At 69.5% G+C, this 56360-nt stretch carries 52 protein-coding genes and 5 pseudogenes (1 of these 57 running past the window's edge); 21 read left to right on the top strand and 36 right to left on the bottom strand.

Annotated features, from left to right (window positions below):
• Positions 1-216 precede the first annotated feature (216 nt).
• The 9 genes from K1J60_RS05865 to K1J60_RS05825 form a co-directional block, all read right to left on the bottom strand.
• Positions 217-1137: an alpha/beta fold hydrolase gene (locus tag K1J60_RS05865; protein WP_220645228.1), complete on the bottom strand. Its 921-nt coding sequence runs from the start codon at positions 1135-1137 to the stop codon at positions 217-219.
• A gap of 38 nt (positions 1138-1175) precedes the next feature.
• Entirely contained in the window at positions 1176-1799 is a 624-nt protein-coding gene (locus tag K1J60_RS05860; RefSeq protein ID WP_220645227.1) for a GNAT family N-acetyltransferase, read from the bottom strand.
• Between the two features lie 245 nt (positions 1800-2044).
• Entirely contained in the window at positions 2045-2752 is a 708-nt protein-coding gene (locus tag K1J60_RS05855; RefSeq protein WP_220645226.1) for a GNAT family N-acetyltransferase, read from the bottom strand.
• Entirely contained in the window at positions 2734-3327 is a 594-nt protein-coding gene (locus K1J60_RS05850) for a hypothetical protein (protein ID WP_220645225.1), read from the bottom strand. The genes K1J60_RS05855 and K1J60_RS05850 overlap by 19 nt, the downstream gene beginning before the upstream one ends.
• Before the next feature lie 309 nt (positions 3328-3636).
• On the bottom strand, positions 3637-4002 hold the full coding sequence (locus K1J60_RS05845; RefSeq protein WP_220645224.1) for an SH3 domain-containing protein: 366 nt from the start codon (positions 4000-4002) through the stop codon (positions 3637-3639).
• A 324-nt stretch (positions 4003-4326) separates the two neighbouring features.
• On the bottom strand, positions 4327-4659 hold the full coding sequence (locus K1J60_RS05840) for an SH3 domain-containing protein (protein ID WP_259407570.1): 333 nt from the start codon (positions 4657-4659) through the stop codon (positions 4327-4329).
• A gap of 168 nt (positions 4660-4827) precedes the next feature.
• Entirely contained in the window at positions 4828-5304 is a 477-nt protein-coding gene (locus K1J60_RS05835; protein ID WP_220645223.1) for a hypothetical protein, read from the bottom strand.
• A 443-nt stretch (positions 5305-5747) separates the two neighbouring features.
• On the bottom strand, positions 5748-6113 hold the full coding sequence (locus K1J60_RS05830; RefSeq protein WP_051851180.1) for an SH3 domain-containing protein: 366 nt from the start codon (positions 6111-6113) through the stop codon (positions 5748-5750).
• A 174-nt stretch (positions 6114-6287) separates the two neighbouring features.
• Positions 6288-6632: an SH3 domain-containing protein gene (locus tag K1J60_RS05825; RefSeq protein WP_220645222.1), complete on the bottom strand. Its 345-nt coding sequence runs from the start codon at positions 6630-6632 to the stop codon at positions 6288-6290.
• Positions 6633-7004: 372 nt separating this feature from the next.
• On the opposite strand from K1J60_RS05825, the gene ku reads away from it, so the two are divergent.
• A complete protein-coding gene (gene ku / locus K1J60_RS05820; protein ID WP_220645221.1) occupies positions 7005-7913 on the top strand; it encodes a non-homologous end joining protein Ku in 909 nt (302 codons plus the stop codon).
• Here the strand turns inward: ku and K1J60_RS05815 are convergent.
• Positions 7910-8272 (bottom strand): DUF6233 domain-containing protein, encoded by a 363-nt coding sequence (locus K1J60_RS05815; protein ID WP_220645220.1) that lies wholly within the window; start codon positions 8270-8272, stop codon positions 7910-7912. The genes ku and K1J60_RS05815 overlap by 4 nt on opposite strands.
• A gap of 10 nt (positions 8273-8282) precedes the next feature.
• A complete protein-coding gene (locus K1J60_RS05810) occupies positions 8283-8888 on the bottom strand; it encodes a hypothetical protein (RefSeq protein WP_220645219.1) in 606 nt (201 codons plus the stop codon).
• A gap of 209 nt (positions 8889-9097) precedes the next feature.
• Here K1J60_RS05810 and K1J60_RS05805 point away from each other — a divergent pair, with 209 nt between their 5' ends.
• Positions 9098-10042 carry a hypothetical protein gene (locus K1J60_RS05805; RefSeq protein WP_220645218.1) on the top strand — a complete coding sequence of 315 codons (945 nt, stop codon included), beginning with the start codon at positions 9098-9100 and terminating at the stop codon, positions 10040-10042.
• A 206-nt stretch (positions 10043-10248) separates the two neighbouring features.
• On the opposite strand, the gene K1J60_RS05800 is transcribed toward K1J60_RS05805, so the two are convergent.
• The 5 genes from K1J60_RS05800 to K1J60_RS05780 form a co-directional block, all read right to left on the bottom strand.
• Positions 10249-10788 carry a hypothetical protein gene (locus K1J60_RS05800; protein WP_220645217.1) on the bottom strand — a complete coding sequence of 180 codons (540 nt, stop codon included), beginning with the start codon at positions 10786-10788 and terminating at the stop codon, positions 10249-10251.
• A gap of 21 nt (positions 10789-10809) precedes the next feature.
• Positions 10810-11166, bottom strand: a complete 357-nt coding sequence (locus tag K1J60_RS05795) for a hypothetical protein (protein ID WP_220645216.1) — start codon at positions 11164-11166, stop codon at positions 10810-10812.
• A 72-nt stretch (positions 11167-11238) separates the two neighbouring features.
• Positions 11239-12078, bottom strand: a complete 840-nt coding sequence (locus tag K1J60_RS05790; protein WP_220645215.1) for an IclR family transcriptional regulator domain-containing protein — start codon at positions 12076-12078, stop codon at positions 11239-11241.
• A gap of 147 nt (positions 12079-12225) precedes the next feature.
• On the bottom strand, positions 12226-13170 hold the full coding sequence (locus K1J60_RS05785) for a quinone oxidoreductase family protein (RefSeq protein WP_220645214.1): 945 nt from the start codon (positions 13168-13170) through the stop codon (positions 12226-12228).
• Between the two features lie 924 nt (positions 13171-14094).
• On the bottom strand, positions 14095-14853 hold the full coding sequence (locus K1J60_RS05780; protein ID WP_220645213.1) for a hypothetical protein: 759 nt from the start codon (positions 14851-14853) through the stop codon (positions 14095-14097).
• Positions 14854-15401: 548 nt separating this feature from the next.
• On the opposite strand from K1J60_RS05780, the gene K1J60_RS05775 reads away from it, so the two are divergent.
• The 8 genes and pseudogenes from K1J60_RS05775 (at position 15402) to K1J60_RS05740 (ending at position 23963) form a co-directional block, all read left to right on the top strand.
• On the top strand, positions 15402-15761 hold the full coding sequence (locus K1J60_RS05775) for a hypothetical protein (RefSeq protein ID WP_220645212.1): 360 nt from the start codon (positions 15402-15404) through the stop codon (positions 15759-15761).
• An 800-nt stretch (positions 15762-16561) separates the two neighbouring features.
• A complete protein-coding gene (locus tag K1J60_RS05770) occupies positions 16562-17722 on the top strand; it encodes an MFS transporter (RefSeq protein WP_259407569.1) in 1161 nt (386 codons plus the stop codon).
• Positions 17723-17843: 121 nt separating this feature from the next.
• Entirely contained in the window at positions 17844-18257 is a 414-nt protein-coding gene (locus K1J60_RS05765) for a hypothetical protein (RefSeq protein WP_220645211.1), read from the top strand.
• Positions 18245-19489: an MFS transporter gene (locus K1J60_RS05760; protein WP_220645210.1), complete on the top strand. Its 1245-nt coding sequence runs from the start codon at positions 18245-18247 to the stop codon at positions 19487-19489. The genes K1J60_RS05765 and K1J60_RS05760 overlap by 13 nt, the downstream gene beginning before the upstream one ends.
• 26 nt (positions 19490-19515) lie before the next feature.
• A pseudogene (gene egtD, locus K1J60_RS05755) lies at positions 19516-20439 on the top strand (L-histidine N(alpha)-methyltransferase); the annotation flags it as partial.
• Between the two features lie 167 nt (positions 20440-20606).
• On the top strand, positions 20607-21914 hold the full coding sequence (locus K1J60_RS05750; RefSeq protein WP_220645208.1) for an ATP-grasp domain-containing protein: 1308 nt from the start codon (positions 20607-20609) through the stop codon (positions 21912-21914).
• Positions 21915-21955: 41 nt separating this feature from the next.
• Positions 21956-23266 carry a hypothetical protein gene (locus tag K1J60_RS05745; protein WP_220645207.1) on the top strand — a complete coding sequence of 437 codons (1311 nt, stop codon included), beginning with the start codon at positions 21956-21958 and terminating at the stop codon, positions 23264-23266.
• A gap of 22 nt (positions 23267-23288) precedes the next feature.
• A complete protein-coding gene (locus tag K1J60_RS05740) occupies positions 23289-23963 on the top strand; it encodes an HAD family hydrolase (protein WP_259407568.1) in 675 nt (224 codons plus the stop codon).
• Between the two features lie 673 nt (positions 23964-24636).
• Here the strand turns inward: K1J60_RS05740 and K1J60_RS05730 are convergent.
• From K1J60_RS05730 to K1J60_RS05710, 5 genes are all read right to left on the bottom strand, one after another.
• On the bottom strand, positions 24637-24948 hold the full coding sequence (locus K1J60_RS05730) for a hypothetical protein (protein WP_220645205.1): 312 nt from the start codon (positions 24946-24948) through the stop codon (positions 24637-24639).
• Positions 24949-25074: 126 nt separating this feature from the next.
• Complete coding sequence (locus K1J60_RS05725; RefSeq protein ID WP_220645204.1) at positions 25075-25395, bottom strand: hypothetical protein; 321 nt, start codon at positions 25393-25395, stop codon at positions 25075-25077.
• Positions 25396-25928: 533 nt separating this feature from the next.
• Entirely contained in the window at positions 25929-26642 is a 714-nt protein-coding gene (locus K1J60_RS05720; RefSeq protein WP_031112595.1) for a ParA family protein, read from the bottom strand.
• 196 nt (positions 26643-26838) lie between these two features.
• Positions 26839-27408 carry a helix-turn-helix domain-containing protein gene (locus K1J60_RS05715; protein ID WP_220645203.1) on the bottom strand — a complete coding sequence of 190 codons (570 nt, stop codon included), beginning with the start codon at positions 27406-27408 and terminating at the stop codon, positions 26839-26841.
• On the bottom strand, positions 27405-28388 hold the full coding sequence (locus K1J60_RS05710; RefSeq protein WP_220651293.1) for a helix-turn-helix domain-containing protein: 984 nt from the start codon (positions 28386-28388) through the stop codon (positions 27405-27407). The genes K1J60_RS05715 and K1J60_RS05710 overlap by 4 nt, the downstream gene beginning before the upstream one ends.
• 198 nt (positions 28389-28586) lie before the next feature.
• On the opposite strand from K1J60_RS05710, the gene K1J60_RS05705 reads away from it, so the two are divergent.
• Complete coding sequence (locus tag K1J60_RS05705; RefSeq protein ID WP_220645202.1) at positions 28587-28895, top strand: hypothetical protein; 309 nt, start codon at positions 28587-28589, stop codon at positions 28893-28895.
• 987 nt (positions 28896-29882) lie between these two features.
• Positions 29883-30236, top strand: coding sequence for a hypothetical protein (locus K1J60_RS05700; protein WP_220645201.1), 354 nt, complete (start codon positions 29883-29885; stop codon positions 30234-30236).
• On the opposite strand, the pseudogene K1J60_RS45645 reads toward K1J60_RS05700, so the two are convergent.
• Positions 30176-30378, bottom strand: a pseudogene (locus tag K1J60_RS45645) (transcriptional regulator); the annotation flags it as partial. The gene K1J60_RS05700 and the pseudogene K1J60_RS45645 overlap by 61 nt on opposite strands.
• Before the next feature lie 102 nt (positions 30379-30480).
• On the opposite strand from K1J60_RS45645, the gene K1J60_RS05695 reads away from it, so the two are divergent.
• Positions 30481-31176 (top strand): SDR family NAD(P)-dependent oxidoreductase, encoded by a 696-nt coding sequence (locus K1J60_RS05695; protein WP_220645200.1) that lies wholly within the window; start codon positions 30481-30483, stop codon positions 31174-31176.
• A gap of 154 nt (positions 31177-31330) precedes the next feature.
• Here K1J60_RS05695 and K1J60_RS05690 read toward each other — a convergent pair.
• The 4 genes and pseudogenes from K1J60_RS05690 to K1J60_RS05675 all read right to left on the bottom strand — a co-directional run.
• Positions 31331-31549, bottom strand: a pseudogene (locus tag K1J60_RS05690) (DNA-binding response regulator); the annotation flags it as partial.
• A gap of 567 nt (positions 31550-32116) precedes the next feature.
• Positions 32117-32329, bottom strand: a pseudogene (locus K1J60_RS05685) (thioesterase family protein); the annotation flags it as partial.
• Positions 32330-32523: 194 nt separating this feature from the next.
• Positions 32524-33864 (bottom strand): HupE/UreJ family protein, encoded by a 1341-nt coding sequence (locus K1J60_RS05680; protein ID WP_259407567.1) that lies wholly within the window; start codon positions 33862-33864, stop codon positions 32524-32526.
• Positions 33865-33885: 21 nt separating this feature from the next.
• Entirely contained in the window at positions 33886-35073 is a 1188-nt protein-coding gene (locus K1J60_RS05675; RefSeq protein ID WP_220645199.1) for a DUF3500 domain-containing protein, read from the bottom strand.
• 198 nt (positions 35074-35271) lie between these two features.
• On the opposite strand from K1J60_RS05675, the gene K1J60_RS05670 reads away from it, so the two are divergent.
• From K1J60_RS05670 to K1J60_RS05660, 3 genes are all read left to right on the top strand, one after another.
• Positions 35272-35973 carry a response regulator transcription factor gene (locus tag K1J60_RS05670; RefSeq protein WP_220645198.1) on the top strand — a complete coding sequence of 234 codons (702 nt, stop codon included), beginning with the start codon at positions 35272-35274 and terminating at the stop codon, positions 35971-35973.
• Positions 35970-37412: a HAMP domain-containing sensor histidine kinase gene (locus K1J60_RS05665; RefSeq protein ID WP_220645197.1), complete on the top strand. Its 1443-nt coding sequence runs from the start codon at positions 35970-35972 to the stop codon at positions 37410-37412. Before K1J60_RS05670 ends, K1J60_RS05665 begins: the two co-directional genes overlap by 4 nt.
• Before the next feature lie 489 nt (positions 37413-37901).
• Entirely contained in the window at positions 37902-39947 is a 2046-nt protein-coding gene (locus K1J60_RS05660) for a phosphocholine-specific phospholipase C (RefSeq protein ID WP_220645196.1), read from the top strand.
• 189 nt (positions 39948-40136) lie between these two features.
• On the opposite strand, the gene K1J60_RS05655 is transcribed toward K1J60_RS05660, so the two are convergent.
• Together K1J60_RS05655 and K1J60_RS05650 are read right to left on the bottom strand one after the other, a co-directional pair.
• Positions 40137-41126, bottom strand: a complete 990-nt coding sequence (locus tag K1J60_RS05655) for a DMT family protein (protein WP_220645195.1) — start codon at positions 41124-41126, stop codon at positions 40137-40139.
• On the bottom strand, positions 41123-41923 hold the full coding sequence (locus K1J60_RS05650; RefSeq protein ID WP_220645194.1) for a phosphatase PAP2 family protein: 801 nt from the start codon (positions 41921-41923) through the stop codon (positions 41123-41125). The genes K1J60_RS05655 and K1J60_RS05650 overlap by 4 nt, the downstream gene beginning before the upstream one ends.
• A gap of 294 nt (positions 41924-42217) precedes the next feature.
• On the opposite strand from K1J60_RS05650, the gene K1J60_RS05645 reads away from it, so the two are divergent.
• A complete protein-coding gene (locus K1J60_RS05645) occupies positions 42218-42832 on the top strand; it encodes a TetR/AcrR family transcriptional regulator (RefSeq protein ID WP_220645193.1) in 615 nt (204 codons plus the stop codon).
• A 184-nt stretch (positions 42833-43016) separates the two neighbouring features.
• On the opposite strand, the gene K1J60_RS05640 is transcribed toward K1J60_RS05645, so the two are convergent.
• Positions 43017-44075 carry a DUF2510 domain-containing protein gene (locus K1J60_RS05640; protein ID WP_220645192.1) on the bottom strand — a complete coding sequence of 353 codons (1059 nt, stop codon included), beginning with the start codon at positions 44073-44075 and terminating at the stop codon, positions 43017-43019.
• A 129-nt stretch (positions 44076-44204) separates the two neighbouring features.
• A pseudogene (locus K1J60_RS05635) lies at positions 44205-44504 on the bottom strand (anhydro-N-acetylmuramic acid kinase); the annotation flags it as partial.
• 356 nt (positions 44505-44860) lie between these two features.
• Here K1J60_RS05635 and K1J60_RS05630 point away from each other — a divergent pair.
• Positions 44861-47533 carry an ATP-binding protein gene (locus tag K1J60_RS05630; protein ID WP_220645191.1) on the top strand — a complete coding sequence of 891 codons (2673 nt, stop codon included), beginning with the start codon at positions 44861-44863 and terminating at the stop codon, positions 47531-47533.
• A gap of 90 nt (positions 47534-47623) precedes the next feature.
• Here K1J60_RS05630 and pcaDC read toward each other — a convergent pair whose 3' ends face one another.
• The 4 genes from pcaDC to pcaH are packed head-to-tail and all read right to left on the bottom strand — an operon-like array spanning position 47624 to position 51491.
• Positions 47624-48781 carry a bifunctional 3-oxoadipate enol-lactonase/4-carboxymuconolactone decarboxylase PcaDC gene (gene pcaDC / locus K1J60_RS05625; protein WP_220645190.1) on the bottom strand — a complete coding sequence of 386 codons (1158 nt, stop codon included), beginning with the start codon at positions 48779-48781 and terminating at the stop codon, positions 47624-47626.
• On the bottom strand, positions 48778-50109 hold the full coding sequence (gene pcaB / locus K1J60_RS05620) for a 3-carboxy-cis,cis-muconate cycloisomerase (protein WP_220645189.1): 1332 nt from the start codon (positions 50107-50109) through the stop codon (positions 48778-48780). The genes pcaDC and pcaB overlap by 4 nt, the downstream gene beginning before the upstream one ends.
• The gene (pcaG, locus tag K1J60_RS05615; protein ID WP_220645188.1) at positions 50106-50711 is read right to left on the bottom strand and encodes a protocatechuate 3,4-dioxygenase subunit alpha; all 606 of its coding nucleotides are present in this window, start codon (positions 50709-50711) and stop codon (positions 50106-50108) included. The genes pcaB and pcaG overlap by 4 nt, the downstream gene beginning before the upstream one ends.
• Positions 50712-50717: 6 nt before the next feature.
• A complete protein-coding gene (gene pcaH / locus K1J60_RS05610) occupies positions 50718-51491 on the bottom strand; it encodes a protocatechuate 3,4-dioxygenase subunit beta (RefSeq protein WP_220645187.1) in 774 nt (257 codons plus the stop codon).
• A 273-nt stretch (positions 51492-51764) separates the two neighbouring features.
• Between pcaH and K1J60_RS05605 the strand changes: the two genes are divergently transcribed.
• A complete protein-coding gene (locus tag K1J60_RS05605) occupies positions 51765-52220 on the top strand; it encodes a MarR family winged helix-turn-helix transcriptional regulator (RefSeq protein ID WP_220645186.1) in 456 nt (151 codons plus the stop codon).
• Positions 52221-52240: 20 nt separating this feature from the next.
• Here K1J60_RS05605 and K1J60_RS05600 read toward each other — a convergent pair whose 3' ends face one another.
• Positions 52241-53275, bottom strand: coding sequence for a DUF3048 domain-containing protein (locus K1J60_RS05600; protein ID WP_220645185.1), 1035 nt, complete (start codon positions 53273-53275; stop codon positions 52241-52243).
• Positions 53276-53406: 131 nt separating this feature from the next.
• Between K1J60_RS05600 and K1J60_RS05595 the strand changes: the two genes are divergently transcribed.
• Positions 53407-54597: a zinc-dependent alcohol dehydrogenase gene (locus K1J60_RS05595; RefSeq protein ID WP_220645184.1), complete on the top strand. Its 1191-nt coding sequence runs from the start codon at positions 53407-53409 to the stop codon at positions 54595-54597.
• 40 nt (positions 54598-54637) lie between these two features.
• Here K1J60_RS05595 and K1J60_RS05590 read toward each other — a convergent pair whose 3' ends face one another.
• Positions 54638-55714 carry an ATP-dependent DNA ligase gene (locus tag K1J60_RS05590; RefSeq protein WP_220645183.1) on the bottom strand — a complete coding sequence of 359 codons (1077 nt, stop codon included), beginning with the start codon at positions 55712-55714 and terminating at the stop codon, positions 54638-54640.
• A gap of 89 nt (positions 55715-55803) precedes the next feature.
• Between K1J60_RS05590 and ligD the strand changes: the two genes are divergently transcribed.
• Positions 55804-56360, top strand: partial view of a non-homologous end-joining DNA ligase gene (ligD, locus tag K1J60_RS05585; RefSeq protein ID WP_220645182.1) — the 5' portion only. 454 nt of this gene lie beyond the right edge of the window; 557 of the gene's 1011 nt are visible here — the first part of the coding sequence; the start codon lies at positions 55804-55806; the stop codon falls past the right edge of the window.

Genomic DNA, 56360 nt, shown 5'->3' with positions numbered 1-56360 from the left:
TGGGCCTGCCCCCTGATTAGGTGTCGGGCGACGCAGAGCCAGGACGGACGTCCGTCTCCCGCGGAATGGATTCGCCGTGATAGTCGGAACGTTGGACGCGTCTTCTGTGCCGGCGGCGTGGCTCGGTCGGCTCGGAGACGAACCGCACTGTCATCGTCGTGTCGGGGCCGAGCCGGATGGACAGTGGGGCGGCTGACGCTTGTTGGCGTTCTCGGTTCATGCGAGTTCACCTTGAAGATGTGCCTGCTGGGCGTCCGCGGCTTCGGATTCATGAAGCGCCGTCTCAGCCATTCGCTTCAGGACCTGGGTCACAGCCCTGTGCCCAACCCTGTCGGAAGGCAGCCGGTGCCCGGCGCCCGGGACGGGCGCATGCAGACGCGCGTTCGGCAGCTGCTGGGCCAATTCGCGGGTCTGAGACAAAGGGATCCAGTCGTCCAACTCACCCGTGACGATCTCGACTTGATCGGCGAGCTCGTCGAGCGACCGGAGGCGTCCAGCCGTGGTGTAGGTGCGCAGCGACTTCCACAGCAAGGCGATCTGCTCGGTGCGCGTGCGACGGAGGGCCTGTCGGCTTGGTGGTGGGGCTTCGTCACGGTGTTCGGCACCGGGACGAAGGGCCCACGCATGACGGCTCGGAAGCCGCTGGCGTACGACGTCGGCGGCCGGCGGCAGCCAGCACACGGGATACGAGTAGCTGGCACGAGCCGCGGCTTTGGCCCAGTGGAGCGGGCGGTTGCCCGGCACCAGCTTGGCCCTCGTGCATGCCGTCGAGATCAGCGCAACGCGCGGGCGGCGGCTTCTGATGAGTTCTGGCCTGCGGGCGGCGACGGTGAGCGTGGCCATGCCGCCCATGCTGTGCCCGGCAAGGACGACCGGGCCCGGAGGCGCCGTCGCGTTGATGACGTCGGCAAGGTCGGCGCCGAGCTGATCGACGGTGGGGGCAGCTTCTCCGGCTGTGGAGTTGCCGTGGGCCCGCTGGTCGTAGCGGACTACTCGCACTCCGAGGGCAGAGAGCTCGCGGGCCTGGATACGCCATGCGTCCGCGGTCATCAGGAACCCGTGGCTGAGGATTACCGTCACGCCGGCTCGCGACGGGCCGTCGGTGTATACCGTCAGCCGGGCGCCGTCGTCGGTCACGACGGTGGACCGTTTGGTGCCGGATACCGTTGCCGCCTTCACAGCGCGATCCGGAGATCGATCTCGTCGGCCACGTCGAGGCCGGCGTTCGGCAACAAGCCGAGCAGGGCCATGTTGCGCACGTACGAGGTCTGGGGAAGGACCGGTCCGCCAAGGTGCTCGACGATGAGCAGCATGCGCCAGTTCGTCCACAGCGACGTCACGGCGAGGAACTTGAATCCTGCCTCGCGGGCGAGGTCGGCGACGAGATCGGCCAGTCGCGTGCCGAGCCCACGCGACTGGTAGGCGTCCGGAGGACGGTCGGCGATCAGCATCGCCATGTCGCACATCTCTGGGGCGTTGGAGCGTTCGACCATCGACGCCATGGCCACGACGTGATCAGACTGGTCCGGGGTGACAAGGAGCACCCGACTGCGCGGACTGTTCACCATGCGCTGCCACTCGGCGACGGAGAATCCGGGACGGCGGGCTCCGTACCGTCGGGCGAGGCTCGCCGTGCTGCAGCGGGTGTGCAGGTCGTCGACGAGCGGGTAGTCCTCGACGACCGCCGTGCGGGTGCACGCGACCGTGCCGTCATCCAGGACGAAGGGCGCGTCGTGTCCAGTATCTGTGAGGAGCGGGGGCACTGAGGAGATCTCCAATTCAGCGTGGGATGTCTTCATGCGGCTGGTCAGGAGCAGCCGACGGTGTTGCGCGAGGTCAGCCCCCGAGATGACAGGTCGCGCTCCGAACTCGGTCTGTGCTGCGGAATCCTTCGTGCCGTGGTGCCACGCCCTCGTCGGCTGCTGCCCCGGTGATGACGGAAGACGATGGCCCGCGCGTGAGGTTGACGATCTCGATGGCGGCCAGCCTGGTGGGTCTCGGCACGACGGGAAGCAGGAGCCTGGTGGATGGCTTTGTGCACGGCCTACTCCTCGACGCGGATCAGTGCGTCGACCGTGGGTCCGCCCGTGCAGTCCACTTCGGCATTCAGCCCCCGCAGGATGGACAGCATCCGTTGGTTGCCCCGTCCCGTCATGGCTGTGATGGCCCGGCAGTCGAGGGTGTATGTGCGGGCGAGGGTCACCATGTAGTCCGTGAGCACGGTGCCCAGCCCTTGTCCTTGCCAGGAGTCCTCGACGAGGATGCCGAGTTCTCGGACATGGGGGGCCGATGTGCGCAGCAGGTGAGTGACGGCGATGACGCGGGACGGATCATGAAGTGGGGTGGTGATGAAGGTCGTGCCGTTTGCCCGGTCACAGAGGTGCCACCACTCGCGGGGCGTCACGGTCTGGCGAGCTGCGTGGTAGCGGGCATAGCACGATTCCAGCGAGCACCTGGCATGCATCTCGTTGACCTGGTCGAGGTCGTCGACGTAGGCCATCCGGGTCAGCGTTCCCCGATTGTCGCGCGTGGTCATCTGTAGCGGTGGGGGATCGAGCAGCAGGGAGGAAACGGGCAGTTGCGGTATGGCGGACGTGGGCTCTCGCACATCCCGGGGCAACGGTGAGCGGTTGTTGCGCTGACCAGTGACGTGCGGGCTGGTGCCGTTGTTTGCCATCTGGTCTTCCTCCTGCCCGGGGTGCCGTTTTCTCGCGACTTGCTTCGTGGGCCCGGTCAGCTCTTCACGGGCCATTCCAGGGGCTCCTTGTAGTAGCCCTGCGTAAGCTCCACCGCGCTCGCCCGCTGGCCCTTCGGGATGAGGAAGGCGGTGCAGATCTGCTCCGACTGCCCCGCCGCGAGCTTCTTGTCGCTGTCGAAGGACGGGCAGTTTGGCCATTTCGCCTGGCCAAGGAGCACGATGAGGGCACGTGTGCGCTGGCCACTGCTGGTCTTGATGACCAGGTCGTCGTCCATGTCACCGACGCGCATGGCCTTGCCGCTCTCGTGGGTCAGCGTGGACCAGACGAACACAGGGACCTGCGGTCCGTCCTTCGCGTCTTTCTCCAGCCCAGAGTTGTCTATGTCGGCCTCAGTGCCGGTCACCACCTTGGTAGGCGTGACTCTGTAGGTGGCGCCGGCGGAGTCCTGCATGGTGCTCTCCTGCACCGGACTTGCTTGGCCGAGACGGAACGTCGTCTGCTCCTGCGCCGTGCTGGAGGCGGAACTCGGGCGCGCCGCTGCCGAATCCTTGTCGTTGCATCCGGTCAGTATCACGGCCAGGGCCAAAGCACCGAATGCCGTCGGAACGGCACGGGTCCACCTACGCATTTCTTCCTCGCTTCTCGTATTCCGGCTCTGGGCTCGCGGCGCCACCGGCACAAGGCCGGCCTGCTTTTGGTGGCGCTGATCTCGACATGGCCAGGACCGGGACGCACTACGGCGAAGAGCCGCCACATGTTTGGCCTGGTCCTCCGTGCTTCCGTGCACGTATGTCGTGGGCTCGTCTCTGGCCAGCTGACGCGTCGACGTTCCGGTTCGTGGCGTGGATACTTCGTCTCGTCTTGCTGCCTGTTTCTCGCTGCGGCTGCACAGGCGTCTTCCGCGCAGCCGCAAGCGCATCGGGCAGCGGATGGACGGTCAGTCCAGCTGCATCGGTGTGTTTATGTAGGTGCGAGCAACCCAGCCGGTCTCGCCCTTGTGCACGCCGGACTTGACCTTCACGTATCCCCAGCTCCTGCTGCTGCCGGTCGAGCCCTTGTTGCAGGCCCAGTAGACCCGCGTGTTCGTGGCGAGCTGACCGGTCGCGGTGTACTTGGTCCCCGGACCGGTGCGGAAACGCACCGTCGTGGAGACGGTGGTGTTGAGCCCCACCGACTCGGTGCAGGCGCTGCGGCCGACCTTGGAAGGGGCGGCCGAGGCGGTGGTCGCCGTCGCCGCTACACCGGCCGTAACCGATAGGGCCAGTACGGCCGAGGCGGCCATACGCGCAGTGCGGAGCATCATGAGTGTCCTCTCGTCAGATGAGTTACTTGGGATTTGCCGGATCGGGAGGCGTGCGGAATGCAGTTCGATCCGGGCGCAGCAATGAGATGCCGCACCGATCGGGTGGTGTGGCATGGTGCCTGGTTGAATGTCAGGCAGACTTGATGTGCTGGCTGGTGCACTCGAACTCCTGCAGATAAAATCGGAGTTCCGTGAGCCGTCTTGGCGGCCTTCAGATCGGTGGTTCGGGCCCGTGAAAGCCACCCGGTTATTGGATTCCGGATGACGTGTCGAGTTGAGGGGGCTGGTTTACGGGTGCGGTGTGGGGTCCGACCGTCGCCGGGCCTACCTCTCCCTCAGGTAGTGCCCGTTCACCCATCCCCACTTGCCCGCGTTGGCCCCGCTGAGGACCTTGCCGTAGAACCACACGTGGTTCTTGGCGCTGCACAGCGGATCGAAGCGGTTTCCCTTCGTGAGGAGGCCCTTGGAGTAGTGGGAAGTGCCGGGACCGTTGCGCAGATTGACGGTAGTGGTGGCCTTGGAAACGGGAGAGTATGCGGGGCGGTAGTCGCAGGCAGAGGAACCGACCGCAGACGCCGGTGACGCTGCTATGACAGCTCCACCGAATGCCAGCGCGAGAGAGACGGTCACGGCAGTTGCACGCGATTGAATACTCATGAGCATTCCTTCGTGGGTGATTCCAGGGTGGTTTAGGGAGAATGCCGACTTGGTGATCTGGTTGGTGCGGTTGAAGAGAGTGCGACGATGCCCGGGGCAGGAACTTTCAGCAGGCCAGCCGCTGGGCTCGGCCGGTCGATCGCGCTGTGGCTGGCCGAGGCGGCGTGATCAGTCGCAGTGGACGTCCTTCTTCGAGACCTCGTAGTGGGCGCGGAGATGACCAGGCGCCCCGGTGTTGAGATCACCAACGAGGTTTATGCAGGCGTGCGGGGACCGCACGTAGACCGGGCCAGCCCATCGCGTGTAGACCTGCCCGCGCGCGTATCCGTCGGACTCGCCGTCCTTGTAGGTGGGGCTGTGCAGGCCCACCCCGAGTCCCCACGCGTTGCCCCTCAGTTGGGCCACGGGCTTCGTTATCGCGCAGTTCTTCTTGGTTGCGGTGCTGTAGTAGACGTATACGTATCCGCCTGTGCGCGGGCCGCTCCGCCCCGAGACCTTGGTCAGGGCGTGCTTGCCTACGTAGCCGTAGGTGGCGCCGCACGACGACGACGTGGCGGCCGCGGCGGTCGGCGCGCTCGCGAGGGTGCCGGCCAGCGCTGCCAATGTGACGGTGCCGGCAGCGAGGACTGCGCCGTACTTCGTCATCGGATCACACTTCCTTGGTATGTGGGGCCCTGGTGAAGGGCACCGGGGGTCAGGGAGGGCTGGGCCAGCCATGGCCGAGCCTCGGCTTAGCGGAACTGCGTCACGCGAGACACGCGGCCAGTTGGCGGGCAGCCGGGACGAGGTCGCACGGTCCTTCGACGGGCCGACCATCAGGGGTTGGTGCAGGAGCCGGACCTGTCGACCCGCACGGTGCGGAGTGCGGGTGATGCTTCGGCTCAGCGGGCGTTGAGGTGCTGGGGCGGCGGGGTGCCGCCCTACCTCGGCGGCACCCCGTGCAGGCCGAGCGGTGCGCGGCTGAGGAATGGCGCGATCGAGCCGGACCAGGGCTCATCACTCGGCGGGCCCGACCAGCCGGGGGACGAGCTGACCGGGAATCAGTGGTCAGGCGGCAACGGCGCAACGGGCCAGGCCTGCCATCAAGATCAGCAGCCCTGCGTGCCCTTGGGGACGTTCTTGTGTACGTAGACCCAGCTGACCCATCCCGTGGTGCCCTTCGGGAGGCCGTTACGTGACTTGGCCCTCAGCGTTGCCTTGTACCAGCGGCAGTTCCCGTGCCCGCCGGGGTTTGTCGCGGTCACCCTGATCTTGTCACCGCTGGCCAGCAGTCCCCTGGTTGTCGTGTCGTAGCCCGGGGCGGTGCGGAAACGAACACCGTTGCTGCCCTCGATGGTTGTGTTGTAGTCGCGCACGTTGTGCACGCTGTACGCCGAGGCCGGGCTGGCCGCCAGGGTGCCAACGGCGAGGGCAGCCGCTATCAGGGTGGTGGCGGCGCTGATCCGCTTCTTCACATGGTCCTCCCTTGGACGGGTGTCTGGTGCGCGTGATGTTCCGTGGCAGCCGTGCCCGCTGCCGGATTCGCGGGATGTGAGCGCGAGTTGAGCCGGCCGATGCTTCGGGGGCCGCGGTGCTGAAGCCGTCAATCGGTGTGCGGCGGGCCACCCCGGCGGCCGAGCTGGGGCTACTCAGCCGGCCAACTGGTAGAGCATGTCGCTGCGGACCCAACCGACGGTCCCCTTGGCCAGGCCCCCCGCCGAACGCTTGGCCAGAGAGCTGTAGTACCAGTTGCCCTTACCGCAGTAGATGCGCAGGCGGTCGCCGTCATAGAGCCGCCCCTTGGCCGTGTAGCGGGTGCTCGGGCCGGTCCGGTAGTTGACGCCGTCCCCATCCACCGTCGCGGTGAAGTCGGTCAGGTTGTACGTGCACGTGCGGGAACTGGCGGCGGACACGGTCGGCGCCAGGGCCATCGCGCCCCCAGCGAGGAGGGCGGTGGACACGCCCAGGGCGGCGGTTCGACGGAGCACGGTCATGATCCAGGACTCCTTCTCTGAGGCATACGACCTCCGGCAGCTCGAAAGCCGCTGTCATCAACAGGTGTTTATGTTAGGTCGCCGGATGTGCCCGGGCAGGGGCCTCAAGGGGATCGTGTCTATCAACATGTGTTCAGATTCGGGGAGTGGGGCGGCGTGCTCCAGAGGCGACGGTGAGGCCCAGCTGGCCATGTGGAGAACCGTGGCTGGTCGCGGTGGCCGTTCAGTGCTCCCAGCTGCTAGACCTGCCACCCCGGCACTCGATCAGCCCGGACTTGCGCCCCCGGTCGTCGTCGACGTTCTCGCCCTCGTCTGCGGGCTGCTCGTACGCCGTAGGCTGGTGGTGCTCGGGGCTGTCGCGGAGGTCAACTCATGCCGGCGATCCAGTCCCTCGCCATCTCGTTTGGCCTGGTCACGGTCCCCGTAGTCGTGGTCACCGCCACCGAAAGCCACAACGTCAACTTCCGCCGCATCCACCTCCCGGACAACGGATGGGTGCGCAACCGATACATCTGCGAGACCGAAAACCGCGAGGTGACGTACCAGGACATAGGCCAGGGCTACGAGATGTCCGACGGCCGCATCATCCCCATTACCGAGGAGGACCTGGAGAATCTCCCACTGCCGACAGCCAAGGCCATCGAGCTCGTCGGCTTCGTGCCGACCGCCAGCATCGACCCCATCCGCATCGGCCGGGGCTACTACCTCCAGCCCCAAGGCGAGGTTGCCGCCCGCCCGTATGTGCTGCTGCGCAAGGCTCTCGAACGCCAACGCAAGGTCGGCGTAGCGAAGTTCGCATTGTCAGGCAGGGAGAGACTCGGGCTCCTGCGCGTTCGAGGTGACGCCATCGTCCTTCACTCGATGCACTGGCCGGACGAGATTCGCGACCCCTCCGACGTTGCGCCACCCCCGGCCAAGGTGACCGACGAGGAGATCGACGGTGCGATGGCGCTCGTGGACACCATGGCCATCGGCAGCCTTGAGGCTGCGGAGTTCCGGGACAGGTACACGGACGCCCTCCACGAGGTGATCGCGGCCAAGCAGGAGCACCGCGAACTGCCCGAGGCGCCACAGCGGGCGGAGCCGGGTCGGCTCGTGGACCTCATGGCCACACTGCGGGAATCCGTTGCCAAGGCCCAGGCCGCACGTGTCGAGGGCGCCGAAGCCGAGGTGCGCGAGTTCCCCGAGCAGAAGGCAGCCAAGAAGGCATCGACCATGAAGCAGACCACCAAGAAAGGCGCGGCGAAGAAGGCGTCAGGAAGGCGGCCCCGCGGCACCTAGCCAGGGATTACCTGGAGCGCTGTATCCGGATTGCAGTGAGGGCATGCCAACTCGATGTCCGCGTAAAGCGCACGCCTCGCCGCTTCCTCTGTGATCGTCTTCATGCGGACGCCCTTTGCCATGTGGCAGCCACCTTGATGGATACGAGTTACGGGCGCACCCTGGCCGATGCCCCGTTCCATTAGCCACTCTGGCGCGGGCGGCCGTGCTTGGATGCCGTGCTGCCGCTCGGCTTCGCGGCGCTCTTCGTCGGCGATCCACCGGTCGATGAGGGCGAGCTGCCGTACGGTCTGCTGTTCCACGACGCGACGGGTGAATCGCAGCATGTCGAGCCGGGTCAGCGGGCAGTGTTCGTTCACATGTTCGAGTCTAGATCTGGGTCGTCTGGTCGGCGCCGACAGGTCGGAGCGTGTGCGGGTCCCAGCGGTACATCCGCTTGTGCGTGACCGGCGCTCCCCGCTCCGGTTCGTAGAACGGAACGTCCACCACCATGACCGCCCGGTCGTGGGTGGGTCCGTTGTGGCGCCATCGCAGCTTGCCCCGGTGCCAACGGCCCCCGGCGCGTACCTCCACGTCGCGGTGGGGCTGGAACGTCGTCCAGTCGCCCGTGAAGCAATCGAGCATCTCGCCCACCCTGATCCGGTGGGTGTCGCCCTCGTGTTGCACGGCCTCGGCTGTGGCCGTTGCCCCCCTGTGCCACGGGTTTGACAGTTGCATGCGGCTGGGGTCCCAGTAGATCCATGCCATGCGGATCCGGCGCGAGGGCTCCGCTGGGCGGTGCGTGTTCACGATGGTGAGTACGGCGCGCCGGCCATTCGAGAGGTCGCGGACCTCCAGGAGTTCCGTGCGCTCGCGGCGGCCGTCCCACTGAAGCTCGATCCGAAGCCCCGTGCGAGTGCTCACTGTCTCACGCCAATCCGGCACCTTGTCCGGCAATTGCGCCGGAGCCTCTTCAGCATCACGCCACTCGGTCACATGTTCGAATCTAGCGCGCATGTGACCTCATGGCGATGTGACGCTCAGCGTTAATTGGCCATGTGTAGCGATGGTTGGCCACTCGGCCCGGTGGCTGACCATGCGGCGCGGCTTGTGAGTACGGAACCCCTTGAGATCCCTTGGGAGTGCGTGGCACACGGCACCGGGTAAGCCGAAAGCCGCAGGACAATGACGGTTATCCTGCGCCCATGGCGACGTCGGATCAGGAACCCGCTCCCGAAGGCGCATCGGGTGCCATCGAGAGGCTGCGCGCGGCAACAGCGGTCGATCCCCATCAGCTCGACTTCCCGCCCGTGCGTAACGGCGTCGACTACCTCCTCAGCGTCGTCGAGCACCTCACCGAGCCCGTCGAGCACCGCGACCGCAAGTACGCGGTGCTTCACCTGCAGGCCGCCGCCGAGGTACTGCTCAAGGCAAGGCTGAAACGCGAACACTGGAGCCTGGTCTTCGATGACCCTGGCCAGGCCACTCGCGAGAAACTCAACACGGCAGACTTCAAGAGCTGCACCTTTATCGAGGCGGCGCAGCGCCTGCGCAACATCGCCGGAGTCGACATCACGCAGCAGGAAGAGGCGGCGCTGAAGAAACTGAGCCGTGACCGTAACGCCCTGCAGCACTACGGCCTGACCCACCAAGCCCTCGCGGTCGAGACCCGGGCCGTCCGGGTTCTCGACTTCCTCGTCCACTTCCTCGACGACGTCCTGCTGCCCGGCCTCCAGCTGGAGGAGATCGCGACGATCGCCTCGGACCTGGAGCGCATCCGCGAGGGACTAAGCGGCATCCACACATACGTCACGCAGCGGATGCAGCGACTGCAACCCGAACTGGCCGGCCACGAGGAACGAACGGTTGCCTGCTACAGCTGCGGACAGCTCGCCATGATCGCCGACGGCGAGAGAAACCGGTGCCTCTTCTGCGGCACCGACGAGGCCAGCATGTACCTGATCACCGAGTACCTCTACCAAAGCATTGGCGACCCAGAGGTCCGGGTGCGTGCCTGTCCCCAGTGCCACAAGGAACTCCTCGTGGACGGCATCCGCCTGGCCAGCGAGCCCGACCCGGTGTCCTTCTGCTTCGGTTGCGCCGCCAAGATTCCCGACACAGTACCCGACGTGCCGGGGGAGCCGCGGTGACCTCGACACCGGTCGTCCCTTCGCTCCGGGGTCCCTGGCCACACCGCACCGCGATCCGCGCGAGCAGTAGCCCGAGCACGCCCGGCGGCTGCACGACTTCCTGGTCGGCCTGTGCCACGCGTCTCGGTTCTGGGACCTGTATGGCCAACTATCTCTGAGCAGAATGGCCAACCATCGTTGAGCAACGGCGCGGGCGAGCGCGTGAACTAACGCTGATGCCGCGGGCGCGCTGAGGTTTGACGAGGCTGTTGCCGCTGGTCTTCCTGGGCTCGCTTGCTTCGCTCTCCAGCGCGCTGCCCGCTGCGTTGACGAGCAGGGTGTGCTGGCTGGATTGTGCGCTCCCCGGCCACCTCAGGGCGAGCGAGCCTGGAGACGGCTCGCTCGTACGCCTCAGCCTGGTAACGCGGTCCGACCGCGAGTACCTGCAGTCGTGGCCGCCGGTCGCGGTTCGCTGGGTCGGGCACGGGATCGAGGAACCGGTAGACGATGCGATAGCGCGGGGCCTGCCGGTTGAGACGTCGGCCGACGTCATTCTCCTGCTCGTCGAAGTACAGCTTCCAGCAGTCTCTCAGTTCAGTAGGCCAGGCATCGGACATTTGTTCCAGGCGGGTGCCCTTGGCTTCACCGCTGGTGAGCTGCGCGATGCGGATGAGCGCCAGCTTCTGCAGCTGGAGGCTCTTCAGCTTGAGGATGTCGTCGCCAACCTCCAGCAGGTGGTCGCCTCGATAGGGATCGGACGCCGCCACGAGTTCTCCGTCCTGCTGTCATCAGTCCTCATGCGCCGTCGCGCCGCCGGCCTGGAGGAGGTCGTCGGCGTGGTCGGGCTGTGCCTCGGCGACCAGGCGGGCCAGGGCCGCAGTGTCCAGCCCCTCTCCGGGGGCGGGAGCATCGGCCAACCGACTCGTTGCGAGATCGCTGATGTCGAGGTCCTCGGCACGTTCCAATGCCCGGCAAAGGGTCACGAACAGGTCGTAGGGAATGATGGCGGCCTCCGGCTCGCCCCCCTCCTGCTCGCCGACTAGCAGGGGGAGGGCTCGCTCACCGCCTTCACGGAACCCCGCCAGGACCGTCCGGAGAGTGGCGGCAACCCTGGCGGCGGAGTGAACTTCCTGGTGTTCGCTCATGCGTTTCACCCTAACGACCGGCGCTCCCGGTCGGCGTTCGGATTTCTGCCGCCAGACCACCCGTCTCTTCCGTCATGACCCGAGCATCATGGCCATGGGCTCCGACAGGTGGCTCAGTTTGGCGCTGAGCTTGGCAGCAGCCGCCTTGGTCGCGTCGATCACCGATTCCGGCGCCTCGGGCATGACCGTTGCTGGCTTGAGCAAAAGGACAGCTCCCATGATCGCCTCACCCCAGACGATGGGAGCCGCGCAGGAATTCCACAGAGGCATGCATTCTTCGTAGCCGAGGGCGTAGCCGCGGTCACGAACCTCTTCGAGCGAGGCGAGCAGCTCCTTGTCGTCGCGGTAGACGCCCGGGCCGGCCTCGGCGGGAATCGGTTCCGCCAGAACCAGTTCCTGGAGCGCCGCGGGGAGGTAGGCCAGGATGGTCCGGCCGCTGGCTCCGGTGCGGAGCGAGCGCGTGACGGACAGGATGTCGAGGGCGGTCATGCCGAGTTCCACCAGGTCTGAATCGCCCACGGCCATGTCGATGCACTGACGCTGGGCGCCCCCAATGGTTGCCAGCATGTACTGGAAGACCAGACCTCCGTCGGTCGCCTCGCGCAGTTCCTCCAGGATTGCGCGCGTGCTGTCGTCCTTGGCCGGCGCGTGGGCGAGCGCGTGCATGCCGACGTGTGCAGCTCCCACACCGAGTCGGTATTTGCCGTGGCTGATGCGCTCGAAAAAGCCGCCGTATACGCCGGACTGCAGAATGCGGGAGGTGGTGGCGTCGTCCAGACCAGCTGCCCTGGCTATCTCACCGGTGCCGTGCACCTCGCCTCCCAGTTCAGCGAAGGCTCTCTGGACACGGATGAATCGGTCGACGAGGCGTGACCTCGTCTCTGAGGTGTTCGAGATTTCGTTGCCGGTCATGCAGCCGCTACCTCCCGTCGGGTGGGCCGCAACCCCCGCCGGAGAGCGGCCCACCGAGTCCCTCACATAGACGACAAGTTGAACGACGTCTCACGTCGCACTCTTGTTCCGATCGAGAGGCAATTTGAGGGAAACTTGAGGTTTTAACTACCCAGCGGTATCCAGGCAGAGCTTCCCGGTGTGTGCGCGGGCTGCCAGGGCGGCGTGGGCAGCACTTGCCTCGCTCAGCGGGTAGACCTGCCCGAGGACGGGGCGAAGCGAGCCTGAGCGTACGGCGTCGAACAGGGCGTTCATGCTGGTGGGCAGGGCGTTTCGGTCGCTGTACAACGACGGAAGCCAGAATCCGGAGACGGTGATCGACCGCTCCATCAGCACCTTGGTCGACACGTCTGTCGTCTCACCCGATGCGTATCCGTACACAGCAAGCCGGCCGCGAGGGGCGAGGGCAGCGACAGTGGAATGGAAGGTCGGTCCGCCGGTCATCTCCAGGGCAACTTGGACCGGTCCGCCTGCCGCCTCCTTGATCTCCTCGCTGAGGTTCTCACTGGTGGAGTCGACGACGGCGTCCGCACCGAGTTCTTCCGCGAGTTGGCGCTTTGCCTTGCTGCTCGCCAGCGCGATCACTTTGGCACCGATGGCCTTGGCCAGCTGAACGGCTATGGAGCCCACGCCGCCCGCGGCGGCCGGAATGACCACGGTCTGGCCCTCCTGGACGCCAGCGACGGTGTGGAGCAGGTGGTAGGCCGAGTTGCCCTGGAGGCACAGTGCCACGGCCTGCTCATCGCTCACACCGTCGGGCACCTCCCAAGAAGTGCGGCGATGGACATGGGCCTGCTCGGCGTAGCCGCCGCCCTGAGTGAGGCCGACGAAGCGCTTGCCGTCCCCCGTGCGGCCGACCACTTCGTTCCCGGGAATGTAGGGCAGCGTCACCGGCGCGAGATAGGTGTCTCCCCGTACGTGCATGTCTGCGTAGTTCACGCCTGCACGACTCACCTGCAATAGGTGATGGCCGCCCCGCGGTTCAAGGTCGGGAACCTCGACCACCTGCAGCACCTCCGGGCCACCGAACTGGTCCATCCTGATGGCGCGCACATTTCTCCCTGCGGTTGTGGTTTGGCATCTCTTCCTCGCCAGGCTATGCGATGGAGTTGACGCCTCCGCAAAGACCCTGCAAAGACCCTCCGCTTCTCAGCGAGTGAGAAATGAAACCCCATTCTCACCACATGAGAAGCGCCCAGTAGGCCCGTTTCTCACTCTGTGAGAAACACAGGGCCGTGTGCGACTCTCTGTGTTTCCTCGTTGACGTAGGCATATTTGCAAGGGTAGGAATCAAGGCGCGGGGAGGGCGATCCTCCGCATCGGCCGGGACACCGCGCGCCGGATGGCTCGATGGTGCCGTGCCTGGGACTCTGCACCAGGGCGGGCAGCTGACCTCCAGGCCGAGCGAGGTATCGCCCCGTCATGACAGGAGACGAAACGCGTGTACTTATCGGGGAACGAGCCGCAGGCACGCAATGCACAGAAGGTGAAAATAGACCGCGGGGGCGATAGCAATGACGGTGCCGGGCGGGAGCCGGCGGGAAAATCGGAACGGAGTACTGGGTAGGGAGCCGCAAGGTGCGGAACCCTCTCTGGATATTTCCCACGAATTCACAGACGCTGCCGGAAAAGGCGAGGTCCGTCGTAATGGCAAACGGGGAGGCGGCCTCGTTCACGGCGGCGAGGAGAGTAAGCGCGATACTCCGAGCGGGGTATGGCTCTCAGCCGAGGACGGAACCGTGCTCTTCCATCCGGTCTCCGCAGGTGCCGAGGGGCTCCAGCGCTGGTCGGCGCCCGAGCCTGACTCCGTGGAAGAAGCGGATGAGATGACTCTCGATGCAGCAAGCCGACTGATGCCCCTGCTTCCGCGTGAACTGATCGCGGAGTACCTTCAGTTGGGCCCCTTCCGCGATGGCGGCGACGCTTCTTAGGCGATGTCGGAGTGCCGGGCCGTCCCTCCGGGGAACGGCCCAACTCCTAAGCCTTGCCGGTTTCCAGTCGCCCGAGCTGCGCAATCATCGACAGGACTGCCTCCCTGCTCGATGGCAGCAATTCGCGGCACTGCCGCGCGATCTCGCACACCCCCTCGTCCTGGAGCGCTTGGAGAACATCGGGTTGACCAAGAGCGCGGGCGGTCGAAGCAATCTGCTCGTCATCGAGTCCAGCCGCTGCTTCGAGAAGGCCAACCGTTCGCGGGAGAACGTCCAGCAGTGAGGGCTTGCCGATGAGGCTGGTGAGCGCCTCCCGCTGCTTGGCCGTCAAGTCGGTCACCTGCAGGGCAATCTCCCGGACGTCTGTGTTGCGCAGGGTGTCGAGCGTCTGCAGCCGCCCGAGAAGGTCCGTGACCGTCTCCTGGCTGGCGTCACCCTCCATGTTCTGCAGCCGGATCTGCTTGATCCCCAGGCGGCTCAGCTCCTTCAGGAGGGCCAGTTGCGCCTGCTCATCGTCCTCGAAGGCCACCTCGTCGTCGACGAAGTAGGAGATGCTGCGGCCGAAGAACTCCTTGAAGGCCTTCAGGTGCTTCAGGGTTACGTTGGTTCCCGGCTTGCCGGTTCCCAGCTCCCACAGGTACGCGCCCGAGACGGCAACTCCGGTCTTGTCGGAGATCTGCTTTGCCAGCGCGTCCCAGGACGGCGGCTTCCCGCCTTCAGGTGCGCGTGCTTCACGGAGCCTTGACAGTTTCTCCGCGAGCGTGCGCGGCGGCTTGTTCGCGCCGTCACCGCCGGTTCCCGGCATCGTGGGCCCCTCCTCCTCTCCTGTGCAGCTTGATCATTATGGGTGATGCGCGAACGCTGTCGCCATCCACGCACGTGAATATCACTTCGCAGGCAGGTCGCGTCAAGCAGTCATGCAATGCAGCTCGCAACCGGGAGACAGGTCTAGGCCACTGGCTCGACTCCCGCTTTCCCGAGACCCTCTCACACACTGAGAAGTCGTGGGTTGACCTTGCCTTTTTCTCAACAGGTGTTTATTTGAATCTAGCACATATCGGGCTAATGGGCAGTGCGCCCGACCGGTGGTCATGGGTCGGGGCCTGTGCGCTCAGTCCATCCGGCCGGCCGTGCCCTCGGCCCCCACTCCCTGCATATCTCGTCATGTGTTTATGAAAGGGGGTCGACCCATCGCGGCCCGGCGGCTATGGTCGTGACTTGTCATCTACAGGTGTTTATGGATGTGGAGCTTGGGGTGCTCGCATGCCGCCAACCGCCGTGCGACCGGCGCTGTGGCGGGCTCTGAGGGTCCGCATCCACGAATGCCGCCCGAGCAGCAGTGAGGGGACCACCTTGATCGTCCGGAACCGCCGCAGGATCGCGGCAGGAGCACTCGGCCTCGCGCTCGCCGGTGGGGCCCTGGCCGCTGCGCCGGCAGCGCAGGCCTACGACACCGCAACCATGAAGGTTTCGTGCAGCGCGGTGAAGTTCCACAAGAGCCCGAGCAAGAGCAGCACGGTCGTCGGCATCGGATACAAGGGAGACAAGGTCCGGGTCGACCAGTTCGCATACAAGGTCAGGGAGAAGACCTGGTACTCGCGCGGGACCGTGACGCGCCGCTCGGACGGAAAGCGCGTGCGCGGGTACGCCATCTATTACTGCGTCAACCCCTACGAGGTCTCCCCGCCCCCGGCCTATCCGAAGCGGCCGTAGCCCACCCGCGGCGCCACCCGATCAGGCCGGTGCACCTCTTGGCGTGAGCTGAAGGACCCGTCGGCCGCACGGACCAGTCGAGGATCCCACCCCCCGTACGGTCCTCGACTCCTAGAGGGGCGCCACCGCAGCTGCGGTGGCGCCCCTCCGCCGTCCCGTTCACCGTCTGCCCTCGACGCAACGGTGGGCGGCGCCGGGATGCGCCCGCCCAGCCGAGCCGCAGACGACCGCACCTGACCGGTAGCAGCCGCCGAGACGCTGCGCTTCCTCATTTAGACGGAGACAACCGTGGACATCCTTCGACACCGGCGCACGACTCGCTTGAAGGCGTTCGCACGACTTCGGCATCGGCGGCCCCAGCTCTTTCGCGAACGACCTGGCGTCCCCCTGCAGACGTTGTCCGATCACGGAGAGCGGGTGCGGTCGGTGAATGGGGTGCCGGTGACCGTGACAGGCGACTGTGCGGTGCCCGGCTGCGGCGACCGCCCCGGACCAGCAGCCGACTTTCCGCGCGGGCAGTCGTCCGTGCGCGCCCTGGCCGAAGCCGAGCACCGAGGCGATCTGGTGATCAACAGGCCAATTGCCCTTGCTGCTTACGCAGTTCACCCCCGCGCGAGTTCTGCTCGTGACTACGGGAGCTGACCGGCCGGGTCCATTCCAATTCCCCGCCCCGGCGCCGAGAAGCGCCGCAGCCTCTGGCTCCTGGAGTTTGCGTGCCTGCCACAGCCACATCCCCCCAGACACTGAGCGACCCACCCTCATCCCCGGCGCCGAAGCGGTGGCCTCCGGTCATCTGGGCGTTGCTCATCGGCACGTTCGCCGTGCGCGCCGCCGGATTCGTCTATCCGTACTTGCCCTACCGTCTGGACGAACTGCATCTGGACACGGCGGCTGCGAGTACCGTTCTGGCGCTTTGGGGCGCCGGCTGGTTCACCGGCCAGCTGCTATGCGGGTGGCTGGCCGACAGGATCGGCCGCCGGGCCACCCTCGCGAGCGCCATGGCGGTCGCCGCCGTGGGCTTTCCACTCCTCGCCGAGGCCCACACCCCAACGGCCCTCGCTGTCGCGGCTGCCGTCTCCGGCCTCGTCTACGACGCGCCACGCCCGATCGTGTCCGCGGTGGTCGCCGACACCATCCCAGACGAACCGGGTCGCGCATACCTCACTGGCTGGCGGCACTTTGCCGTCAACCTCGGCGCCGCAACCACTGGGCTTGTCGGCGGAGTCCTGGCAGAGCCGGTCGGTATCCCCGTGCTGTTCTGGTTCAACGCACTGGTGTGCGCCGCATTCGCCGTCGTCGCACTGCGAGTCATCCCACCGTCCGTCCCGGCACACGCACCCGGGCGCAGAGGGCACCGGGAAGCCTTCACCGACCCTCTCCTGTGGCTCCTGTGGCTGGCGAGCCTTCTGATCCTGACACCGGTCGCTGCCCTGTTCTCCGTCCTCCCGATGATGATGGCCCAGGACGGTCTGCCGCCGACGGCCTACGGGTGGACTCAGGTAGCCAGCGCCGCCGCCGTGATCGGGCTGTCCCCCCTCCTCAACCCCTGGCTTGTACGCCGGGCCAAGCGCCCCGCCCCCATGGTGGGGCTGCTCAGCGCCAGCGGGATCATCCTCGGCGCAGGGATGGGCCTCGCCGGCCTGGCCTCCTCGACCGCCGGCTACGGCGCCGCCGCAGCGCTGGCGGTACCAGGCGAGATCGTTGCCTTCGTCGCCGCCACCGACATCCTGAACAGGATCGCGCCCCCGTCGAGCCGAGGCGTGTACGCGGGCATCTGGGGCACAACGCTCGCGGCCGCGGTTCTTTGCGCCCCCGCACTCGGCGGATGGGCCCTCGCCCACGGCGGCCACCACCTCGTTGCCCTGACGACCCTCATGACCGGCCTCCTCGGCGCAGCTCTCTGCCTGCCGTTGACCGCGCTCCTGCACCGCCCAGTACGCACACCCAGAGCATCCGCATGACGGGCCTCACTGCGGCCGAGCACGCCGTCGGCGCCTACGCCCCAGCCGCACATCGGCAGGCAATCCGGGTCATGCCCACAGACCGTCACATCCCACCGACGCACAAGGAGAACACCGCACAATGAGCACGCCGCACCGGCCGAGGCAAACCAGCGGTTACCCACAGGCGACCCTTCGGTTCACGCCCACACTCCGCGACGAGACCTGGGCACGCGAGCGCGACGCTCGCTTCGCGCAGTTCCTTGCCCAGCGCCTCGCCCAAGTCGAAGCGACCGGCTGCCTCGCCGAGCGGAAGCTCGCAGCGGGAATGCTCGATCTCTACACCGAGTGGAACCAGAAGCGCGAACTCGCCGCGGCCACCGAGAAAGACTTCTTCAACGGCCAGGTCAGCGCCATCGGCTGGGCTCTTCGCTGCCTTGCACACAGTGCCTGGTGGAACACCCCCGGATGGGAGTCGGCCTTCCATCCCGCGGCCACGGCGCCCGTCTCGCCCACCGCTAGCCGCGGCGGAAACGTCCAGGCATGGCAGCCGTGACGGTACTCAAAGATGCGCCGGCGACCGCCACCGGATCGCCCTCCGCAGTCCGGTACCGCGATGTCCTGCGTGTGCCCCACGCGGCACAACTGCTGGTCGGGTCGCTCATCGGGCGACTGCCCACAGGGATGGCCCCGCTGGCAATACTCCTCAGCGCCGACCACGGCGCTCAGTACGGAACATCGGCTGGCCCGCTCGCCGCGGTGTACCTGGTGGCCAACGCCATCGGAGGCCCACTCAGCGCCCGCTTGATCGACCACTACGGACAGAAGCATGCGCTCACCGTGGGCGCCGCCCTGAGCAGTACAGCATTCGTCGCCCTGGCTGCCGGGCCAGGTAAGGGCTGGTGGGCATTCGCCGCCGTGGCGGTCGCAGGAGCAACCCGGCCCCCGCTTGACGCAGCGCTCAGAACGCTGTGGGGCGCCCGGGGGATGATGCCTTCGTCCGCCCACCAGCGGGTCGCGCTGGCCCTGGACTCCGGGACTGAAGAGCTCATTTACGTCGTCGGCCCGCTGCTGGTGGCCACGATCGTCACGGCGACGTCCGCTTCGTGGGCCCTCGTGGCGACCGCGGCCGTCGGAGTCCTTGGCACCGCCCTATTCGTGAGCACCCCAGTCACCCGTGCTCACACCGGCGACTCCGGTCCCACGCATCCCGATTGGCTCGGCCCGATCAGGTCGCCTCGCCTTCGGGCGCTGTACCTGGCGATGGTGTGTGTCGGGGTCACCATCGGTGCCCTTACCCCCCTGGCAGTTGAGGCGGCTGACCAGTTCAATGCCCCGGAACTGTCCGGAGGCCTTCCCACAGCTCTGTCTTGCGGCGCCCTCCTGGGCGGGCTCGCCTACGGGGCGCGAGCCTGGCGAGGAAGCACAGCCGGGCACCTGATCGTCCTGTCCGCCGGATTCGCTGCCGGCTGGATTCCCGTGATCACCGCAGCAACCCCCACGACGACGCTGTACGCCGCGGCCGTCCCCGGCTTGGCCATGGCCCCCCTGCTCAGCGCGGCGTTCGTCATGACCAGCACCTTCGCACCACGTGGGCACACCACAGAGGCCCACGCCCTGCTGGTCGCCTTCCTGGACATCGGGTGCGCGATCGGCACAGCCGCCGCAGGCATCACCCACACCCAGCTCCTCCTACCAGCCGGAGGAGCCGCCGCGGCGCTGATTCTCGCCACCGCCCGAAGGCGCCTTACCCCCGACGTTCCTGCACTCGCTGCCGCCCACGCCTGACCGCAAGCACAAGAGGAGCCCATTCTGTGAGCCCATTCCTGATTACCCGCACCCTGCCCGAGGAGGCCGCGGACGCCGCCCTGCGCGCCGACGTCCTGCGCGGCCTCACGCGCACACCGAAAACACTGCCGCCGAAGTGGTTCTACGACGCACACGGCAGCGAGCTGTTCGAGAAGATCACTGAGCTGCCCGAGTACTACCCCGCCCGCGCCGAGCGCGAGTTGCTGATGGCCAGCTCGGCCGACATCGCCGAAGTGACCGGGGCCCGCACCCTGATCGAACTGGGCTCCGGCTCGTCCGAGAAGACGCGGTACCTGCTGGACGCCATGCCGGACCTGGACACGTACGTGCCGGTGGACGTCAGCGAGAGCGCGCTCACCGAGGCCGGGCACAGGCTGGTCGCGCAGCGGCCCGGCCTGAACATCCATGCCCTTATCACCGACTTCACCACCGGCCTCGCCCTGCCGGGCACGCCAGGACCGCGACTCCTGGCGTTCTTGGGAAGCACGATCGGCAACCTCGTGCCTGCTGAGCGCGCCAGGTTGCTGTCCTCCATACGCTCCTTGCTCTCGCCCGGCGACGCCCTCCTCCTCGGCGCTGACCTGGTCAAAGACGAGCAGGTACTCGTCGCCGCCTACAGCGATGCAGCCGGCGTAACAGCGGCGTTCAACAAGAACGTGCTCAGCGTGGTGAACCGGGCGCTGGGCGCCGACTTCGATCTCGATGCCTTCGAGCACGTCGCCCGGTGGGACGCGACGAACGAGTGGATCGAGATGCGGCTGAGGTCCCGCACGGATCAGACCGTCAAGATTCCCGCGCTCGACCTGGCGATCGACTTTGCGGCGGGCGAGGACCTGCGGACGGAGGTTTCGGCGAAGTTCCGCGAGCAGGGCGTACGCCATGAACTGGCTCACTCAGGCCTGGAACTGACGCGGTGGTGGACTTCCGGACCGCTCTACGGCCTCGCACTCGCACGCCCCCTGCCTCCACGGGCTGGTGCCAGGCCGTACACGTCGCTGCGGCCTTCCCCCAGTGGCAGGCCGTCATGACGTGGTCGACAACTGCCCCCACAGGACCAAGCACTCCCCGGTTCCTCGATGTGAAGGGTCATGCGGCAATGAAGGACCTCACACCATTCGACGCGCATTCCGGCCAGGACGACCTCTCGGCCGTCCGTCCCATCCTGTTGTTGGGCGCCGGGACACCGGAATTCAGGGAGTACGTGCTGCGCCAGATCGCCCGCGTCCGGCCCGTGGTGCTCATCGACCAGACCCCACCCAAGTGGGCCCGCCCCTACCTGGCCGCCCAGGCGGCCGTCGACCTGCACGACCCCGAGGCCGCAGAGGCGTTCCTCATGAGTGCCGCCGTCCAACTCGGCGTGGCCGGCGTGACCACCTACATGGAGCACTTCGTCGAACTCGCCGCCCGACTCACGCACCGGCTTGGCCTGCCGGGCAACTCCCCGGCAGCGGCTGCCGCCTGCCGTGACAAGGCTGTCACGAGGCGCCTCCTGGCCGAGCACGGTGTTCCCTCCGCCAGTTCGTACCTTGCGCAGGACGCCGACCAGGCGGTGACCATCGCCCGTCGACTGGGCTATCCCGTCGTCGTCAAACCGCGAGGTCGGGCGGGAAGCGCGGGGGTCCTGCGGGCCGATAGCGACGAGGACGTACGCGCGGTCTTCCACCGCGCCCTAGTGGACAGCGTGCTGGGGCTAGAGGCCTGGTCCGTGGCCGGCGTCCTGGTCGAGGAGTACCTACGAGGTCCCGAAATCAGTGTGGAAACCGTGGTGCTGGGTCCCGGACAGGTGCGGATTGTGGCGGTCACCCGCAAGTCCCTCGGCCGCGAACCGCAGTTCCAGGAGATCGGACACAGCGTCGACGCAGCGGACCCCCTGCTCTGCGACCCCGTCCTCGCCGCTGTCGTGACCGCGGCAGTCCGCGCCCTTGGGCTCAGCCGGGGTGTCCTACACGTCGAGCTGCGGCTGACGGCCGACGGTCCCCGGGTGATCGAGGTCAACGGCCGCCCCGCAGGAGACCTCATCCCGCTCCTCGTCGAGCGGGCTACCGGCGTCAACCTGGCACAGGCACTGGCGACACTCGCCGCCGGAGGGATACCCGACCTGGCCCCCACTCGCTCGGAAGCCGCCGCGATCGGCTTCCTGTATCCCGAGCACAGCGGGTACATCGAACGGCTAGACGTGCACGGAGCCCTACACGATCAGCTGTGGCTTGAACGGCTCGTCTGGACACGTGATGTCGGCACTCAGGTGACCGCGCCACCTCGCGCCAGCATCGACGACCGCATCGCGCACTGGGTCGTCACCGGCGCCACGGCCGCAGACTGCGCCAAACGCCGGTCCCTGGTCGCCGACCACCTCTCCGTGCGCGTTGCCCACCCCGTGCACACCACGAGCTGCACACGGTGATCTCTCCCTCCCCCCCCGTACCGATCTTTGGAGGCTGCCCGATGGCCACCGCCCGTGCTGCACTCGCGGCACCGGCCCTCTATCCGGCCGGCACGACGACCGTCGCAGTCATTGCCCCACAAGCGAGCTCCGGCTACCCGGACGCGCTCGCGCGCCGGGGACGCGAGACTGTCGCGGTCACCCTGGGCTCTGATGCAAGGCCCCCTGCCTACCGCAGCGTTGCGGATAACCAGGCGTACACCGACGTCATCGAGTACGACGGCGATCTGCGTCGCACCGTCAAGAAGCTGCGAACGGCTGGCGTGGAAGCAATCGTGGCGGCAAGCCCAGCTGGCGTTGAGCTGGCCGAGCGGATCGCCTGGCAACTCTGCCTCCCCAGCACCGGCATCCCCGGCTCCGCCCAGCTCCGAACCGACCGAGGTGCTCAAGCAAGCGCCCTGTCCCGGGCAGGGGTTGCCGTGCCCCGCACTCTACGGACGACCAGTCTCGCCGAGGCTCTTGAGTGGACGGACTGCCATCAGGCGTCGGCCTACCTGCTGTCCTCCGCCGCAGTCGGCGTTCCTGCAGGGCCGATCAACTGCCATACCGAGCAGCAGATCACATCGGCCTGGCCGCAGATCCAGCAAGCTGCCTACCACCACAGCGGGGATGCCTCCCTCGTCCTGCGAGAGCTCGTGGAGGGGCGGCAGTACGTGGTCGACACCGTCACGCAGCTCGGCCCCGACGGTCCTCGGCATGCTGTTACCGGCATCTGGGCACACCATCACGCTCCAACAGGCCTGCTCGACCGAACCGACCTCCTGCACCGGCACGGCCTTCTGGCCCGCCGACTGTCGCTGTACGTGTGCCGCGCTCTGGACACTCTGGGCGTGACATCGGGGCCCCTTTCATGCCACGTCGCGTTCGAGCCTGAGCGCGGACCGGTCCTGCTGTCCGCCAGCGTCGTCACTCACCGATCACGTGCCGACGAAGCCGTATGGAAGATCACAGGCCGCGACCCGATCGACGCGCACCTGGACGGAGCCTTCTTCGCCTACCGAAGCAGCCGTGACAGCACTGGCTGCCGCGTGGCCCGAATCTACGTGAACGCACCACAGGGGGAAGTGCCCTGGCCAGGTCTACGCGGCGAGCTTGCCGCGCTCCCCACAGCAGTGTGCGTGTCCGCAGACCAGCACTCGTGCATAGCCAGCGATGGGTTTCCCTCATTTGACGGCGAGGCCTGCGAGATCGTCCTTGCCCACGCGGAGGCCGAGGCGATCGAGACGGACTACCGGCATATCCGGGCCCTGATGGAGATGTTCACAGCAATCAGCACTACTGATTGCTCTTCCACCGCCGTACCCTTCATTTGATCACGAGAGGAAGCAACGCCCCGTGCCACGGAACTTCAGCCGGCCGCACCTGGTCTGGGGATGGAGAGGCACGCTTGCCGACGACGTCCAGCACCAGGTCGATGCAGTGAACGCAGCACTGACTGCTCTGGGGGCCCAGCCGGTCGATCTCGAAACCGTCCGGCGTCATTTCGCCACATCCGTCCCCGCCATGTGCGCCGCCATACTCGGGCGCGCACTGACCGATCGAGAGCGGACGCGGGCGAGCGTGGCGTTCCAGACCTACCACTCCCGACGGCCACCGGCCCAGCTCATACCTGGAACCAAGGAACTCCTTACGAGGCTGATCCGAAGCGGCTGCAGCCATTCAGTACTGTCCCTGAGCGCCCACGCCTTCCTGACCCAGCACATCTCCGGCCTGGGCGTCGCCTCCCTGTTCCTGCGGGCCGACGGACGCACAGGCCCGTCCTCCAGGAGCAAGAAGCAGCCCCTTGCGAAACACGTGAAGATGCTGCGGCAGAGCATCGGGGACCGGCCGATCGTCCTCATCGGCGACACGGTTGACGACATTCGCGCTGCGTTCGCCAATCACGTCCACCCCGTGCCGTACGCGGGCGGCCTGACGCACCCCGACGTCCTCCGCCGCAGCGGCGTCCCTGTCGCCGAGACCCTCGCCGAAGCCGCAGCGCTTGCGGTGGCTCACGCCCACACGGCGTGAGCCGGACCACGCAGGACGGCACGGAAACCTCGGCAGTCCCGAGCACTTCACCAGAGAGTGAGCGGGAGGCCTGCTTCCTCGGCGGCCTGGATGCGGTGCTCAATCTCGTCGGCGGACTCACCCGCGCGGAGTCCTGCACGGATCGCCTCAGCAATGGCACGTGTCCGCCCAGCAGCCCCACGGGTATCCGCAAGCGGACCGTGGGGATTGCCCCGGCGCATCGACCATTCCACGCGGTTCTCTGCTGCTGTCCCGAGCCGGAGATGGGCAGGGTTAGTGCAACCGTGGAAATCGCACGTGTGACACACCACCGGGTCCTCGGCACCGGTCCAGCCAGTTCGGTCTATCACTCCATTGGCGAGCTGGTAGGCGAACAGATGAGCCGGCACGGTTCCACGACGGGACGGCCCAGGAAGGCTCGCCGCGCGGAAGGACCCATGGCCCGTCGAACTGACTGCTCCCGTCCACGGCCAACATCGGTCCGCCGACCTGACGTAACGCTTGGCTTCGAACCTTGCGACAACATCCTCGTTGTGCAACCAGGCACGCCAAAGTTCCGCGGGGATTCGAATCGGTATCGGCTCCCCAAGGAGCGAAAGCTGCTCGGCATACGTGTCTGAGGGACGCTGGTGGAGGGCGATGTCTTCCAGCAGGAGCTGATCGGATGCTCTGCTCACGACGCGTCCGCCTTGGCAGAGGGGAGGTCGGGTGGATAGCCCTTGGCGCGAAGGAATGCGTCGAGCGCTATCGCGACGATGTCTCCGTGCTGCACGCCATGGTCCGCGTGGTAACGGCGGATGCGCCGCTGGAGTTGGAGAGCGTCGGGGACGGCGTAGTTGATCTGCCCACGACTGGTATGGCGGCCATTGATGACCTCCAATGTGTCCGGATGAGGCGCCAACGGATCGTCGGACAGGTCGGATTGAGCGTCGAGAGCGTCAGCCAGGTCACGCAGCTGACGGGCGTGGCGAGAGAGATCGGGCATGGAGTACTCCAGTGCGGCCCACTAGTCGACTAGCTAGCCGCCTAGTGGACTAGTGGAATAGTCGGGGGGATGGGGGTCCGCGACCGAGAGAAGCGTTCGCGGACCCCCTGAGAGATGAGCGCTGCGTCAAAAGCCGCGGGCGCTGAGCCACTCGTCCAGCGCGACCGAGACGATGTCGCCGATGGGCAGGTGATCGAGTTCGTTGTCCAGCGCGAAGCGCTTGATCCGCTTCTTCAACTTCAGCGCAGCGGGAACCGAAGAGTCGAGACTCTCCCGCGCGATGATGCGCTGGTTGAGAACGACGGCGACCTCAGGAATGTCCTTGGGACGGCCGGGACCGTGAGCGTAGGGAGCCCCCTCGCTGGGCGCCTCCTGCGATCGAATGTCCTGTTCCTGGTGAGCCCCCGGACCCTCGTTCCTTATCGGGAACGCCGTACCGCCTGCCACCGGAGGAACAGCCGGGCGAACCGCAACTTCGGCAGCCGGAGCCGCGCCAGCAGCTGCGGAGGTGGCAGGGGACGGTCCATGCTGCACAGCAGGTTCGGCCGGCTGCGTGGGCTGGACCGAAGGGACAGCCGGCTCGACACCCGGGACCACAGGCGGCACCTGCCGCTCCTTCGGCTCCCCACCGGCCCCCGTCCTCAACTCGGGGGAGGCGATGGCCGGGCGAACCGACTGACTGACGGTCGGCTCCGGCACGGGGCCAGTCGCCTCAGCAGTCGGCTGGGCGGAGCTCTGTGCCACTTCGGGCACCGCCTCGGTCCGGCCCTGTGCCGATGCCTCGGCGGGAACGGTGACAGGAGCGGGCTGAACGTGCGGCTCGCTGGCAGCGGGACGGCCTTCGCCCTGGGCGGCGGCCTGTTCGGCGGCGAACTGCTCGGGCGTGAGCTCGGCGGCCGGGGGAGGGGGCGGTGGGGTCGCCTTCTTGGCCCCGCCCAGGGTGCGGCCGGCGCGGCGTGCCGGGGGCTTCATACGCTCGCTCATGCCGTGAGCTCCTTCATCAGTTCGGCGTACTCGCTCAGCTCGGTCGGGACCTCGCCGAAGGCCTCCATGTAGTGCACCCAGGAGTGGATGACGGTCTCGGCGAGCGGGAACGGCTCGTCGCGCTCCGGGCCGATGCCCTCGCCCTCGGCGGGCTCCAGCAGCTTGTCCTTCGCCGTGCGGGGCAGGCTGGTGCGGTCGTCGGCCTTGACCAGCACCACATGGGCCGTGACGTCGCGTTCGTTGCGGGCGGCGGCGCGCTCCGCCTCGTCGAAGGTGGCCACGAGCTTGCGGCGCTCGATCTTGGTGGGGGCGACCGGCACGATCAGCCGGTTCGCCTCGGTAACAGCCTCGTGGAAGATGCGGGAGCTGCCGCCGCCGGCGTCGACCACGATCGCGCCGAACTCGGACCGCTTCTCACGGATGTACTCGGCGATGTCGTCGAACGGGTACCGCTCGACCACCAGGTTCTCGGGGATCTCGAAGCCCTCGGCCTGGGCAACCTTGAACCAGTCGTAGGCGGACTGGCTGGTCGCGTCGGCGTCCAGCAGCAGCGTCGGCAGCTCCAGGACGACGGCGTAGTAGAGGGCGATGAACCAGGCGGAAGTGGTCTTGCCGGTGCCGCCCTTGAGCATGCCGACGACGATCACGAAGGCGTCCCAGGCGCGGGCTGTGGCCGCGGCCAGGGTCTTGATACGGGTGTTCTCGTTCACGTGTGCTTGATCTCCTGAAACTGGAAGGGTGCGTTGACTTGGCGTGGGTTGTCGACGGCGTCGACGCTTGCTTCTGGGCCTGGCTGCCTGCGGGCGAGCGGAGGCGCCCTTGCCGCGCAGCCGAAGCCGGGATGCTGCATGGGCGGGGTAATGAGCCGAGCAGCACCGCGGGGACCACCACAGAGGGCCGGGCAGCTCATGACCGCTTCCTCACCTGGTCCGCGGGGCCGTGACGGTGCCGGGGCCGCATGCGAGTGTGGGCCTGCTGCAGGAGCCGGTAGACCGTGGCCACGGAGTAGTTGCAGTCCTCAGCGAGCTCCGGGACCCTGGCTCCGGCCTCGTATCGTGCCCGCAGGGACACCGCCAGCTTCTGCCGCTCGGAGGCCCGCGCTGCTGCGCGTATCCGCAGCGTCTGCTGCGTGGTGCGCACGGTGCCGCCAGCCTCGATCAGCAGGCGTCGGGCAGCACGCCTCGTTCCTCCCGCAGCCGCGGCGAGCTCGGTGAGGGTCGCGCCGTGCTCCTCGTACAGGGTGCGCAGGTGAGCCGCGAGACGCCGGCGCGCCTGTGGATCCTGGCGCATCCTGCGGGTCTGCCACGACGTGCGCATCACGGTCCCGGCATCGTGCAGCCGGTTGAGAACCGTGCCGTACGACAGGCCACTGTTGGCCACGAGTTCGTCGACTGTGGAACCGGATTCGTAGCGGGTCCGCAAGGCCTCCGGCGTGACCGGTACGTCCTCGTGCGGCCTCGATGATTGCGTGCTCATGCAGCGGACTCCCATTCCCTGAGTGCTTCCGTATGTGCGGCGGCCAGCTCGTCGTATGAGCGCTGGTCGTGCGGGGTGATGAGGATCAATCGCCCGTCGCTGGCGACCCGCCAGGCCGGATCGACGTGGCCTGTCGCAGGGTTGAGGACAACTCCGCCGGGCCCGCGCCACGGCGTGGGAACCTCGTCTGGACGCGGTGCGGGGACCAGCACCTGACGGCCATCGCGGACCACGACGAGGGCCTTGCTGCGGTGCTCCGACAGGCGCTCCAGTGCCTCTCGATACGCCGCTCGCTCGGCGGCGTGGAGGGCCCTTCGGCTGGCAGAGGTGCCTGAGGTTCCGCACTGATGGGCGATCTGGTCCCAGCCGCGCGAGGGCATGACTTGCCGGTCGGTAACAGCCTCCGGGTAGCTGTTACCGAGGCCTTCCAAGGCCCGGGGAGCCAGCGACCAGACCTCGCCGACGTGGTGCACCAGGCCGTGGCGCGCGAGGCGGCGGAGGGCGCGATAGGCGGTTGCCCGAGAGACGGAGGAGGCGATGACGAGTTCACTGACGGTCTGGTTAGAGCGTGCGTGCAAGGCGCCGATGATCAAGAGAGCGGAGCTGCCCAGGCCGTGGTGGGCGAAGGCATCGTGGGCCATCAGGTGGCTGATGACAGTGGAGTCGAGGTCGGCCGAGACTGCCGTCTCGGAGGTGGACCACTCCTCAAGTGCCGGGTCGGGGGGGAACTGAGTGGTCTTCTGACGAGAAGACGGGGACTGCCGGGAGGACTCAGGGCCGTTGCCGAGGTACCAGGTCGAGCCCTCCTTGCCGCGGCCGGCCCGCAGCCGACGCAGCCACCCTCCTGGCTTCAGCACGGTCTCGTACGCGTTGCGCAGCGTCTGCCGGGAGATCCCGGCTTCTTCGGCGGCCTGGCGCTCGCTCGCAGCGTGCAGACGGCCGCCAGCGGTCTCGGCGAAGTTGAGATGGGCCAGCAGCACTCGCAAGGCGGTGTGTCCTCGCTTCCCAGGCCACGGCGTGACCTCGATACGGTCGCGAAGAGCTGCGAGGTCCTCGTGGGCGTGCTGGCGTGACACGACCTCTGCCGTGCCGTGGACCGTTGCGCAGGCGCTGTCCCAGACTCGACGGACGTACGCGAGGGCGCGAGCCTGCCCAGACCGCATCGCGATGTTCCGCGTATGCCTGCCGCCCTCGTGATCCGGGTGCATGAGCAGGTGCGTCAACTGGTCGACGGTGCCCCCGACGCGGGCGACGTGACAGGCGATGGCCGCGGTGATTCGATGGCCGTGCTCGGCCATCCCCTGCCGATCTTCGCGATGGACGACCCGTCCGCCGTGATCGAGCTTGCTATAGCTACCCGCTGCGTACCGGCCGGTGAGGTCTCCGAGAAGAACCAGATCAGCGGCACCCCGGGGGAGGCTAGCGAGTCCCTGCAGGGAGGTTTGGGTGCCTGTGACTGCCTCTGGTTGGGAGTTTGCTGGACGTGAAGCCTTCTGCGAGTAGTGCGGAGGGGGTGCGTCGTATGGCATTCTGGGGTCGTCTCGCAAAGACATGGACGCCACCTAGGCCCGCTAAAACCACGGGTGGTGCCCGGAACCGACCTCCAATCGGTGCCAGCGAAGCCTCCAGGATGGCCGTCCTGGGGGCTTTCGTATGCCTGGCCTCGTTGGAGGCAGGCGTCCCTACCGCGGCTCGACCGGAGGCGAATCTGAGGTCCCGCCAGAGTTGCCACTCGTGATCTACACCGGCCGACTTGGTTCCCTCAGAGCCAATTTCGGAGGTCGCTGCCTCTGACTGCCTCTGAGCGGCCCGGGTCGAACCGGGGTCGAATCAGAGTGTTTCCCTCTGACTGCCTCCGATCGCCTCTGCAACCCGTCCTAGCAGGTCACAGCCTCATCGCCCCCACACAAGCGCAGGTCAGAAAGGTGCGCTAGCTGTACCACTGGTTCCTGGCGAAGGCGGTCATGTGAGGCATGGGGTTCCCGTCCCTGTCGGCGGGGCGTCCTCGCCCCGCGTGCCGTGGTTGGGAACAGGTTCCTGACGGCTGTGGCTGCCGCGCAAGGCGGCTTCTGCCAGGCGGAAGCGTATCTACGAAAGAGCTGGTCAGGGCGTTGTCACGTGCCTTGCTCATTGTCCCGGGAGCGGGATTCTTGTTGGTGAACGCGCCAACTTCTTGCCGGTTCTCGAGCAGGGCGGGACGAGTGGCACCCGCCATCGTGTCGGCGGCTGTTTGTGGCGGGCCACCCGTGCTGCGGGTGGCCCGCCAGTGATCCTCCGCGCAAGAGACGGCGGCGACAGAAGCGGAGTCGGGAAGCGACGGCAGCCTGGTATCGGCCGTCCCCCTGTCGCAGAGGGCACGGGTTCGCCTCCCGCCGAGAACCGGGGGTGAACCGTGAGGTCGGGCGGCCGGAGAAGACCGGCAGCCTCGACCTCCGTCCCGAGCCGGACCTGCGGCGTGAGAGGAAGACGCGACCATGACGAACAGCAACCTCGGAGACAAGGCCGTCCACGACGGCTTCGAAGGGCCGACCCTGGAGATGACCCGCTGGTTCCACCTGAGCTTCCCGCTCCCGGACGGCACCACGTTCGTCGCCGATGAGCCCGGAGCCGGAATCGCCTTCCGCGATGGCGGGGTGCGGATCACCATCGACAAGTTCACCCAGAGCCCCGTCCAGATGGCCGACAACTGCAAGGTCCTCGTGCTGTCCGACGAGGACTTCGCCCTGCCCGATGCCGGCAGCATCACCTTCTCCGCCTCGATCGCGGCCGAGGCGATCAACGCGACGCCGTACGACCACCGCGACGGCTTCTCCAGGCGGACCACATAGTCGACCGACACCCGGCGAGTTCGGCCAGTTCCTCGCGGCGCAGCCCCACCGCGCGTCGTCCGGGCCGTGAGGTGAGTCCTACGTCGGCGGGAGAAAGGCGGTCGCGCCAGCGGTGCGGTGCGGTGCCCAGGGTCTCGTCCACTCGGCCGTCGTGTCCGCGGGGGAGTCGCTGTGCCTGGTACCGGCGGTCCTACCGTCGCCGAGGGCACTGGTTGTCCTCTTGTGACGGGTCGAGAGTGGACGCATGACTACCACGTTCATCACAGGTGCCAACAAGTCCCTCGGGTACGAGACCGCCCGCCGCTTGATCGAGGCCGGCCACACCGTGCTCGTCGGTGCTCGTGATCCGGAGCGCGGTCGGGCGGCGGCCGAGGCACTCGGTGGCCGCTTCGTCCAGATCGACGTGACCGACGACGCGTCGGTCGCCGCGGCCGCCGCCGACGTCGCCGCTCACGAGGGCGGCATCGACGTCTTGATCAACAACGCGGGTGTGTTCGGCACACACAGTCCCGCCGACCAGATCAAGGCCGCTGACGCCAGTGAGGTGTTCGAGATCAATGTCGTGGGGATCGTCCGGGTGACGCACGCGTTCCTGCCTCTGCTCCACAAGTCGGCGAACCCCGTCATCGTCAATGTGTCGAGCGGCATGGGGTCGTTCGCGGCCACCCATGACCCCGGGCGCGTCGAGGGCCGGGCCATCGCGCCGCTCTACACGGCATCGAAGGCTGCCGTGACCATGCTGACCACGCAGTACGCGAAGTCCTGGCCGGACATGAAGGTGAACGCGGTCGACCCGGGCTACACGGCGACCGACTTCAACGGGCACAGCGGCCCGCAGACCGTGACCGAGGGGACCGACGCGATCGTCGAACTCGCCACCATCGGGGCCGACGGCCCGACGGGAAGCCTCCGTGACCGTCACGGTGAGATGGCCTGGTGATACACCTGAAGCCCGGGCGTGTCCGGCACGGACGACGAACGCCGGATTGCGGCCGCGCAGCTGCTGGTGGCGGCCTGCCCCTCGGAGCAGGCCGCCACCGTCCGCCGGAGGCGGGAAGCACATGTCCTGTGGCAGTGACTCGGCTGAAGGCCGCTCACCCGCGCCTCGGGCCCGACTCGCCTGCGCGCATGTCGGCCTGAAAGCGTGAGTCCGCGCCCAGGGCGACGACGAGGAGTTCGGCGACCCGGCGGCGGTAGGTGCGCAGTGACATGCCCAGTTCTCGTGCGGCTGCCGCGTCGGTCACACCGGAGCCCAGCGCGTGCGGCACCGCACGGGCCTGAGTGTCGATCTGTGGCCGATCAGGGTGGAGGAAGGCGTGCCCGGAACTCAAGATCGCCGTTGAGGACCATGTTCTGTGGCATGCCTTCAGCCGAGGAAGAAACCTCGCCGACCTGGCCTGAGGTCGACGACGGGCCCCGCCGCCGGAATCGGCGTGCGCGGCCCGTCATGTCGTTGTCGCCGGAGCTCGTCGTAGAAGGCCTTCGTGACGCCCCCGTTCGGTCGCCGGCGAGTGATGCCCGGCGACGCGGGCCCTTCGCCTGGTGGTCTGCGCTGTGTCACCGTCAGGCGAGGGCAGGGAGGAGGCGACTGTCATCACGCGGTCGGCCCCGCGTGCCGAGTGCGACACGACGCTCCGGGCCTGCCCCGCCCGGTGGCTTCGTCGCCCGTCACCCGCGGTGCCTCGACCCCGGCGTCCGGCTCAGCGGCGATCGTCTTGCGGGCCAGGCGGGGACGGGTGGCGAACCGCGCCGATTCGGGGATCCGCGCCGCCTTGCGCACTCGGTTGACCAGGCGACAGCAGCTCGGTGGCGACAACGGCGCGAGGCCGGTGCGCGGCGGCTTTCGAGTACGTTGCGTGCTGCCGTCGGCTGCGGCCGCGTCACTGCAGTGGCATCCGTGCCAGCTGCCGCGACTGGGCCACCAGTCGGTCCGCGCTGTCCCAGACCTCGGCGTCCTCGTCCAGGAAGCCGGCGGCGAGATTGCGCGTGGTTTTCGAGACGCGCAGCGGGCCCGGCGCGGGGCGACAGCGGACATGGACCGTGAGTTCGACCGTGGGCGCCCAGCCGGTCGGGCCCAGTTCCAGCACCGTCGGCCTGATGCGCGAGGCGCCGGAGACCGGGGACACCGACCGCAACCCGGCGGGCGATCTGGCCGCGCTCCCCGAACTGGTCGAGGGCTCTTGCGGGCCCGTCGGCCCGAAAGCCGCGTTGCGCCGCGATCCCTCGGTACCCGGCGGCCTGCCCCATGAGGTGCCGGCCGCCGCCTACCGGGTCGTCCAGGAGGCCCTCACCAACGTACGGCGGCACGCCGCGGACGCTGACGGTCGCCCTGACCCACGGCCGGGCGCTGGAAGTGACGGTGTGCGACGACGGCCAGCACCGCGACCGTCACGGCGATCAGCAGCGGGTGCTCGACCAGCCACGTCTGGATGCCCTCGAAGGGATCGGACGAGGTCAGGGCGGCACGCTCCAGCATCCAGGAGACCGAGAACAACAGGCCGATCAGGGCTACCCCGACGCGGAACGCGGGGTAGAGGGCGGTGCGGGCCAGGACGATCAGGGAGGGCATCATCAGGGCGACGACGAGCAGTTGGGTCAGCTCGATGCCCAGGTTGAAGCCCAGCAGCGTGATCACGAGCGAGCCGCGGTCGAGGCCGAGGTCGCCGATCAGGGAGGCGAACGCCAGGCCGTGGACGAGCCCGAAACCGGTTGCGATGAACACCTCGCCGCGGGCCACCAGGGGACGCAGGGCATGGACCGCGGACACCGCGATCGAGAGGGCGATCAGGGTCTCGACCGGGCGGGCCGGCAGGTCGATCACCCCGGCGGCCGCCAGTGCCAGGGTGAGCGAGTGGCCGAGGGCGAAGGCCGTGACGACGTGGACGACACGGATGATGCCGCAGCGCGCTGACGGGGCCGCGCGCCATCGACCGCCCGCGGCCACCAGGGGCGCCGGGATGAGCAGCATGAGCAGGAACAGCAGGTGGTCGGCGCCCTCGCCCACGTGCTCGATGCCCAGGGCGGCGGTGGTGGCGAAGCCTCGTAGCCACGAGCCCTCACCCGCGGGGACTTCGAGGCTCTCGGTGTCGAAGTCGACGACCCCGAGGGTCACGGCGTCGTCGGTCTTCAGGATGCCGCGGTCGAAGTCGTACCGGACGGTGACGACGACCTTGTGGGTCAGCAGTTCCTCGACGATGACGTCGTAGCGCAGACGGAAGGTGGTGACCCGGCCGTCGGGGGGCCGGAGTTCGAGCGGGTAGACGAGGTGCGCCACCCCGTCGATCGTGCGGACCGACCCGCTGCCGAGCGTGACGGCCCAGGGCCGGTCGCCCGACTCGTCGCCGAGGGCGGCGATGTGCGCGGCGGTATAGCGCTTGAGGAACGTCCGGTCGGCGCCGAGGACGCTTTCCCGCGTGAGGGGCCGGTCCACGGCGACGGCCAGGCGGTCGACGGGCAGCTGCACCTCCCCCTCGACCCGGTCGTCGCGGACGTCGAGGAGGACGGCGGAGGTGCTCATGGGGTGGGCGCCGGCCGGCGACGCGAGGCCGCCGACCAGCACGAGCGCCGCGAGCAGGAACACCGGCAGCAGACGCGCCGCCGGTGTACGTGCGGGCAGGAGACGGGGCACGGTGATGATCTCTCGCTCCGGTCAGTTCCAGCCGTAGTCGGCGGTCTGGTCACGGAAGATCGTGTGCTGGTGCACTCCCTCGACCACGATGCCGCCCTGGTTGGAGAACTCGATCCAGACCGACGGGCCGTCGACCCGCACGTACGTCTCCTTGTCGTCGATGCTCGTCGCGCCGCTCCAGCCCAGGTACGTCTCGTCGTACTCGGAGACGTACCTGGCGACGAGCGCCTCCGCGGCCTCCTCGTCCAGGTCGTCCACCCAGGTACGGATCATCGCGGTGACCTTGGCCTGCTGCTTGTCGGTGAGATCGCCGACCACGACGCCCTCGGGGTCGGGGAAGGGGCCGTCGTTGCCGGGGCCGAGCAGCAGGTCGTCGAAGCTGCCGTCGATCTCGGCCTTCTCCAGTTCGCTGTCGCCGAGCGATCCGATGGCCGCGATGGTGGTGTCCCGCTTGTCCTGGAGCGGGGCGTACGACGTGCCGCCCGTCTCGAACTCCGACGGTTCGATGGCGGTCAGCGTCGGGGACAGGCTCACGTCGTCCTCGAAGTACGTGATGTTGTACGCCGCGTGGTGGCCGCCGAACTGGACCATGAACTGCTCGGTCTCGCTGGGCTCGCCGAAGAGGGCCAGGAAGTACTTGTCCGCGCTGTAGTCGTCACCACCGCCGGGCCCGCCCCCGCTGCCGGACGACCCGACCTCGCCGAGGTACGCGTCCGCGATGCGGATCTCCTCCAGTTCCTCGTAGCCCTGATCGCTGAGGGCGGCCTCCATGACCTTCAGCGCCGCGGCCTTCTGGTCGTCGTCGAGGTCGGCGAACTCGATGCCGTTGCGCTCCACGAACGAGGTCGGGAAGTTCGACCAGCCCTTGGCCTTGGCCTCGTCGTCGAAGTCGTAGAGGGCGGTGTCCTTCTGGTCGTCGGAGAGCGTCTTGAGGAACGCCTCGGCGGCGGTCACGACCTCGGCCGTGTTCGCCTTCCCGGCTCCCGTTCCCGCCGTCGCGGACGAGCTCTGGCTCGACGACGTCTCCGACGAGGAGGAGGACGAGGAGTCGTCGGAGCCGCAGCCGGTGACGCCGAGACCGAGACACGCGGCGAGAGCGATGGCCCGGTGCACGAGTGCCCGTTCCCGTCGGCCTCTGTGCGGCGGCCTTCCGAGGGCGGCGGAGTCGGCGGGACGAGAGGCGTCGGGGGAATGCGTGACGGTGGACATGGCGCTCCTGGAACGGTGCATGAAGGGGACCCCCATCGTGGTCGAGCCACATGGGACTCCCTTGGGAGCTGTCTGGGAAATGGGCAAAGTCCGGGTCACCCGGGCAGGAGCCGAAAGCGTCCGGAGGGCTTCGAGCGGAACTGGTTTCCAGGGGCACCCGCCGCTGGACGACGGACGGTTCTGGGCCATCATGTGCAGGTGCCGAACCGTGTCCTCATCGCTGACGACGATCGTGCGGTCCGCGAGTCCCTCGCACGCGTGCTGAAACTGCAGGGGTATGAGGTCGTCGCCGTCGCCGACGGGGTGGAGGCGGTGACCCGGGCCCGTAACGAGTCGTTCGACGTCCTCGTGGTCGACGTGCTGATGCCGTACGTCGACGGCGTGGCGGTGTGCCGAGTGCTGCGCGCCGACGGTGACCGGACCCCGGTGCTGATGCTCACCGCCCTTGGCGACACGGCGGATCGGGTCGCCGGCCTCGACGCGGGCGCCGACGACTACCTGCCCAAACCCTTCAAGGTCCCCGAACTGCTCGCTCGCCTGCGCGCGCTGCGGCGCCGGGCCGCGCTCTCGCCGGGGTCCCGGGGTCAGGAACCTGTCGGCGGCGTGCTGCGGTTCGCCTCCCTGCGCATCGACCCGGACGCTCGCCGAGCCTGGTGGGCCGACGAGGAACTGCACTTGTCGAAGACCGAGTTCGATCTGCTGGAGCTGATGGTGCGCAACGACGGGATCGTGCTGGCCCACTCGACGATCTCCAGTCGAATATGGGGTTACGACTGTGGGCCGCACACGAACAACCTGGCGTGCTACGTCGGCTATCTGCGGCGCAAGCTCGCCGACGCCGGCGCGCCCGACCTGATCCACACGGTGCGCGCCGTGGGCTACGGAGTGCGGCGGCCATGAGCCTGCGTCTGCGTTTCACCCTCGCGTTCACCGCCGTAGGAGCCCTGGTGGCGGTACTCGTCGGTGCACTGAGCTTCCGTGCCGCCTCCGACCGCGTCGTCGACGGGGCCAACCGGACCGTCCGACTGGTCGCGCTGGCCGTGGCCGAGGACCGGCACACGGCACACGTCCCCGACGCGGTCACCCGGGACCCGGCGAGCCGCCCCGGCACGGGCGACGAACCGGAGCAGCCGGCGATCGTGCACGCCGTGGCCCCCGACGGCACGACCACTCACCTGGGCGGCCCGGACGTGCCGCTGCCGGTGTCCGACACCGGACGTGCCCTCGCCGCCTCCGGAGCCGCCGGGCAGGAGGAGGCCACCATGATCGAGGTGGGCGGCGACACCTACTGCCAGCTCACCATCGCCCTGGGCGACGGCCGGGGGGCCCTCCAGGCGGCCATCCCCCTGGAGCCGACACGTGACGTGCTGTTCGGCATCGCCAAGGAGATCGCGGGAGCCGTCCTCGCGGTCATGCTGGCCGCGGCGGGCGCGGGCTGGCTGCTCGCGCGGCGCATCACCCGGCCGCTGGTGCGGCTGGCCGGGGCCGCCGAGGAGATCAGCGCCGACGACCACGTCGAGCGCGAGGTCCCGGTGGACGGCCGTGACGAAGTCGCCCGGCTCTCGGCGGCCTTCAACACGATGCTCCGCAGGCTCGCCGCCTCCCGTGCCGCGCGGGAGAGGATGGTGCAGGACGCCGCCCACGAAGTCCGCAACCCGCTGACCAGCCTGACCACCAACGCGAGCGTGCTGCGCCATGTCACCGAACTCTCCCCGGACGACCGGGACCGGGTTCTCGACGACGTCGAGGACGAGACGCGCGCACTCGGCGACCTGGTCGACGAGCTGGTCGGGCTGGCCCTCTCCCGGAGCCGAGACGAGGCCGAGGAGCCCGTGGAACTGGCCGAGGTGGCCGGCCGGGCCGCACAGCGGCTGCAGCGGCGTACCGGCCGGATCGTTCTGCTCGACGCCGACCACTGCGTGGTCCGCGGCCGTCGCCAGGCACTGGAACGCGCCGTGAGCAACCTGTTGGAGAACGCCGCCAAGTTCGACGGCGACGGCGACGAACCCGTCGAGGTGCACATCCGCCGAGGCACGATCACCGTCTCCGACCGAGGACCTGGTATCGACGCGGCGGACGCGGAGCGGGTGTTCGACCGTTTCCACCGGACCGGCACCGCCCACGGCCTGCCCGGCTCCGGGCTCGGTCTGGCCATCGTCCGCGACGTGGCGGAGACGCACGACGGGACCGTCTTCGCGAAGGCACGATCGGGCGGCGGGGCCACGGTCGGGTTCACCGTGGCCCCCTCCCGGCTCCTGCCGGGCCCGGAACCGGACCTCGCCGGCCCGCGGGGAACGCGGTCGACACCCGAGCGTTCCGCGGGACGGCGTCCGGACTGACCCACCGGGTGCGTGCGAGGGGGTCCGGCGCCGGCGCCCGTGCTGGTCGCGGCCGATGACCGGGAGTTCCGGCGGACGCCGAACGCACCGACGGGGTCACACGATCGCGGTCGCGTTCTCCGGCGACCTCAAGTCGGCTACGGGTTCGCCGACCGTGGGACAGGCGGAGTAGAGCGGAGGAGCCCCGCGCTCCCCGCGCTCCCCGCCCTCTCCGCTCTCCGCTCTCCGCCCTCACCGTCCGGGGCGCGTGACCCGTCCTGGCAGGTCACGGCCTCATCCGCCGCACGGCACCGGGCAATACCGCGTCCGTCGGACGGAAGGACCGCTGTGCCCGGCCGTGGCGCGCCCGCCCGGCCGCTGTTCGCGCGGCGGTCCCCGGCGCGTCACACCCGCGCCACGGACCCTTCCCCGGCGTTCGTTCCTCTTGGACCATTCCTTGCGCGCAGGTCACATCCGACGCACCACGTCAGGACAAGAGGTCATCCACCCATGCCTGAAGTCAACCGGCGGCGATTCCTCCAGGTCGCGGGCGCCACAACGGCGTTCAGCGCACTGTCGGCCAGTATCGAGCGGGCCGCGGCGCTGCCCGCGCACCACCGTTCCGGCACGATCGAGGATGTCGAGCACATCGTCGTCCTCATGCAGGAGAACCGGTCCTTCGACCACTACTTCGGCTCACTGAGAGGCGTACGGGGCTTCGGCGACCCGCATCCGGTGACGCTGGACAACGGGAAGAGCGTGTGGCACCAGTCGGACGGCACGAAGGACGTGCTGCCGTTCCACCCCGAGGCCGACGATCTCGGCATGCAGTTCCTGGAGGGGCTGCCGCACGGCTGGCCGGACGGGCACGCCGCGTACCACGGCGGCAAGTACGACAGGTGGGTGCCGGCCAAGGGCACCACGACGATGGCGTACCTGACGCGTGAGGACATCCCGTTCCACTACGCCCTCGCCGACACGTTCACCGTGTGCGACGCCTACCACTGCTCGTTCATCGGCTCGACGGACCCCAACCGCTACTACATGTGGACGGGGTACACGGGCAACGACGGCAAGGGCGGCGGCCCCGTCCTCGGCAACGACGAGGTCGGCTACGACTGGACCACCTACCCCGAGCGCCTCGAAGCGGCCGGGATCTCCTGGAAGATCTACCAGGACATCGGCGACGGCCTGGACGCGGCCGGCTCCTGGGGCTGGATAGCCGACGCCTACCGGGGCAACTACGGCGACAACTCGCTGCTCTACTTCAACAGGTACCGGAACGCCAAGCCCGGCGACCCCTGGTACGACAAGGCCCGCACCGGGACGAACGCCAAGGCCGGCGACGGCTACTTCGACCGGCTGCGGGCCGACGTCAAGGCGGGGAAGCTCCCGCAGATCTCCTGGATCGCCGCGCCCGAGGCGTTCTCCGAGCACTCCAACTGGCCCTCGAACTACGGCGCCTGGTACATCTCCCAGGTTCTCGACGCGCTCACCTCCAACCCGGCCGTCTGGGCGAAGACCGCGCTGTTCATCACGTACGACGAGAACGACGGCTTCTTCGACCACCTCGTGCCCCCGCTGCCGCCGCGCGACGCGTCCGACGGCAAGTCCACGGTGGAGGTCGGCCCGGACCTCTTCGCGGGCAGCCCGACCCATGTCGCCGGTCCGTACGGGCTCGGGCCGCGCGTGCCGATGCTGGTCGTCTCCCCCTGGAGCAAGGGCGGTTACGTCTGCTCGGAGACCCTCGACCACACCTCGATCCTGCGGTTCATGGAGCGGCGGTTCGGGGTGCGCGAGCCCAACATCTCGCCGTGGCGGCGGGCCGTCTGCGGTGACCTGACCTCGGCGTTCGACTTCTCCCGCAAGGACAGCCGGCCCGCCGCGCTGCCGGGCACCGACGCGTACGAGCCGCAGGACCGGGAACGGCACCCCGACTACCGGCCGACCGTGCCGGCGGACCCGAGCATGCCGAGGCAGGAACGGGGGCTGCGCCCCGCCCGGCCGCTCAAGTACGCGCCCCGGGTGGACGGTTCGGCCGACCCGAAGGCCGGAACCCTCACCCTCACGTTCGCCTCCGGCGGCAGGGCGGGTGCGGCGTTCCTCGTCACCTCGGGCAACCGTACGGACGGGCCGTGGACGTACACCACGGAGGCGGGCCGGGCCGTGTCGGACACCTGGGACTCCGCGGCCTCCGGTGGCTCGTACGACCTGACGGTGCACGGGCCGAACGGCTTCCTGCGGGTCTTCGAGGGGCCGGGGAAGACGCGTGGACCGGAGGTCACCGCGCGGTACGTCGGTGACGACGTGGAGCTGACCTTCACCAACAGGGGCTCCGCGGCGGTCAGCCTGAAGGTTGTCAGCGCGTACGGCGGCCGGTCCCGTACGGTCCGGGTGCGGGCCGGGGCGACCGTCCGGCAGGTCGTTGACCTGCGGTCCAGCCGCCGCTGGTACGACCTGACGGTCACCGGCGAGGGGGGGTTCCTCCGGAGGTTCGCCGGACACGTGGAGAACGGGCGGGCCGGGGTGAGCGATCCGGCGCTGGGGCGGCGGTAGGGCGCCCAAGAGCTCGGGGGATCTGTGGTCGGGCGGCCACCGGTCGTGCGTGGCTGATCGCGCGGTTCCCCGCGCCCCTGGGGCGCATCCGCCTGTCGTAGCCGCGGGCAGTCGTGCCGCTGGGGCGATGGGGAGGGGCGCAGGCGGCAACCCTGCAAGCGCCGGAAAGCGCCTCCCAGCCCCGCCTCCTCAGAGCGGGGTGAGGTGTCCGGGCGCCGGGGAGCCCGGTCGGCGAGGCAGCAACGACGGCTCCGTAGGGGCCCGGCGAGGTTCGAGGGCGAGGACGGCCGCCACGGGGTGGTCGTCCTCCGCCGGGGCGGGACCCGGGAGCCGGGCCGGGTCCATCGGCCGGACACCGGCCTCCGGCGTCACCCGGGTCAGCAGCACCACACCCCGCGCCGCCACCACGGCCCCCGCCGCCGCGAGCAGCGCCCCCGCCGCCCCGCCCCGCAGGCCCTCCCCGAGGAGGGAGAGGCCGATCAAGGCGGCGGCCAGCGGGTTCGACAGGGTCACGACCGCGAGAGGAGCGCCCAGACCCCCTTGGTACGCGGTCTGGGAGAGCATCAGCCCGCCCACGGCGAACGCGGCGACCAGCAGGGCCACCACCACGACCTCCATGTCGAGGAGGGACCCCGAGGTGTCCGTCGCGGCGACCGTGACGGTCTGGGTGAGCGCGGAGGCGACACCCGAGGCCATGCCGGAAGCGCCGGCGTGGCGCAGTCCGGGCTTGGCGCCGGGCCGCGAGAGCAGGCCGACCAGGGCGACGGTCGCGCCGGCCACGGCGACGGCCTCCGGAAGACTCAGCACGTCGTCCGGGGCGGACCCGGACGCGACGACCAGGATCGCGGCGAGACCGGCCAGCGTGAGCGCGGTGCCCCGCCACTCCGCCCGGGTGACCCGGCGTCCGGCAACCCGCGCGCCCAGCGGCACCGCGGCCACGAGCGTGAGCGCGCCCAGCGGCTGCACCACCGTGAGGGGGCCGTACTTGAGGGCGACTACGTGCAGCAGCGCGGCGCCCGCGTTGAGCGCGACCGAACTCCACCAGGCACCGCTGGCGAGCATCCGCCGTACTCCCGCGCCGGCGCTGCGCGAGGCGAGCCGTTCCTGGGCCACGGCGGCAGCCGCGTAGGCGACGGCGGAGACGAGTGACAGGGCGACGGCGACGAAGGTGGCGTTCATCGTCCCGCTCCCGCCAGGACCGGCTCCTCGGCCGGAACGAGGGTCCTGGAGCGCTGCCCGGCGGTGGTGGCCGTGCGGTGCGGAGGCTGGATGACGGCGAGGGCGGCGGCCAGGAGGACACCGGCCGCGATCGCGTCCAGCCAGTAGTGGTTCGCGGTGCCGACGATCACCACCAGGGTGACCAGCGGGTGCAGCAGCCACAGCAGGCGCCGGCGGGAGCGGGTCGCGGCGATGAGGCCGACCGCGACCATCAGGGCCCAGCCGAAGTGCAGCGAGGGCATCGCCGCGAACTGGTTCGCCAGCGAGTCGGTCGCCGGCGTCGCCGAGTACACCGTCGGCCCGTACACCTGTCCGGTGTCGAGGAGGTGCGCGCCGTCCAGCATCCGCGGCGGGGCCAGCGGGAACGCGAGGTGCAGCAGCAGGGCGGCGGCGGTGAGCGCGGCGAGGACCCGCCGTGCCCAGACGTAGTGCCCGGGGCGCCGCAGGTACAGCCAGACCAGGAAGGCCGCCGTGGCGGGGAAGTGGACGGTCGCGTAGTAGACGTTCGCGATGTGGACCAGCGCGTCGCCGTGCAGCAGCGCGGACTGCACGGAGCCCTCGCCCGGCAGGCCGAGGGCGCGCTCCCAGCTCCATACGTCGTGCGCGTTGCCGAAGGCCTCGGCGGTGTGGCCGTTGGCCAGCAGCCGGCCGAACTTGTAGACGAGGAAGAGCCCTGCGACGAGCAGGAGCTCACGGACGAGGGGCGGTCGCGGTATCGCGGCGGCCGGCTCTTCCGCAGGCGCGGTGCGGCATTCCATCCCCGGCCCTTTCACTTACGGCGCTGGTGGCGCTGGTTCCCTTGGCGGTACGGCCGGTTCGGCCGGTGCGGCGATGCGGGCAGTGCGGTGAGGCAGGCAGCAGTGCGGGCAAGGCCGACGATCGATACGCCGTAGTACCGATACGTGCTGGTACCGATACGAGAGTGTACCGATACGCCACAGTACCGAAACGGCAGGGTATCGATACGGCACTGTACCGATACGAAGCCGTTCCGGTACAGTGGCGTTTCGACAGGCCTTTCGGCATGAGGACGACCGAAGGAGACACGAGCCATGACGTCGCAGGCCGCGGACGGGCCGGAGACGGCCGTCGCCTCGCGCCGCTCCAAACTCACGCCCGAGCGCGAGCAGGAGTTCTTCGACGCTGTGCTCGAACAGATCCGTGAGTGCGGTTATGACTCGGTGACCATGGAGGGCGTCGCCGCGAGCACACGGTGCAGCAAATCGACGCTCTACCGGCAGTGGCGGACGAAACCGCAGTTCGTGGCGGCCGCGCTGCGCGCGCGCCGCAGCGTCCGCTTCGCGGGGATCGACACCGGCACCCTCGCCGGTGACCTGCGCGAGGTGGCCCGGCACGCCGGAGAGGGCTACGTTCTGGAGGGGCGGCTCTTCCAGGCGCTCGGCAATGCCGTCGTGCAGGACGAGGAGCTGCGGGCGGCTCTGCGCGACGCGCTGGTGGAGCCGGAGATCGACGCGCTCCGGGCGATGATCGCCCGCGGGGTGGCGCGGGGCGAGGTCCCCGCGGACCACCCGGCGCTGGAGTTCGTCCCGGCGCAGATCTTCGGCGTCCTGCGGGCCCGGCCCGTCCTGGAGGGCCAGGACGCGGACGAGACGTACATCATCAAGTTCATGGAGGCGGCCGTGCTGCCGACGCTCGGCCTCGTGTAAGGCTCAGGCCGCCGTCCGTGAGTCGAACCGGACGACGACCTGATCGCGCCGCACCGTGGGGACGGGGGCGGCGCGTAACCCCGGCCGGGTGGGGTTCCTCTGGAGCGGAGAGGAATCCCACCCGGCCGACTTTCCGCACCCGACCGGGCGTGCCGATCGATCACGCCGACGGGTCCGGTCGGCCTCACACGTCCTGACCGCTGCCACCCCCGCTGATCGACGCCTTCTTGATGCCCTTGGTGATCTCGTCGATGACCGACTGCTTGGGCGCTTCGTCGCTCACGTCGATGCCGAAGCGGACCACGACGAGCCGCGAGGAGTCGGCCGGGGAGGGGAAGACGAGCGACTCGACATAGCCGTCGTCGCCCTTGCCCGTGACCACCTTCCAGCGGACGTGGTAGCCCTTCTCGCCGGCCACGGTCACCGACCCGGAGGCCAGCTCCTCGTGCGAGGTGATCTTCCCGTAGCCCTCGCTGCCGTAGGCGTCCTCGGCGTTCTGGGCGATGTCCTCCTTCGCGGCGGCCTCGGCCGTCGTGGCCTTCAGCTTCAGCAGCTCGGCGGGGGTCGAGTAGGCACCGCCGCGCGTGCACGTCTTCGAGGGGTCGGCCGGGCACTCGTACGACGCCTCGGTCGTCACCTGTGCCCCGACCTGCAGCGGTGAGGTGACCCAGCCCTCGGGTACGGGGATGCTGATGCCGCTGGTCGTGTCGGTGGCGAACCCCTCCTCCTGCGGCGGCTGCCCCGACCCGTCCGGCGCCGGCGTCTGCCCCCCGGAGCCCCCGGAGCCCCCGGTGCCCCCGGTGCCCCCGGAGCCGCCCTGGCCGCCGGAGTTGCCGCCCGGTCCGCCGTCCCCGCCGCGCCCGCCGTTCTGCCCGCCGGGCCCCTGGGACGTCGTACTGCCCTCGCTGCCACCGTCGTTGCCGGTCAGCGCGTACACACCGACCCCGATGCTGGCCAGTACCGCGGCGGCCACGGCGACGGCTATCCCGGTGCGCAGACCGCGCTTGGGGGTGGGAGCCGGGAGCGGGTATCCGGGATGGCCGGGGTACCCGGGGTGGCCCCCGGGCCCCGGCGGATAGGGCCCGGCGCCCGGCGGGTAGGCCGGCGGACCGAACCCCGCGGCCGAGCCGACGGGTCGGACCTGGTCCGTCCACGCCTTGCCGTCCCACCAGCGCTCGGTGGCGGTCGCGTCACTTGTCTGCCCGGGATCGGGGTACCAGCCGGGAGGAGTCACCTGCGTCATGGGGCAACCGTATGAGGCCGGAGTGAAAACCGGATGAGAGGGGCGGATATTCGCGGCGCCCCAACGCTGTTCTGCCCGTCGCCGCGGCATTCCCGCCGACCGTTCGGAGGCCCAAGCCCCCGCTGCGGCTCACTCGATGACGAGCCGCACCGGGGGTCGAGCGGCGCGGGACGGATCCGAGTGCCCCCAAGGCAATGGGAACCCGGATCCGATGTTCCGCCCCGGACGGGGGAGACCCCGGCGGCCCGGCGTCACCGATCCCAGCACGCTGGGGTGGCGGGCGCCCGTGCTCCGCGGGGCGGTGCCCGGCAGGCCGTGGACGGTCAGGAAGCCCGGCACGGCGAAGGCGTACGCCTCCTTCGCGTCCGCAGGGAGCCCCGACTCGTCCGACAGCCGCAGCGGTACGTCCGCCAGTTCGGCGTCCAGCACCCCGAACTCGTACCACTACTCGATGACATTCCCCACGGCCCCCGCGAACAGGGCGCGTCGAGACCGTCCGGACCGAACGGAACGGTAGCTCCGGCCGAAGTCGGGTGCGGTCATGCCGTCTCCTTCGAGGGGTAGGGGCCCACCGCCACCGAGAGCCGGCAAACCGTCCCTCGGACACGGGAAGTTGACTGTCCATCACTTCCAACGCGCCAGGTGGGCACCGGGGTGCGTCGCCCGTCGGCCGCCCGGTGTCACCCGACACGGCAACAGGTGCCCGGACCAGCCTCCACTTCGGCATCCAGGGGGCTACGCTCAATGACCGGTGCATCGTTCGGGCGGCCTGGGGAGGTAGCGGAATGACGGAGGCACGGCCCGACACGGCAGCCTCGGCTTCCCTGTGGGAGCGCGACGCGGAGATCACCGCCATCACGGAGGCGATCGACGAACTGTGCGTCGACAAGGCGTCCCCCGGCAGCGTGCTCGTCTTCACCGGCGAGGCGGGTGTCGGCAAGACCGCTCTGCTCATCGAGGCCCGCCGAATCGCCGAGGAGCGGGGCTGCGGGGTCTGGTACGCACGGGGCGGCGAGACCGTCACCTCCGTCCCCTTCAACGTCGTACGGCAGTTGCTGCAACCCGGACTCATGGGGCTGATGGAGGAGGAGACCCGCGAGTACCTGGGCGACTGGTACGACATCGCCGGACCCGCCCTCGGGCTCGCCGAACCGGGCGAGGGCCAAGCGGACCCGCAGGGGGTGTGCGAGGGCCTGGTCGCCGCCGTGAACCGCCTCGTGCGCCGCGCCTGGCCGCTCGTTCTGCTGATCGACGACATCCACTGGGCCGACCAGGAGACCCTGCACTGGCTGTCCGCCCTGGCCGACCGTCTGACCGAGATGTGCGTACTGGTCGTGGTGGCACGCCGCCCCGGCGAGGCCACCGGCGAACGCGCCCGCCATCTCAGCCGGATCGCCGCCAAGGCACGCCCCGTCAGCACGCTCAACGCGCTCACCCCGAAGGCCACCGCCGGGCTCACCCGCGCCACGGTCGGCCGGCATGCCGACGACCCCTTCTGCCGCGAGGTATGGGCGGTCACCGGTGGCAACGCCTACAACACCGTCGAACTCCTCGCCAAGGTGAAGGACTGCGGACTGGAACCGGTGGAGGAATCGGCCGGCGAACTGCGTGCCCTGAACCGCTCCGCCCGAGGCACCGGCCTCGTCGCCCGCCTCGAAGAACTGGGAGTCGAGGCCACGCGTTTCGCGTGGGCGGCGGCCATCCTCCACACCGGGATCACCGTCGACATCGTGGCACGCCTCGCCAGCCTGCCCCGAGCCTCGGCGGTGCAGTGCGCCGAGTTGCTGACCTCGGCCCGTATCCTCACCGAGCCCGATCCGGCCAACCGTCAGGCGGACGCAGGAGAGCTGGAGTTCGTCCACCCCCTCATCGCCACCGCCGTCTACGACTCGATTCCGCCCGGCATCCGTACCGCGTTCCACGGAGTCGCCGCGACGGCCGTCACCGAATCCGGGCGCGGCGCGGCCGCGGCCTCCCGCCACCTCATCGAGGTGCACCCGGACGGCGAGGCCGAGTTGGTGGAGCAGTTGCGTGCCGCCGCGGCGGAACACCTGGCCGTGGGCGCCCCCGAGGCCGCCCGCCGCTGTCTGGAGCGAGCCCTGAAGGAGCCGCCGCAGCCGGACATCCGGGTCCGCGTGCTCTACGAACTGGGCTGCGCCACCCTGCTCACCTCACCCGCCACCACGATCGAATACCTCCGCTCGGCACTCGCCGAGCCGGGCCTCGACAGCGACGAGCGCGTCGACGCGGTCTTCCGCCTCTCCCAGGTGCTGCTCCACAACAACCAGTTGCACGAGGCGGTCCGCACACTCGACGCGGAGATCGGCCGACTGGACCCCGGGCCCGCCCGGTTGCGTCTCCAGGCCGCGCGCTACATGTGGGAGGGCGTCCACGCCGGCGAGGAACTCCCACCGACCCACTCCCAGGAACTCGCCGCCCTCGCGGCCACCTGCACCGGCAGGGACAACTCCGAACGCGCGCTGCTCATCCTCCGGGGCTTCGACGCGATGACCCGGGGCGAGAACGCCGAGGAGGTGGTCGAGTTCTGCGACCGTGCCCTCGTCAACGGCCGCCTCGCACCCGGGCTCGGCTGGACCGACACCGAGTGGGGCATCGAACTGCTCCTGATGCTGGCCACCGCGTACGCCTACGCGGACCGCCTCGACCGGGCCGAGAGCCTGTACACGGAGGCCCTGCGCACCTACGAGTCAGCCGGTTGGAGCGGAGGCCATCTCGCACTGGCCCATGCCTACGTCGGGCTCGGACATCGCTTGCGGGGCCGGCTCAGGGACGCGGAGGCCTCCCTGCGCAGGTCGCTCGTGCTCGCCGAAGGCGTCGGTCGCGGCCTGCCCCTGTACTGGAGCACGACCTGCAACCTCGTCGACACCCTGCTCGTCCGCGGCCACGTCGAGGAGGCCTGGGCGGTCGCCGAGCAGTACAACTTCGCGCCGCCGTACCCGTCCACCATCGTGCTGCCCGAACCCAGGTCCGTACGGGGGCGGCTGCTTCTCGCCGTGGGGCGCACCAAGGACGGCATCAACGAACTGGAGGCCGCCGAGAAGGCGACGGCGGCCCGGGGCCACCACAACACCGTCACCGCCACCTGGGGCGGCGCCCTCGCACGGGCCCTCGCCACCGAGGACCCGCGCCGCGCCGCCGAACTCGCCGCGACCGTCCGCCGCCGTGCCGAACGCTTCGGTACGGACACCGCCATAGGTGAGGCCCTGCGCGTCGAGGCGTCCCTCGCCACCGGCCGCAAGGCGGCCTCCCTCTACGCCCAGGCGGTCACCTACCTGGCGGCCTCGCCCTCCGCCTACGAGCACGCCGCCGCCCGCGTCGAATACGGCATCGCCAACCGCTCGGTCTCCGAACTCGGCCGGGGTCTGACGCTCGCCGAGTCCTGCGGCGCCGACGGCCTGGTCAGGCAGGCGCGGGAGGAACTCGCCCGGATCGGATAGGGCGCGTGCCGGACGTACGCCGGGCGACCGGGATCGGTGTCGCGCCTGGCCGCGGGCGCCGCCTTGACGGCTTCCTGCCGAGGGTCTCTGTCAGCCCTGTCCTGCTGTCTCCTCTTCCTGCTCCTCTTCCTCCTCCGCCAACACCCGCTGCGCGGCCGCGAACGCCGAGTTCGCCGCCGGGACGCCGCAGTAGACGGCCGTCTGGAGGAGGACGGCGCCGATGTCCTCCGGGGTGAGGCCGTTGAGGCGGGCGGCGCGGACGTGCATGGCCAGTTCGTCGTAGTGGCCGTGGGCGACCAGCGCGGTCAGCGTGATCATGCTGCGTTCGCGGCGGGACAGCGTCGGATCGGTCCAGATCTCGCCCCAGGCGTAGCGGGAGATGAAGTCCTGGAAGCGCGCGGTGAAGGGCGTCTGCCGGGACTGGGCACGGTCCACGTGTGTGTTGCCGAGGACCTGGCGGCGCACCTCCATCCCGCGCTTCGCGTATCCGTCGAAGTGCCCGCGCAGCGCGGCCAGTACGGCCTCCGGCCGCTCCGCGGGGGCGAGGTGGGACGCCCCCGCGATCTCGATCAGCGTCGCACCGGGCACCGCGTCCGCGATCTCCCGCAGATGCGCGGGCGGCGTCGCCGGGTCCTGGCGGCCGGCGACGAGAAGCGTGGGCGCGGTGATCCCGGACAGCTCCTCGCGAACGTCGAACGCGGCGAGCGCGTCGCAGCAGGCGGCATACGCACCCGGGTCGGCCCGGCGGTGGTCCTCCACCAGCTCCGGCACGGTGAAACCGGGTGTGAACCACCGCGAGTCGGCGGTCTCCGCGAGCCCGGCCAGTCCCTCCCGCCCCTCCCGGCGCACCAGCTCCGCCCGTTCCCGCCACGGCTTGGCGCCGTTGAAGTGGGCCGAGGAACAGAGCACGGCCAGCGAGGAGATCCGCTCCGGGTGGTGCGCGGCCAGCCACAGACCGACCGCGCCGCCCAGGGACACCCCCGCGTACGCGAACCGTTCGACGCCCAGCGCGTCCGCCAGGTCCAGCACCAGGGCGGCCAGGTCACCCACCGTCGCCCCCGCCGCGATGAGCCCGGCCGGGGAGTCGGCGTGGCCCGGCAGGTCCCAGCGGACCACCCGGTGTGTGATCGACAGCTCGGGCGCCACCTTGTCCCACAGCCGGGTGGACGTACCGAGGGAGGGGCCGAGCAGCAGCGGGGGAGCGGAAGAGGGGCCCTCCGCACGGTGGTTGAGCAGTTTGTCGGTCAACGTCGCTCCAGGGCACGGTCGGTGAGGGCTCCGGCGGAGCCGGTGTAGCGGGTGGGGTCCGTGAGGTCGGCGAGGTCCAGGTCCTTCAACTCCGTTTCCTCGACCAGCAGTTCGCCCAGCGAGCGCCCTTCGGCGTAGACGCGCTCGGCGGTACGGGTGAGCAGCTCCCTGGCGCGGGCTCTGCCCAGCACCGGGGCCAGCTCGGCGGCCAGCCGCTCCGAGACGATCAACCCGTGGGTGAGGTCCAGGTGCCGGCGCATCGCGTCGGTGTCGACCCGGAGCCCTCGCGTGAGTTCGACCGCGTCCCGGGCGGCGCCCCCGACCAGGCGGAGCAGTTCGCGCAGCGGCTCCCACTCGGCGTGCCACGCCCCGGCCGGCCGTTCGTCCTCGGCGGCCAGCGACCCGTACAGCGTCGCCGCCAGGTGGGGCGCCCGCCGGGCCGCCGCCGCGATCAGCGTCGACCGTACCGGGTTCGCCTTGTGCGGCATCGCCGACGAGCCGCCCCCGCTGCCCTCGGCGACCTCCGCGATCTCGGTACGGGCCAGGGTGAGCACGTCCGCCGCGATCTTCCCCAGGGCCCCGGCGGCGAACGCCAGCGCTCCGGCCAGGTCCGCGATCGGGGTACGCAGGGTGTGCCAGGGCAACTCGGGTGTGTGGAGGCCGAGTTCACGGGCGTAGGCGGCACTCAGGGCATGGGTGTCGGTCGCCCCGAAGACGGTGAACGCCGCCGCTGTGCCTGCCGCGCCCCCGAGTTGGGCGGGCAGCGTCGCCCGTACGACGGCGAGTCGGTCCCGGGCGTCCAGCAGCAGTGAGCGCCAGCCGGCCGCTTTCAGGCCGAAGGTCGTCGGCACGGCGTGCTGGGTGAGGGTGCGGCCGGGCATCGCGGTGTTCCGGTGCGCGGCGGCGAGCACGGCCAGCGCGGACTCCGTACGGCCTAGGTCGGCCAGGACCAGGTCGAGGGTGCGCGCGGCGACCAGCATCGTCGCCGTGTCCAGGATGTCCTGGCTGGTGGCGCCCCGGTGGACGTACGGACCGTACTCCGGGCCGACCGCCTCGGTGAGGTCCGCGACCAGCGGGATCACCGGGTTGCCGCCGCCCCGCGCGCGTTCCGCGAGGGAGCGTACGTCCAGCGTGGCGGCGTCGGCCGCCGAGGTCACCGCGGGTCCGGCCGCGGCGGGGACCAGCCCCAGGGCAGCCTGGGCGCGGGTCAGCGCGGCCTCGGCGTCGAGCAGCGCCCGCAGATAGGCGGCGTCGCTGGTCGCGGCCGCGGCCGGGGAACCGGTCCACCCGGGGGCGAGCAGACCGGTGTCGGCGTCAGCAGAAGTCACTGGAACTCCAGGAAGACCGTTTCGCCTTCGCCCTGAAGGCGGATGTCGAAACGGTAGGTGCCGTTGCCCTGGTCCTCGGCGATCAACGTGCCCCGGCGCGCCTCGTCCACGCGGGAGAGCAGCGGGTCGGCGGCCAGCGCGGCGTCGTCGCCCGGCAGGTAGATCCGGGTGAACAGGTGGACCAGCAGGCCCCGCGCGAAGACGCACACGCTGAGGTACGGCGCGTTCCGCCCGCGTGCGCCGGGCCGCAGCGTACGCGCGGTCCAGTGACCGCTGGCGTCGGTCTGGACGCGGCCCCAGCCGGTGAACTCCACGCCGTTGCGGCCCAGGAAGCCGCCGCTCGCGGGGTCGCGGCGCATGGAACCGTCGACCCGGGAGACGTTGCCGTCCGGGTCGGGGCCCCACAGCTCCAGGAAGGCGTCCGGCAGCGGGTTGCCCTCGCCGTCGCGGATGTGGCCCTGGAGGGAGATGGTGTCGGGGTGGCCGAGGGGAGCGATGTCGCCGCCGCCGGGGAAGGGCAGGGCGTGGCCGTAGAAGGGACCGACCGTGTGCGAGGGGGTCGGGAGCACCGTCTCAGGGCGGCTGGTGTCGATCTTCGTCATGGCAGGTCAGCGTCCTTCTTCGATCCAGGTGGCCTGCGGGCCGTCGAGCACGATGTCCCAGGCGTAGCCCATCGAGAACTCCGGCACGGACAGGCTGTGGTCGTAGGTCGCGACCAGCCGCTGCCGGGCCGCGTCGTCCGTCACCGACTGGATGATCGGGTCGTAGGGGAAGAGCGGGTCGCTCGGGAAGTACATCTGGGTCACGAGCCGCTGGGTGAACGCCGAGCCGAAGATCGAGAAGTGGATGTGGGCCGGGCGCCAGGCGTTGAGGTGCTGACGCCACGGGTACGGGCCCGGCTGGATCGTCGTGAAGTGGTAGTGCCCGTCGTCGTCGGTCAGCGTGCGCCCGACTCCGGTGAAGTTCGGGTCCAGGGGCGCGTCGTGCTGCTCGCGCTGGTGGGCGTAGCGGCCGGCCGAGTTGGACTGCCAGATCTCGACCAACTGGCCGCGCAGCGGGCGTCCGTCGCGGTCGAGGAGCCGGCCGGAGACGGTGATCCGCTCACCGATCGGCTCGCCGTCGTGCTGCCGGGTCAGGTCGTTGTCGATCTCGGTGATGTCCCGCTCCCCGAAGGCGGGGGAGGACAGTTCCACCAGCTCCGGGTCCTGGGTGACGTCGATGGAGATCGGCGGCTGCTTGGGGTGCCGCAGCACCGACGACCGGTACGGGGCGTAGTCACGGCGCGGCTGGTGCTCGACCGGCGCCCCGTCCGCGACCCGCTTCTCGTAGGCGGCGTGTTCGGCGGCGATCTCCTGGTCGATGTCCGCTTGGGTGAGAGTCATGGGGATTCCTGAGGTGTCGGGGGTCTCGTGGAAGTAGGGGGTCCGGATCGCGCCCCACGGCGGCGTGAGGCCCCATCCCGTCCGCGCACCCGGTGACCAGTTAATCAGGGCACTGAGCATTCCAGTGAAGTTTCTTTCACGCTGCCACTCGTCGGCTCCGTCGTCAAGGCCTGCGAAAAGAGCCAGATCGCAGGGGTACGGGTTATGGACACGGGCCAAGGGGTGGCGGGTATCGTTCAGTGCACGGACGAATTGTCGAGCCGAGGAGCGCACATGGCCGCGGTGGACCTCTCCACCCACCCCGGGCACCTGGCCCGACGGCTGCAGCAGGCCCACTACCTGCTGTGGAACGTGATGGTCTCCGAGGAGATCACCTCGCCGCAGTTCGCGGTCCTCAACACCCTCGTCGCCGAACCGGGGCTCGACCAGCGCACGGTCGGGGAGCGGGTGGGGCTCGACCGGTCGACGATGTCCGAGGTCATCACCCGGCTCGGGCGCCGGGGGCTCCTCGACAAGGTGCGCGATCCGCAGGACGGGCGACGGTTCCTGCTGCGGCTCACGGACGACGGGGTGCGGACGCACCGCAGGCTCACGGTGCGGACGGCGCGGATGAACCAGGTGTTCCTGGCTCCGTTGTCGGCCGAGGAGCAGGACGTGTTCTTCGAGCTGATCCGACGGGTGGCCGACGCGGCGGAGGAACTGCGCAGCCCGGCGGAGGCGCTCCGCTAGGCGCTCTGCCCGGCGCACCGCTACGGGGAGTCGGCGGCGTACACCACCCATACCTGGCCCTCGGCGAAGTTCATCGGTTCGCCGTCCGTCGTCGTGAAGGCCGTGCCGTCCGTCGCGGTCTTCCGCGCCCAGTCGGCCTCGAAGACCCTGCCGTCCCGCAGTACCTCCGCCCGGCCCGAGCCGACCGTCTCCGTGTACGGGGTGTTGTTGCCGAGGAAGTCGCGGAACCGGGACTCGCGGACGGTCACGTACTGGACCACCACCGTGGCCGGGGCGACGCGGACGTCGTCGGTGGTGATCGTCGGGCGGCCGTCCATCGAGACCTCCCAGCGGCGGCTGTCGTCGGACCACGTGAAGGTGAAACGGGCCGCCGGGTAGCGCACGGTACGGGAGTCCTCGGGGGTGCCGCCCGAGGGCGCGGGGCCGTAGCGGAAGCCGGTGGTGAGGGCGTCGGCGCCCGGCGCGGAACCCATCAGTTCACCGGGGCGCAGGTACAGGTTGTGCGGTGCGGGCTTCTCGTCGCCCCGGAAGTAGGCGTCGCCGGCGTCCTCGGGGGTCTTCGCCTGCAGCGGCGCCCCGTCGATCAGCGGAAGGAGCTTGCCCTGCGCGCCCGAGAAGGCCAGGGTCGGCTCGTCGAACTGGCGCAGCAGCTCCAGGTCGGACTCCCGGGCGCTGCGTACGGGGCCGACCGCCTCCGGGAACCGTGTGGCGTACACGGCCATCAGTCGACTGAGGCCACCCTCGACCTGCTCGGCGTAGACGATGTCCGCGGCGTCGAGGCCGGTCTGGGGGCGGGCGGCGGAGGCGTTGTCGATCTTCACGGCGAGTACCGGTCCGACCGGCGGAGCGCTGCTCCGGTCGTCCCGGCGAGTGTCTTCCCGCCCGCGTCCGTCGTCGCCGTCCGTGCCGGTCGAGGTGCAGCCCGCCAGCAGCACGCCCGCGACCACGGCGGCGAGCAGCGCCCCCCGCGTCGAGCCGCGCCGGATCCGCCGTATCCGCGCTCTTCGGACCCGCCGCATCCGCGATCTGTCGCTCACCGTGCTCAAGTCGCTCATGATGCATCCGATTGTGCACTTATCCGTTCATGAATAGCCATAGTGGATTGTTCCTGACTGGTTCGGGGGTGAGGCGCCGGGTACTCGGGCGGCACCTGCTGACCGAGGCGAGGGAACGGAGTGTGGGCACGATGAAGGCAGTGACGTGGCAGGGCAAGCGGGACGTGCGCGTGGAGACCGTGCCCGATCCGGAGCTGAAGGAGCCGACCGACGCGATCATCCGGATCACCTCCACCGGGCTCTGCGGCTCCGATCTGCACCTGTACGAGGTGCTCACCCCGTTCATGACGCCGGGCGACATCCTCGGCCACGAACCCATGGGCATCGTCGAGGAGGTCGGCGCCGGCGTCCCCGACCTGGCGGCCGGGGACCGGGTCGTCGTGCCGTTCCAGATCGCCTGCGGCAGCTGCTGGATGTGTCTCACCGGGCTCCCCACCCAGTGCGAGACCACCCAGTGCACCAGCGAGGGCATGGGCGCGGCCCTTTTCGGCTACACCCGGCTGTACGGCTCGGTCCCGGGGGCCCAGGCCGAGTACCTGCGCGTCCCGCAGGCCCAGTTCGGGCCGATCAAGGTGCCGGAGGGGCCGCCCGACGACCGGTACCTCTACCTCTCCGACGTGCTCCCCACCGCCTGGCAGGCGGTCGAGTACGCGCACATCCCGCCCGGCGGCAGCGTCGCCGTGCTCGGCCTCGGACCCATCGGTGACATGGCCTGCCGGGTGGCCCTGCAACGCGGCGCCGAGCAGGTGTTCGGGGTCGACCTGGTGCCCGAGCGGCTGAGCCGGGCGCGCGAGCGGGGCGTACAGACCTTCGACCTCAGGGACTTCGACCACGAGAAGGAACTGGTCGGCGCCATCCAGGACCGGACCGCCGGACGCGGCCCCGACTCCGTGATCGACGCCGTCGGCACCGAGGCCCATGGCAGCGCGGCCGCCCGGCTCGCCCAGAACGCGACCGGACGGCTGCCCCGGGCCATCGGCTCACGGCTCACGGAACGCCTCGGCGTGGACCGGCTCGCCGCCCTCCACGCCGCCATCGAACTCGTACGACGCGGCGGCACGATCTCCCTCTCCGGTGTCTACGGCGGCAAGGTCGACCCGCTGCCCCTGCTCACCCTGTTCGACAAGCAGATACGGCTGCGCATGGGCCAGGCCAACGTCCGCACCTGGACCGACGAGATCCTGCCCCTCCTCACGGACGACGACCCCCTGGGTGTCGACGACTTCGCCACCCACCACGTGCCGCTCACCGACGCCGCGCACGCCTACGAGATGTTCCAGCGGAAGCAGGACGGGGCCGTCAAGGTGCTGATGCGGCCCTGAGCGCCGACGAGCGGACCGCGCCGTTCCGTCCCGGCGGCCGTCACCGGTCCGCATCGGGGCCGAGGATCTCCGTCAGGTCGTACCTCACCGGCTCCTCCAACTGCGCGTAGGTGCAGCTCTCCGCCGTGCGGTCCGGGCGCCAGCGCCGGAAACGGGCCGTGTGGCGGAAGCGGACCCCGTTCTCCATGTGGTCGTACGCCACCTCGGCGACCTGGTCGGGGCGCAGCGGCACCCAGGAGAAGTCCTTCTTCGAGGACCAGCGGCTCGGCGCGCCCGGCAACCGTGCCGTCTCGTGCGCCGCCTCGTCGGGCCAGGCGGCCCAAGGGTGCTCCGCGACGTCCTCCAGCCGCAGTGGCTCCAGCTCCCGCACCAGTTCCGCGCGCCGCTTCATGGGAAAGGCGGCGCACACGCCGACGTGCTGGAGCGTGCCCCCGTCGTCGTAGAGGCCCAGCAGCAGCGAGCCGACCACCGGCCCGCTCTTGTGGAGGCGGTACCCGGCGACCACCACGTCCGCCGTCCGCTCGTGCTTGATCTTGAACATGGCCCGCTCGTCCTGCCGGTAGAGCAGGGTGAGCGGCTTGGCGATCACCCCGTCCAGGCCCGCGCCCTCGTACTGTTCGAACCACTGCTCGGCCAGCTCGCGGTCCGTGGTCGCCGGCGCGAGATGGACCGGCGCGGTCACCCCGGACAGGGCCAGTTCCAGCAGGGCGCGCCGATCGGTGAGGGGGACGTCGAGCAGCGACTCGTCGTTCAGCGCGAGCATGTCGAAGGCGACGAAGGAGGCGGGGGTCGTCCCCGCCAGCATCCGGACGCGGGAGTCCGCGGGGTGGATGCGCTCGGTGAGCGCGTCGAAGTCCAGTCGCCCGTCCCGGACGATCACGACCTCGCCGTCCATCACACAGCGCTCGGGCAACCGCTCCCGCAGGGCCGCCACCAGCTCGGGGAAGTACCTGGTCAGCGTCTTTCCGGTGCGGCTGCCGATCTCCACCTCGGGCCCGTCGCGGAACACGATCGCCCGGAACCCGTCCCACTTCGCCTCGTAGTGCATGTCCGGCGGGATCTTCGCCACGGACTTGGCGAGCATCGGTTTCACGGGCGGCATCACCGGAAGATCCATGCCTCCGATTCTGCGACCGCGATTCCGCCGCCGCGCGCCGAGCTTCGTCCGGTATGCGGCATTCTGTCGTTCCGCCTACCGTGGCTCGCATGGGTGAAGCGGTGGAACTGGAGGCGGCGGGGCGGACGGTCCGGCTGTCCAGCCCCGACAGGATCTTCTTCCCGGAGCGCGGCTTCACCAAGCTGGACCTCGCCCGGTACTACATCGCCGTCGGCCCCGGCATCCTGCGGGCCCTGCGCGACCGGCCCACCACCCTGGAGCGCTACCCGGAGGGCGTGACGGGCGAGAACTTCTTCCAGAAGCGCGCCCCCAAGAACATGCCCGACTGGATCCCCACCGCGCACATCACCTTCCCCAGCGGCCGCAGCGCGGACGAGATGTGCCCCACCGAGGTCGCCGCCGTCGTCTGGGCCGCCCAGTTCGGCACACTCACCTTCCACCCGTGGCCCGTCCGCCGCGACGACGTCGACCGGCCCGACGAACTCCGCATCGACCTCGACCCGCAGCCCGGCACCGACTACGCCGACGCGGTGCGCGCCGCGCACGAGCTGCGCGAGGTCCTCCACGAGTACGGCGGTCTGCGCGGCTGGCCCAAGACCTCCGGCGGCCGTGGCCTGCACGTCTTCGTGCCGATCCGGCCCGACTG

This window comes from Streptomyces akebiae, assembly GCF_019599145.1.
Classification (GTDB): Bacteria; Actinomycetota; Actinomycetes; order Streptomycetales; family Streptomycetaceae; genus Streptomyces; species Streptomyces akebiae.
This window is presented reverse-complemented; position numbering and strand designations above follow the sequence as displayed.

Bases quoted from the DNA above. Each gene is read 5' to 3' on its own strand.
- K1J60_RS05860 (WP_220645227.1), bottom strand. From the start codon at position 1,799: ATGAAGACATCCCACGCTGAATTGGAGATCTCCTCAGTGCCCCCGCTC.
- K1J60_RS05855 (WP_220645226.1), bottom strand. From the start codon at position 2,752: ATGGCCCGTGAAGAGCTGACCGGGCCCACGAAGCAAGTCGCGAGAAAA.
- K1J60_RS05850 (WP_220645225.1), bottom strand. From the start codon at position 3,327: ATGCGTAGGTGGACCCGTGCCGTTCCGACGGCATTCGGTGCTTTGGCC.
- K1J60_RS05845 (WP_220645224.1), bottom strand. From the start codon at position 4,002: ATGATGCTCCGCACTGCGCGTATGGCCGCCTCGGCCGTACTGGCCCTA.
- K1J60_RS05840 (WP_259407570.1), bottom strand. From the start codon at position 4,659: ATGAGTATTCAATCGCGTGCAACTGCCGTGACCGTCTCTCTCGCGCTG.
- K1J60_RS05835 (WP_220645223.1), bottom strand. From the start codon at position 5,304: ATGACGAAGTACGGCGCAGTCCTCGCTGCCGGCACCGTCACATTGGCA.
- K1J60_RS05825 (WP_220645222.1), bottom strand. From the start codon at position 6,632: ATGACCGTGCTCCGTCGAACCGCCGCCCTGGGCGTGTCCACCGCCCTC.
- ku (WP_220645221.1), top strand. From the start codon at position 7,005: ATGCCGGCGATCCAGTCCCTCGCCATCTCGTTTGGCCTGGTCACGGTC.
- K1J60_RS05805 (WP_220645218.1), top strand. From the start codon at position 9,098: ATGGCGACGTCGGATCAGGAACCCGCTCCCGAAGGCGCATCGGGTGCC.
- K1J60_RS05795 (WP_220645216.1), bottom strand. From the start codon at position 11,166: ATGAGCGAACACCAGGAAGTTCACTCCGCCGCCAGGGTTGCCGCCACT.
- K1J60_RS05790 (WP_220645215.1), bottom strand. From the start codon at position 12,078: ATGACCGGCAACGAAATCTCGAACACCTCAGAGACGAGGTCACGCCTC.
- K1J60_RS05780 (WP_220645213.1), bottom strand. From the start codon at position 14,853: ATGCCGGGAACCGGCGGTGACGGCGCGAACAAGCCGCCGCGCACGCTC.
- K1J60_RS05765 (WP_220645211.1), top strand. From the start codon at position 17,844: ATGAGCACGCCGCACCGGCCGAGGCAAACCAGCGGTTACCCACAGGCG.
- K1J60_RS05760 (WP_220645210.1), top strand. From the start codon at position 18,245: ATGGCAGCCGTGACGGTACTCAAAGATGCGCCGGCGACCGCCACCGGA.
- K1J60_RS05750 (WP_220645208.1), top strand. From the start codon at position 20,607: ATGAAGGACCTCACACCATTCGACGCGCATTCCGGCCAGGACGACCTC.
- K1J60_RS05745 (WP_220645207.1), top strand. From the start codon at position 21,956: ATGGCCACCGCCCGTGCTGCACTCGCGGCACCGGCCCTCTATCCGGCC.
- K1J60_RS05730 (WP_220645205.1), bottom strand. From the start codon at position 24,948: ATGCCCGATCTCTCTCGCCACGCCCGTCAGCTGCGTGACCTGGCTGAC.
- K1J60_RS05715 (WP_220645203.1), bottom strand. From the start codon at position 27,408: ATGAGCACGCAATCATCGAGGCCGCACGAGGACGTACCGGTCACGCCG.
- K1J60_RS05705 (WP_220645202.1), top strand. From the start codon at position 28,587: ATGCCTGCCGCCCTCGTGATCCGGGTGCATGAGCAGGTGCGTCAACTG.
- K1J60_RS05700 (WP_220645201.1), top strand. From the start codon at position 29,883: ATGACGAACAGCAACCTCGGAGACAAGGCCGTCCACGACGGCTTCGAA.
- K1J60_RS05695 (WP_220645200.1), top strand. From the start codon at position 30,481: ATGACTACCACGTTCATCACAGGTGCCAACAAGTCCCTCGGGTACGAG.
- K1J60_RS05675 (WP_220645199.1), bottom strand. From the start codon at position 35,073: ATGTCCACCGTCACGCATTCCCCCGACGCCTCTCGTCCCGCCGACTCC.
- K1J60_RS05665 (WP_220645197.1), top strand. From the start codon at position 35,970: ATGAGCCTGCGTCTGCGTTTCACCCTCGCGTTCACCGCCGTAGGAGCC.
- K1J60_RS05660 (WP_220645196.1), top strand. From the start codon at position 37,902: ATGCCTGAAGTCAACCGGCGGCGATTCCTCCAGGTCGCGGGCGCCACA.
- K1J60_RS05655 (WP_220645195.1), bottom strand. From the start codon at position 41,126: ATGAACGCCACCTTCGTCGCCGTCGCCCTGTCACTCGTCTCCGCCGTC.
- K1J60_RS05650 (WP_220645194.1), bottom strand. From the start codon at position 41,923: ATGGAATGCCGCACCGCGCCTGCGGAAGAGCCGGCCGCCGCGATACCG.
- K1J60_RS05645 (WP_220645193.1), top strand. From the start codon at position 42,218: ATGACGTCGCAGGCCGCGGACGGGCCGGAGACGGCCGTCGCCTCGCGC.
- K1J60_RS05640 (WP_220645192.1), bottom strand. From the start codon at position 44,075: ATGACGCAGGTGACTCCTCCCGGCTGGTACCCCGATCCCGGGCAGACA.
- K1J60_RS05630 (WP_220645191.1), top strand. From the start codon at position 44,861: ATGACGGAGGCACGGCCCGACACGGCAGCCTCGGCTTCCCTGTGGGAG.
- pcaG (WP_220645188.1), bottom strand. From the start codon at position 50,711: ATGACGAAGATCGACACCAGCCGCCCTGAGACGGTGCTCCCGACCCCC.
- pcaH (WP_220645187.1), bottom strand. From the start codon at position 51,491: ATGACTCTCACCCAAGCGGACATCGACCAGGAGATCGCCGCCGAACAC.
- K1J60_RS05605 (WP_220645186.1), top strand. From the start codon at position 51,765: ATGGCCGCGGTGGACCTCTCCACCCACCCCGGGCACCTGGCCCGACGG.
- K1J60_RS05600 (WP_220645185.1), bottom strand. From the start codon at position 53,275: ATGAGCGACTTGAGCACGGTGAGCGACAGATCGCGGATGCGGCGGGTC.
- K1J60_RS05595 (WP_220645184.1), top strand. From the start codon at position 53,407: ATGAAGGCAGTGACGTGGCAGGGCAAGCGGGACGTGCGCGTGGAGACC.
- K1J60_RS05590 (WP_220645183.1), bottom strand. From the start codon at position 55,714: ATGGATCTTCCGGTGATGCCGCCCGTGAAACCGATGCTCGCCAAGTCC.